The organism is Motilimonas eburnea (assembly GCF_021295345.1).
In the GTDB taxonomy this organism is placed as follows: domain Bacteria; phylum Pseudomonadota; class Gammaproteobacteria; order Enterobacterales; family CBDFNC01; genus Motilimonas; species Motilimonas eburnea.
This window is the reverse complement of sequence record NZ_JAIMJB010000018.1, coordinates 1-57671: the sequence shown is the minus strand read 5'-3', so window position 1 is coordinate 57671 and position 57671 is coordinate 1. Positions and strand designations below refer to the sequence as shown.

At 45.4% G+C, this 57671-nt stretch carries 51 protein-coding genes (1 of these 51 running past the window's edge); 34 read left to right on the top strand and 17 right to left on the bottom strand.

The window, feature by feature from the left end; genetic code table 11:
- Both K6Y21_RS16415 and K6Y21_RS16410 read left to right on the top strand, forming a co-directional pair.
- Positions 1-753: the 3' portion of an ATP-binding protein gene (locus K6Y21_RS16415; RefSeq protein ID WP_233072975.1), read on the top strand. Its footprint begins 750 nt before the window's first position; only the last 753 of its 1503 coding nucleotides appear in the window; its start codon lies off the left edge, out of view; it ends in the stop codon at positions 751-753.
- The gene (locus tag K6Y21_RS16410; protein ID WP_233072974.1) at positions 753-2000 is read left to right on the top strand and encodes an ABC transporter substrate-binding protein; all 1248 of its coding nucleotides are present in this window, start codon (positions 753-755) and stop codon (positions 1998-2000) included. Before K6Y21_RS16415 ends, K6Y21_RS16410 begins: the two co-directional genes overlap by 1 nt.
- A gap of 31 nt (positions 2001-2031) precedes the next feature.
- Here the strand turns inward: K6Y21_RS16410 and K6Y21_RS16405 are convergent, their stop codons facing one another.
- On the bottom strand, positions 2032-2217 hold the full coding sequence (locus tag K6Y21_RS16405) for a hypothetical protein (RefSeq protein WP_233072973.1): 186 nt from the start codon (positions 2215-2217) through the stop codon (positions 2032-2034).
- 178 nt (positions 2218-2395) lie between these two features.
- Between K6Y21_RS16405 and tusA the strand changes: the two genes are divergently transcribed.
- The 4 genes from tusA (at position 2396) to K6Y21_RS16385 (ending at position 6400) form a co-directional block, all read left to right on the top strand.
- Positions 2396-2638 (top strand): sulfurtransferase TusA, encoded by a 243-nt coding sequence (gene tusA, locus K6Y21_RS16400; RefSeq protein ID WP_233072972.1) that lies wholly within the window; start codon positions 2396-2398, stop codon positions 2636-2638.
- 167 nt (positions 2639-2805) lie between these two features.
- Positions 2806-3711 carry a glycine--tRNA ligase subunit alpha gene (glyQ, locus tag K6Y21_RS16395; protein WP_233072971.1) on the top strand — a complete coding sequence of 302 codons (906 nt, stop codon included), beginning with the start codon at positions 2806-2808 and terminating at the stop codon, positions 3709-3711.
- Positions 3712-3719: 8 nt separating this feature from the next.
- Positions 3720-5786, top strand: coding sequence for a glycine--tRNA ligase subunit beta (gene glyS / locus K6Y21_RS16390; RefSeq protein WP_233072970.1), 2067 nt, complete (start codon positions 3720-3722; stop codon positions 5784-5786).
- Positions 5787-5926: 140 nt separating this feature from the next.
- The gene (locus K6Y21_RS16385) at positions 5927-6400 is read left to right on the top strand and encodes a peroxiredoxin (RefSeq protein WP_233072969.1); all 474 of its coding nucleotides are present in this window, start codon (positions 5927-5929) and stop codon (positions 6398-6400) included.
- A 38-nt stretch (positions 6401-6438) separates the two neighbouring features.
- Here K6Y21_RS16385 and K6Y21_RS16380 read toward each other — a convergent pair whose 3' ends face one another.
- Positions 6439-7395, bottom strand: a complete 957-nt coding sequence (locus K6Y21_RS16380; RefSeq protein ID WP_233072968.1) for a hypothetical protein — start codon at positions 7393-7395, stop codon at positions 6439-6441.
- A 194-nt stretch (positions 7396-7589) separates the two neighbouring features.
- Here K6Y21_RS16380 and K6Y21_RS16375 point away from each other — a divergent pair, with 194 nt between their 5' ends.
- Positions 7590-9452 (top strand): TIGR00341 family protein, encoded by a 1863-nt coding sequence (locus tag K6Y21_RS16375; RefSeq protein ID WP_233072967.1) that lies wholly within the window; start codon positions 7590-7592, stop codon positions 9450-9452.
- A gap of 40 nt (positions 9453-9492) precedes the next feature.
- Here K6Y21_RS16375 and udp read toward each other — a convergent pair whose 3' ends face one another.
- Positions 9493-10260 (bottom strand): uridine phosphorylase, encoded by a 768-nt coding sequence (gene udp / locus K6Y21_RS16370; protein ID WP_233072966.1) that lies wholly within the window; start codon positions 10258-10260, stop codon positions 9493-9495.
- A gap of 444 nt (positions 10261-10704) precedes the next feature.
- On the opposite strand from udp, the gene K6Y21_RS16365 reads away from it, so the two are divergent.
- A complete protein-coding gene (locus K6Y21_RS16365; RefSeq protein WP_233072965.1) occupies positions 10705-11964 on the top strand; it encodes a valine--pyruvate transaminase in 1260 nt (419 codons plus the stop codon).
- A gap of 430 nt (positions 11965-12394) precedes the next feature.
- Here K6Y21_RS16365 and gyrB read toward each other — a convergent pair whose 3' ends face one another.
- The 4 genes from gyrB to dnaA are packed head-to-tail and all read right to left on the bottom strand — an operon-like array spanning position 12395 to position 18411.
- Complete coding sequence (gyrB, locus tag K6Y21_RS16360; protein ID WP_233072964.1) at positions 12395-14815, bottom strand: DNA topoisomerase (ATP-hydrolyzing) subunit B; 2421 nt, start codon at positions 14813-14815, stop codon at positions 12395-12397.
- Positions 14816-14828: 13 nt separating this feature from the next.
- A complete protein-coding gene (gene recF / locus K6Y21_RS16355) occupies positions 14829-15905 on the bottom strand; it encodes a DNA replication/repair protein RecF (RefSeq protein WP_233072963.1) in 1077 nt (358 codons plus the stop codon).
- A 1-nt stretch (position 15906) separates the two neighbouring features.
- Positions 15907-17019 carry a DNA polymerase III subunit beta gene (gene dnaN, locus K6Y21_RS16350; protein ID WP_233072962.1) on the bottom strand — a complete coding sequence of 371 codons (1113 nt, stop codon included), beginning with the start codon at positions 17017-17019 and terminating at the stop codon, positions 15907-15909.
- A 12-nt stretch (positions 17020-17031) separates the two neighbouring features.
- On the bottom strand, positions 17032-18411 hold the full coding sequence (dnaA, locus tag K6Y21_RS16345; protein ID WP_233072961.1) for a chromosomal replication initiator protein DnaA: 1380 nt from the start codon (positions 18409-18411) through the stop codon (positions 17032-17034).
- Positions 18412-18636: 225 nt separating this feature from the next.
- On the opposite strand from dnaA, the gene K6Y21_RS16340 reads away from it, so the two are divergent.
- The 6 genes from K6Y21_RS16340 to mnmE all read left to right on the top strand — a co-directional run bounded on the left by K6Y21_RS16340 (position 18637) and on the right by mnmE (position 23277).
- A complete protein-coding gene (locus tag K6Y21_RS16340; protein ID WP_233072960.1) occupies positions 18637-19062 on the top strand; it encodes a 3-phosphoshikimate 1-carboxyvinyltransferase in 426 nt (141 codons plus the stop codon).
- A gap of 296 nt (positions 19063-19358) precedes the next feature.
- Positions 19359-19493: a 50S ribosomal protein L34 gene (gene rpmH, locus K6Y21_RS16335; RefSeq protein WP_233072959.1), complete on the top strand. Its 135-nt coding sequence runs from the start codon at positions 19359-19361 to the stop codon at positions 19491-19493.
- Positions 19494-19536: 43 nt separating this feature from the next.
- Positions 19537-19860, top strand: coding sequence for a ribonuclease P protein component (gene rnpA, locus K6Y21_RS16330; RefSeq protein WP_238486436.1), 324 nt, complete (start codon positions 19537-19539; stop codon positions 19858-19860).
- Positions 19827-20087: a membrane protein insertion efficiency factor YidD gene (yidD, locus tag K6Y21_RS16325; protein WP_233072957.1), complete on the top strand. Its 261-nt coding sequence runs from the start codon at positions 19827-19829 to the stop codon at positions 20085-20087. Before rnpA ends, yidD begins: the two co-directional genes overlap by 34 nt.
- 7 nt (positions 20088-20094) lie before the next feature.
- Positions 20095-21759 (top strand): membrane protein insertase YidC, encoded by a 1665-nt coding sequence (gene yidC / locus K6Y21_RS16320; RefSeq protein WP_233072956.1) that lies wholly within the window; start codon positions 20095-20097, stop codon positions 21757-21759.
- Between the two features lie 150 nt (positions 21760-21909).
- Positions 21910-23277, top strand: coding sequence for a tRNA uridine-5-carboxymethylaminomethyl(34) synthesis GTPase MnmE (mnmE, locus tag K6Y21_RS16315; protein ID WP_233072955.1), 1368 nt, complete (start codon positions 21910-21912; stop codon positions 23275-23277).
- A gap of 74 nt (positions 23278-23351) precedes the next feature.
- Here mnmE and K6Y21_RS16310 read toward each other — a convergent pair whose 3' ends face one another.
- The 3 genes from K6Y21_RS16310 to K6Y21_RS16300 form a co-directional block, all read right to left on the bottom strand.
- A complete protein-coding gene (locus K6Y21_RS16310) occupies positions 23352-25343 on the bottom strand; it encodes an RNA/DNA-binding domain-containing protein (protein ID WP_233072954.1) in 1992 nt (663 codons plus the stop codon).
- 171 nt (positions 25344-25514) lie between these two features.
- Positions 25515-30068, bottom strand: a complete 4554-nt coding sequence (locus tag K6Y21_RS16305; protein ID WP_233072953.1) for an nSTAND1 domain-containing NTPase — start codon at positions 30066-30068, stop codon at positions 25515-25517.
- A gap of 350 nt (positions 30069-30418) precedes the next feature.
- A complete protein-coding gene (locus K6Y21_RS16300; RefSeq protein WP_233072952.1) occupies positions 30419-32185 on the bottom strand; it encodes a Na/Pi cotransporter family protein in 1767 nt (588 codons plus the stop codon).
- Between the two features lie 283 nt (positions 32186-32468).
- Here K6Y21_RS16300 and K6Y21_RS16295 point away from each other — a divergent pair, with 283 nt between their 5' ends.
- The 4 genes from K6Y21_RS16295 (at position 32469) to K6Y21_RS16280 (ending at position 37943) form a co-directional block, all read left to right on the top strand.
- Entirely contained in the window at positions 32469-33032 is a 564-nt protein-coding gene (locus K6Y21_RS16295) for a PadR family transcriptional regulator (RefSeq protein ID WP_233072951.1), read from the top strand.
- 59 nt (positions 33033-33091) lie between these two features.
- Complete coding sequence (locus tag K6Y21_RS16290) at positions 33092-33892, top strand: M48 family metallopeptidase (protein WP_233072950.1); 801 nt, start codon at positions 33092-33094, stop codon at positions 33890-33892.
- 128 nt (positions 33893-34020) lie between these two features.
- Entirely contained in the window at positions 34021-37260 is a 3240-nt protein-coding gene (locus K6Y21_RS16285) for a DEAD/DEAH box helicase (RefSeq protein WP_233072949.1), read from the top strand.
- 68 nt (positions 37261-37328) lie between these two features.
- A complete protein-coding gene (locus K6Y21_RS16280; protein WP_233072948.1) occupies positions 37329-37943 on the top strand; it encodes an HAD family hydrolase in 615 nt (204 codons plus the stop codon).
- On the opposite strand, the gene K6Y21_RS16275 is transcribed toward K6Y21_RS16280, so the two are convergent.
- Both K6Y21_RS16275 and K6Y21_RS16270 read right to left on the bottom strand, forming a co-directional pair.
- Positions 37940-38734 carry a tetratricopeptide repeat protein gene (locus K6Y21_RS16275; protein WP_233072947.1) on the bottom strand — a complete coding sequence of 265 codons (795 nt, stop codon included), beginning with the start codon at positions 38732-38734 and terminating at the stop codon, positions 37940-37942. The two genes, K6Y21_RS16280 and K6Y21_RS16275, sit on opposite strands and share 4 nt — an antisense overlap.
- 309 nt (positions 38735-39043) lie before the next feature.
- Complete coding sequence (locus tag K6Y21_RS16270) at positions 39044-39361, bottom strand: DUF496 family protein (protein ID WP_233072946.1); 318 nt, start codon at positions 39359-39361, stop codon at positions 39044-39046.
- Between the two features lie 994 nt (positions 39362-40355).
- On the opposite strand from K6Y21_RS16270, the gene K6Y21_RS16265 reads away from it, so the two are divergent.
- Both K6Y21_RS16265 and K6Y21_RS16260 read left to right on the top strand, forming a co-directional pair.
- On the top strand, positions 40356-40847 hold the full coding sequence (locus K6Y21_RS16265) for a methylated-DNA--[protein]-cysteine S-methyltransferase (RefSeq protein ID WP_233072945.1): 492 nt from the start codon (positions 40356-40358) through the stop codon (positions 40845-40847).
- 285 nt (positions 40848-41132) lie between these two features.
- Positions 41133-41810, top strand: coding sequence for a MaoC family dehydratase (locus tag K6Y21_RS16260; RefSeq protein WP_233072944.1), 678 nt, complete (start codon positions 41133-41135; stop codon positions 41808-41810).
- 52 nt (positions 41811-41862) lie between these two features.
- Here K6Y21_RS16260 and K6Y21_RS16255 read toward each other — a convergent pair whose 3' ends face one another.
- From K6Y21_RS16255 to K6Y21_RS16235, 5 genes are all read right to left on the bottom strand, one after another.
- Complete coding sequence (locus K6Y21_RS16255; protein WP_233072943.1) at positions 41863-42303, bottom strand: DoxX family protein; 441 nt, start codon at positions 42301-42303, stop codon at positions 41863-41865.
- 1 nt (position 42304) lies between these two features.
- A complete protein-coding gene (locus tag K6Y21_RS16250) occupies positions 42305-43084 on the bottom strand; it encodes an HvfC/BufC N-terminal domain-containing protein (protein ID WP_233072942.1) in 780 nt (259 codons plus the stop codon).
- A complete protein-coding gene (gene bufB, locus K6Y21_RS16245; protein ID WP_233072941.1) occupies positions 43074-43919 on the bottom strand; it encodes an MNIO family bufferin maturase in 846 nt (281 codons plus the stop codon). Before bufB ends, K6Y21_RS16250 begins: the two co-directional genes overlap by 11 nt.
- Positions 43919-44179 (bottom strand): BufA1 family periplasmic bufferin-type metallophore, encoded by a 261-nt coding sequence (locus K6Y21_RS16240; protein ID WP_233072940.1) that lies wholly within the window; start codon positions 44177-44179, stop codon positions 43919-43921. Before K6Y21_RS16240 ends, bufB begins: the two co-directional genes overlap by 1 nt.
- 100 nt (positions 44180-44279) lie before the next feature.
- Positions 44280-44663, bottom strand: coding sequence for a response regulator (locus tag K6Y21_RS16235; protein ID WP_233072939.1), 384 nt, complete (start codon positions 44661-44663; stop codon positions 44280-44282).
- An 81-nt stretch (positions 44664-44744) separates the two neighbouring features.
- Between K6Y21_RS16235 and mioC the strand changes: the two genes are divergently transcribed.
- The 14 genes from mioC to K6Y21_RS16165 all read left to right on the top strand — a co-directional run bounded on the left by mioC (position 44745) and on the right by K6Y21_RS16165 (position 57099).
- Entirely contained in the window at positions 44745-45206 is a 462-nt protein-coding gene (gene mioC, locus K6Y21_RS16230; RefSeq protein ID WP_233072938.1) for an FMN-binding protein MioC, read from the top strand.
- Positions 45207-45696: 490 nt separating this feature from the next.
- Entirely contained in the window at positions 45697-47586 is a 1890-nt protein-coding gene (mnmG, locus tag K6Y21_RS16225; RefSeq protein ID WP_233072937.1) for a tRNA uridine-5-carboxymethylaminomethyl(34) synthesis enzyme MnmG, read from the top strand.
- A gap of 12 nt (positions 47587-47598) precedes the next feature.
- Positions 47599-48219 (top strand): 16S rRNA (guanine(527)-N(7))-methyltransferase RsmG, encoded by a 621-nt coding sequence (rsmG, locus tag K6Y21_RS16220; RefSeq protein ID WP_233072936.1) that lies wholly within the window; start codon positions 47599-47601, stop codon positions 48217-48219.
- 35 nt (positions 48220-48254) lie between these two features.
- On the top strand, positions 48255-49046 hold the full coding sequence (locus K6Y21_RS16215) for a ParA family protein (RefSeq protein ID WP_233072935.1): 792 nt from the start codon (positions 48255-48257) through the stop codon (positions 49044-49046).
- Positions 49047-49055: 9 nt separating this feature from the next.
- Complete coding sequence (locus tag K6Y21_RS16210) at positions 49056-49964, top strand: ParB/RepB/Spo0J family partition protein (protein WP_233072934.1); 909 nt, start codon at positions 49056-49058, stop codon at positions 49962-49964.
- A 224-nt stretch (positions 49965-50188) separates the two neighbouring features.
- Positions 50189-50599, top strand: coding sequence for an ATP synthase subunit I (locus K6Y21_RS16205; RefSeq protein WP_233072933.1), 411 nt, complete (start codon positions 50189-50191; stop codon positions 50597-50599).
- On the top strand, positions 50583-51404 hold the full coding sequence (gene atpB, locus K6Y21_RS16200) for a F0F1 ATP synthase subunit A (RefSeq protein ID WP_233072932.1): 822 nt from the start codon (positions 50583-50585) through the stop codon (positions 51402-51404). Before K6Y21_RS16205 ends, atpB begins: the two co-directional genes overlap by 17 nt.
- A gap of 49 nt (positions 51405-51453) precedes the next feature.
- Positions 51454-51708 carry a F0F1 ATP synthase subunit C gene (gene atpE / locus K6Y21_RS16195; RefSeq protein ID WP_119912280.1) on the top strand — a complete coding sequence of 85 codons (255 nt, stop codon included), beginning with the start codon at positions 51454-51456 and terminating at the stop codon, positions 51706-51708.
- A gap of 33 nt (positions 51709-51741) precedes the next feature.
- Positions 51742-52212 (top strand): F0F1 ATP synthase subunit B, encoded by a 471-nt coding sequence (gene atpF, locus K6Y21_RS16190; RefSeq protein WP_233072931.1) that lies wholly within the window; start codon positions 51742-51744, stop codon positions 52210-52212.
- Between the two features lie 14 nt (positions 52213-52226).
- The gene (atpH, locus tag K6Y21_RS16185; RefSeq protein ID WP_233072930.1) at positions 52227-52760 is read left to right on the top strand and encodes a F0F1 ATP synthase subunit delta; all 534 of its coding nucleotides are present in this window, start codon (positions 52227-52229) and stop codon (positions 52758-52760) included.
- Positions 52761-52772: 12 nt separating this feature from the next.
- A complete protein-coding gene (gene atpA / locus K6Y21_RS16180) occupies positions 52773-54314 on the top strand; it encodes a F0F1 ATP synthase subunit alpha (protein WP_233072929.1) in 1542 nt (513 codons plus the stop codon).
- A 48-nt stretch (positions 54315-54362) separates the two neighbouring features.
- A complete protein-coding gene (gene atpG, locus K6Y21_RS16175) occupies positions 54363-55229 on the top strand; it encodes a F0F1 ATP synthase subunit gamma (protein WP_233072928.1) in 867 nt (288 codons plus the stop codon).
- A gap of 33 nt (positions 55230-55262) precedes the next feature.
- Positions 55263-56651, top strand: a complete 1389-nt coding sequence (gene atpD / locus K6Y21_RS16170; RefSeq protein WP_233072927.1) for a F0F1 ATP synthase subunit beta — start codon at positions 55263-55265, stop codon at positions 56649-56651.
- A gap of 16 nt (positions 56652-56667) precedes the next feature.
- Positions 56668-57099: a F0F1 ATP synthase subunit epsilon gene (locus K6Y21_RS16165; RefSeq protein ID WP_233072926.1), complete on the top strand. Its 432-nt coding sequence runs from the start codon at positions 56668-56670 to the stop codon at positions 57097-57099.
- Positions 57100-57671 lie beyond the last annotated feature (572 nt).

Here is a 57671-nt window from a genome sequence, read left to right as displayed (position 1 = left end):
GCTCGCCTCGCAAGAGCCGCGTCAGACATGAGCATCGATTTACACCAAGCACCATTGAAAGAAGAAGGCGCCCTGGAGCTGCTCACCGCCACACGGGCGTTTAATCAAATGCAGCAAAAGTTGCAACGTTATATTGCTGATCGAGAATCGTTATTCGGTGCCATTTCTCACGATTTAAAAACCCCCATCACGCGACTACGCCTGCGTGCTGAGTTACTCGATGACGAAACGCAAATTGAAAAATTTAACGCGGATTTAGACGATCTGGAAATGATGGTTAAAGGCGCCATCCAAACCGTAAAAGACACAGACATTCATGAAAACATTGCCGAAGTAGACATGTTGAAGCTGATCCATCAAGTCTGTGAAATCTACCCACAGCAAACTCGGATCATTGGCCATTACGTTGCCCCCTACCGCGGCAAGCCTTTAGCGCTCAAACGTTGCTTAACCAACTTGGTGGATAACGCCATCAAATATGGCGATCAAGCCCTGATCACCTTAATGGACATAGGTGATGACCTTCATATCACCATTCAAGACCGTGGCCCTGGTATCCCCGAGCAACAACATCAACGTATATTTAACCCCTATGTACGCTTACATCAAGCAGAAGAAGGCTATGGCCTAGGCTTAGGTATAGTGCGTAATATTGTTCATGCCCACTGTGGCGATATCGAACTGATCAATGCCAGTGATGGCGGGTTACTGGTAAAATTACGTTTACCTCGTAGTCCCTATTCGGAGCTTTAATGCGTCTATCTCGTCCCTTTTGCCATTGGCTTATCGCCGCAACGCTCACCGCCACATCGGCCAGTCCCAGCTGGGCGGCTAAGGTTGAAGCATTGCACTGGTGGACTTCAGACAGCGAATCAGCGGCGTTAAATGTGGTTAAAGAATCCCTCGCCAAACAAGGCCACCAGTGGCAAGATTTTGCGATTGTCGGCGGCGGCGGAGGCAGCGCGATGACGGTATTGCGCACGCGAGCCATGTCGGGCAATCCACCGGCTAGCGCACAGATAAAAGGGCCAGATATTCAAGAGTGGGCATCCTTAGGGCTGCTACAACCCCTAACCCCACTCGCCTTAGATTGGGAGCGTATTTTCCCTGCCACGGTCACTCAACATTTACGTTATCAATCTGAACATGTCGCTATTCCATTTAATATTCATCGCGTTAACGCATTGTGGTTGAACAAGGCCATTTTTGATGAACTTAAGTTAACCCCGCCACAAACATGGGATGAGTTTATTAGCGCCAGCCAAACCATCAGCCAAGCCGGCTATATTGGTTTTGCACATGGTTTGCAGCCTTGGCAAGATGCATTACTGTTTGAAAGTGTGGTGATCGCCGAATTAGGCCCACAAGTGTATCGGCAAATTTTTGTCGAGCACCACATCACACCAAGCCACGACCAAAAACTGGTTGCTGCGTTTAGACAATTTCGAGCACTGCGGCCGATTGTTGATGACCAAGCCATCGATCGCAATTGGGACACCAATGCGCGCCTGTTAGCCGAGAACAAGGCCGGTATGGTGCTGATGGGTAATTGGGTAAAAGGAGAATTACAACTGTTGGGGTTAGTACCCGAGAAGGACTACCTCTGCCTTGCGGCCCCAGGCAATGGACAAACATTTAGTTATAATATCGACACTTTCGTGTTCTTTAAGCATCATCAAGGCACAGATGCCAAACAAGCACAACAAGCCCTAGCAGAGACCATTGCCGATCCCGAAATTCAAATCGCGTTTAATCAATTAAAAGGCTCTATTCCGGCCAGACAAGATATCAGCCCCGCCCACTTTGATTTTTGCTCGCAGCAAGATATCAAGGATTTTAAACAGTTTGAGCGGGTGCCTTCACTGGCCCAAGGGATGGCGAATACGGGTTTAACCCAAAATGCGTTAGTGGATGTGATCAGCCACTTTTTTAATCACCCTAGGGTGACGCCCGAACAGGCCGTTCAGCAGTTGCATGTGGCGATAAAAGCGACGCAATAACAATGATTTATTCTTCATGCCTTGGATAAGCTCAATCCAGCTCGTCGTCGTCATCTTGAAAATCATCACCCAGCTCTATCCAAAAACCGATGGCAATCAAAATCAAACTGGTCAACCAAGTGGCGGTATTGCCGATGGGGCTGTTCAGGACTATCATCGCGAACGCAAAAAAACCCAGCGCACAATAGAGATTTAACCGCATCATTTGCTGTAACATATCGGCCTCCTTAGTGATATGCTTGCCTTTTTAAGTTTAATGGCTTTTGGCAAAAATGCTGGGACAGAGCTTGGCCAAAACTGAATTCAGACAAGATCACTACAGATCGGCTCATCACTATTCAGATGATTTAACTCAACCTCACATAACCTAGTTTTATAGTAAAGATTGGCAAAACATGAGCGATATATTTCAAAGTGCAGATCAGCAATTAGACACCTTGGGCCTACGCTGCCCAGAGCCGGTGATGATGATACGTAAAACCGTGCGTAAAATGGCCAGCGGCGAACTATTGTTGGTGATTGCAGACGATCCCTCAACCACCCGAGATATCCCTAGTTTTTGTCGCTTTATGGATCACACCTTGGTCGCCAGTGACATCGACGCCTCCCCTTATCGTTATCTCATCAAAAAAAGCTAACAGACAACCCGTCACGTTTTACCATGGCCTTCTCGGTTTTGGACGAGGCTCTGCTAAGTCAAAGAAATACGTCATAACGAAGGTTTGGCACAAAAATCGCTCTATAAACCCAGTGCCAGAAAAGTTATACTTGCGCGTATTTTTTTAAGAAAAGCAGCTAAGCCAATATGCAAAAATTCGATATCAAGACCTTTCAAGGCCTGATCCTTGCGTTGCAAGATTATTGGGCACGCCAAGGCTGTGTGATTGCACAGCCACTCGACATGGAAGTGGGTGCGGGTACCTTTCATCCATTAACCTTCTTACGCTCAATTGGCCCAGAGCCAATGAGCAGCGCTTATGTGCAGCCTTGCCGCCGTCCCACCGATGGCCGCTACGGTGAAAACCCAAACCGCCTGCAGCATTACTATCAATTTCAGGTGGTGCTTAAGCCTTCGCCAGATAATATCCAAGAGCTGTACCTAGATTCTTTAGAAGCGATTGGTATCGACCCTTCTATTCACGATATTCGTTTTGTTGAAGACAACTGGGAATCCCCCACCTTAGGTGCTTGGGGCCTTGGCTGGGAAATCTGGCTAAACGGCATGGAAGTGACGCAGTTTACCTACTTCCAACAAGTGGGCGGTTTAGAATGTTCTCCGGTAACGGGTGAAATCACCTATGGTTTAGAGCGTCTGGCCATGTACGTACAAGGCGTTGATAGCGTTTACGATCTGGTTTGGACCGATGGCCCTATGGGTCGCGTGACTTACGGCGATATCTTCCATCAAAATGAAGTTGAACAATCCACCTTCAACTTTGAACATGCCGATGTAGACGCCTTATTTGCCGCTTTTGACCAATGTGAGCAAGAAAGTCACGCGCTGATCGAAAAAGGACTGCCGCTACCTGCTTATGAAAAAGTGATGAAAGCATCGCACTATTTCAACCTGCTGGATGCCCGCCATGCTATTTCGGTGACCGAGCGCCAACGTTACATTTTACGTGTGCGTACCCTATCTAAAGCGGTAGCAGAAGCTTATTACGCGGCGCGTGAAGAGCTAGGTTTCCCACTTTGTAAAGAGCAGGCGTAGAGGAAGACATGGAAAATTTATTAATTGAAATTGGTACTGAAGAATTACCACCAAAATCACTGCGCACCCTAGCCGAGGCCTTTGCCGCTAATTTTGAAGCAGAGTTAAGCACAGCCGAGCTGGCCCACCAAGGTGTCCGCTGGTTAGCTTCACCTCGTCGTTTGGCTCTCGTGGTTAGCCAATTGCAAGCCGCACAAGCAGACAAGATCGTTGAAAAACGCGGCCCTGCGGTCAGTGCTGCATTTGATGGCGATGGCAATCCAACTAAAGCAGCCCAAGGTTGGGCGCGCTCCAATGGCATTACGGTTGAACAAGCCGAGCGTTTAGTCACCGATAAAGGTGAATGGCTGCTACACAAATCAGAAGTAAAAGGCCAGCCTGTTGCCGCACTCATTCCTGCGATTGCTGCCAGCGCATTAGCTAAGCTGCCAATTCCTAAGCCGATGCGTTGGGGTGCCAAGCCAACTCAGTTTATTCGCCCAGTGCACACGGTCACCATGCTGTACGGCAGTGAGCTGATTCAAGGTGAATTACTTGGTATCGAATCTGATCGCGTGATCCGCGGCCACCGCTTCTTAGGTGAAGGCGAAATGACCATTAGCCATGCCGATGAATACGAAAACCTACTCGACATGAAAGGTAAGGTGATTGTTGACTACCAACGCCGTAAAGATGCCATTCGCGAGCAAGTAAATGCCGTGGCTGCCCATGAAAATGGGGTTGCCGACATCGATGACGACCTTTTAGAAGAAGTTAACTCCTTGGTAGAGTGGCCAGTGACCATGGTCGGTTCATTTGAGGAAAAATTCCTTGAAGTGCCTTCGGAAGCGCTGATCTACACCATGAAAGATAATCAGAAGTACTTCCCTGTATTGGATAAAGACGGCAATCTAATGCCACGTTTTATCTTTGTCTCTAACATTGTTAGCCGCGATCCAAAACAAGTGGTTGATGGTAATGAGAAGGTAGTCCGTCCTCGTCTAGCCGATGCGGAATTTTTCTTTAATACCGATAAGAAGAAAACCCTTGAAAGCCGCCTTGACTCGCTGGCGACCGTGTTGTTCCAAAAGCAGCTAGGGACACTTAAAGAGAAATCTGAACGTATTGCTGATTTAGCCAAAGTGATTGCTGAGCAAATTGGCGCAGATAGCACCCATGCGCAACGTGCTGGCTTACTGTCTAAAACCGATTTGATGACCGAAATGGTCATGGAATTCCCAGACGTTCAAGGCGTCATGGGGATGTACTACGCCAAGCACGACGGCGAAGCCAATGAAGTCGCTCAAGCACTTAATGAGCAATACATGCCGCGTTTCTCTGGTGATCAGCTGCCTAACTCGTTAATCGCGTGTGCCGTTGCGCTCGCTGACAAGTTGGACTCACTCGTAGGTATCTTTGGCATCGGCCAAACACCTAAAGGCGATAAAGACCCATTCGCATTACGCCGCGCCGCCATTGGTGTGCTACGTATTATCGTAGAGAAAGACCTGCCGCTGGATCTGACCGACTTAGTCACTGCAAGCGCTAAACTCTACGGTGATAAGCTCAGTAATGACAATGTGGCCGTAGATGTGGTTGATTTTGTACTCGGTCGTTTCCGCGCTTGGTATCAAGAAGCCGGTGTAGAAGTAGACGTGATCCAAGCAGTGCTAGCGAACCGCCCAACTAAACCAGCCGATTTTGATAAGCGTGTTAAAGCCGTGAGCCACTTCCGCAGCTTAGAGGCGGCGGCAGCATTGGCAGCAGCTAATAAACGTGTGGGTAACATTCTGGCTAAGAATGACGTGACTTCGGGTGGCCAGGTCAACCCTGAGCTACTGCAAGAAGCAGCCGAGCAAGCGTTGGCAAGTCAAGTTGCCGCTTTAAGCGAGAGCTTGAGCCCAGTGTTTGCTAAAGGTGATTATCAAACAGCCCTAACCGAGCTCGCTAGCCTACGTGAAAGCGTCGATGCCTTCTTTGACTCGGTGATGGTCATGGCGGATGACGAAGCGCTAAAACAAAACCGTTTAGCACTACTCACCCAGCTACGCGGCCTGTTTTTACAGATTGCAGATATTTCGCTATTACAAGGCTAAGTTAAGCCCATCTAGCCCCTTAAAAGCCCGATCTCCGTATCGGGTTTTTTTATGTCATTTTAATAGCATAGATTATACTCAGCAGCTATTGTGTTTATCACCAGTATAGGCATTTTCGTCTAGCACCTAAGGAGAACATCATGATTGAAGTTGGCCATAAATTACCCGAAGCCACCTTTTCGCTACTGACCGAACAAGGCGTAACCAACCCGACCACGGAGGAATTATTTGCTGGCAAAACGGTCGTGCTTTTTGCTGTGCCGGGTGCTTTTACACCGACCTGCTCCGAAGCGCATTTGCCTGGCTACGTGGTATTAGCCGATCAATTTAAAGCCAAGGGCGTAGACAGCCTTATTTGTTTATCCGTTAATGACGCCTTTGTGATGCAGGCGTGGGGTGAAGCGCAAAACGCCAATGAGATTGTCATGCTGGCCGATGGTGATGGCAGCTTTACCCGTGCCATTGGCTTGGAAATGGATACGGGGCAATTTGGCGGCACACGCTCACAACGTTACGCCATGCTGGTAAAAGACGGTGTTGTCACCGCACTGAACGTTGAGCCCGCCAAATCTTTCGGCGCATCAAGTGCCGAAACCATGCTTGAGTTGGTTTAAATCCATTTAGCAGCGCTTCGCGCGCTGCTTTAATTGGCTTAATAAGTCCAGCTCTCTACCTTATCATCTATAAACTTTACCTTCAGCTTAGCGCCATTCACCGTCCAAATACGAGTAATACTGCTTTCAGATAACAAGGCTAATGGATCAACCAGAAAAGCTTCAGCAAAGCCACCAAATAACTGCTCTACCTCGGTTAATGACATCCCCTTAACTAAGGTCTCAGGCTTAGAGTTAACCTTTTTTGTCGAAGCCTGTTGAGTTGCTTGACCAAGACAAGGCAACCTATCTGCCTGCCACTGACCATTTTTGTTTATCAGTAGCGTCTCATCTTTGCTCACTCGCTGATAGTTTTGCTCACAGCTCCACTCAACTCGAGCACGACTTTGAGATACCCATTTGACGCTGAACGGTTTAGATATCAAGCCATTTTTGCAAACACTCACCAGAGGCGTTAGATCTTTCACCCCGGTAAATTGCCCTTGTCTATTTTTAACAGTTAACTTGCCAATATACAGTTCATGCTCACAAGAATGATCGCCAGAAGTAAACATGGCCCAGCCCGCATTTGGTGATATGCCGCCATCAATAAGCAGGCCATCGAGCGTATATTTATAGCCTTTGGTATGGTGTATCAGCTCCTGCCAACGCCATTCCCCACCACTGCCTTCCACCATGTGCATGTCATTTTTCGCATCATAGCCCATGTACTTATAAGTTCTATGAGTATCAAACTCAGAAGGCTTATCGACATAGCGCACCTTGCCCTTCGCGGTTGGAATGGTGAGTGTATGCTGGCTGCGGGTAAAATTCTTATTACCCGTAGTAAGCAAACAGTTTTCAATACCTTGCTGCATTAACTCAGCTAAGTCATCCCTATCAACCGTCGACAATGGATAAGGACATTGTGCCGGGTTAGATTCAGGGGAAGCAGTAGAAAAGGCATGAGTTGAACAGACTAATGCAAGGCCAATCACGCAACGAAGCTTAAACATAGGACATCCTTGTTTTATTTTTTGTTGACCTACTTCTACAATAACAAGCGCCATTGGTAAAGATAATTCAATCAATAGCAGCCACATAAAGCTATTCATATAAGCTAGGTTACGGCAAGTTAGGCCCTCTTGCTTGATTATCAACTAAACATCATAATGCGGTCAGTGCATTTTATTTAACATTAGGGTAACCAATGTCTGACAACTTTTTATTATTTGATGTCGAAGACCGTGAGGGTATCACTCACAAAGTCCTACCGCTGTTTGAAGAAGATATTTTACCTAAAGCATGGACTGCCGATGACCCAGCTCAGTTCAACCCTGATAGCCGTGTTTATGCTTATGTGAGCGATCAACATGTGCCAGCCATCATGGAAGCCGCGATAGCCGGAGGCTGGCAATTAGCTATCCTACCGCATCCTAACGCAAGTTACGCTAGACGCGGTTTTTGCCTCGAAGGCAACCTTGAAAAGGCAGTCAAAGCGGCACAACAAGCCAAGCCGAGAAAAGTGGATATTTTACGCTGTAATAGTGAAATAGTGCTTAGCTCTGTGGTATTGGGCCATGGCTTTAGTTTGCGTCCGGGTGGGCAAAGTAATGTGTGGCAAGAACGGCTTGAAAAGGCATTGCATAACATTCGCCATGTTAATGATTTTTTGCCTAAACGCCTTACCTTCACCACCGCCAATGACAGCAGTTTTAGCACCGCAGCTGTGGGGGTCGTCGTCGTCGAGCACGCACATGGGTCGATGCTTTCACGAAATATCTTAACAGACAGCCACCCTAATGATGGTATGCACCATGCGATGATTTTGGCGCCCCGTAGCGTGATGGAGATCCTTAGCTTCTTTATCAAAGCCTCTTTTAACCGAGTGATGAAGCAGCCCGATTTTCTTGGCTTGGTAAAAACAAAGACCCTGACCATCACAAATAATCACACCCTTGAATATGAAATTGATAGCCGCAAAGTCTCGGCTGATGAGTTAGTGATTGATACTGAACCGCGCTGTTTAAGTTTATTAGTAGGGGATTCGCTTCCCATTGTCGATTGCGCACAAAGCAGTAAAGAACAACGTAAGGTGGCCCGCTTACCGGCTGGTGAAGCCATTAACGCGATGGCGGCTAAACCCCTGTCTTGGATTGCCCACGCTGCCCCTGAAGAGTTTAAAGATCTGTATCAGTTGCTACGCGAAAATGCCACGGCTTCACCCGCCTTTTTAACCTTAATGGTGTTATCCACCCTGTTGGCGAGCATAGGTTTATATGCCAGCTCAGCCCCCGTAATTATCGGTGCCATGATACTTGCCCCCTTAATGGCACCGATCATTTCCTTATCCATGGCGCTGACACGGCAAGACCCCAATTTAATGATGGCCAGTTCAAAAACCCTCACTACAGGCTTATGTATGGCGTTACTGTTCTCCGCTACCGCCAGCTTCATTATGCCGATGGAAGTGATCACCAATGAAATTGCAGCTCGACTGAGCCCCAACTTGCTTGATTTAGGCGTGGCTGCTATCTCAGGTATCGCCGGTGCTTATGCTCACGCCCGCATTGATGCAGCTAAAAGTTTAGCCGGGGTAGCTATCGCAGTAGCCTTGGTGCCGCCGTTAGCGGTCACCGGAATAGGTCTAGGCTGGCTCGATTGGCATGTCGCTTGGGGCGCATTCCTACTGTTCTTAACTAACTTAGCGGGCATCGTGTTTGCCGCCTCATTAACGTTTTTAGCCTTGGGCTTTGCGCCCTTTACTCGCGCCAAAAAAGGGTTGAGTGTTGCCCTCATCGCAGTGGCCCTAGTCAGCATCCCTCTGGTATTTAGCTTTATGCGGTTATCGGATGAAGCCAATATCGTGCGTGATCTTGAGGGTGAGCAAATCGGCAGCGTTATCTTGCGCCATGTTCAAGCTCGAGCGGTAGAGCCCGTTGAACTCTCGTTGCAAATTGTCACTCCTGCTGCATTAACAGGGGCGGATCTGGATACCATTAAAGACGTGGTAGAAGGTAAGCTAAAACGCGATGTGATTATGGAGGCTCAGGTCGTCATCCGCCGCGAATAGGCGTCATTGGGAGCACTAGGTTGTGCTCCCATATTGCTTTTTACGCCGTCAATAAGCGACGTGCTGCGTCGACCACAACACTAATTGCCCGCTGCTCAGTGCCTTTCATTTGCGATTCATCAGGGATCTCTTGTTGTGTACGGTTAATAATAACCCCTGCCACACAGCCCGATTTTAAACCTTGGCTAGCACACATGGTAAACAAGGTCGCTGACTCCATCTCAAAGTTTAACACACCCATTTGTTGCCATTCTTCCATCGAGCCTTGGAAACGTTTAACCACTCGGCCTGAAAAGGTATCGTAGCGCTCTTGACCTGGATAGAAGGTATCACTTGAGGCGGTCACGCCCACATGAACGTCTGCACCCGATGCTTTTGCCGCTGCCACCATCGCAGTGGCCACATCAAAGTCTGGCACAGCTGGGAATTCCATCGGCGCAAAATGCGAACTAGCACCATCTAACCGCACCGCACCACTCGTAACGATAACATCCCCAACATTAATATGGGGTTGAATAGCGCCTGTTGTACCTATGCGTAAAAAGGTTCGTACGCCAATTTGCGCCAACTCTTCAACGGCGATAGACGTTGACGGCCCACCAATGCCCGTAGAACACACGACCACACTATGCCCATCTATCTTAGCGAGGTAAATGGTGTATTCTCTATGTGAAGCGAGGAACTTGGCTTGTTCCATCAAGTTTGCAATACGTTCAACGCGCGCAGGATCGCCCGGTATAATGGCTAAGGTTGCCCCTTCAATATCTGCCGCATTAATACCTAAGTGGAATACATTTTCTGTGCTCATGGTTGTTCTCCAAGCCATCTATTCAAAACACCAATTTACTTAAATCATAGCGCCCCATTTGTTCTTGGGATCACAAATTTTAGTTCGCTGCATGTGATTTATTGGATATGAACCAAACGTGTTGATTTAGGTTGAGTCCAAAATATAGCCCCCTTCACGCCACCAATAATGATCCTCAACCGAGCCCTATTCCAACTACACTCTGCTCACAATCAGCAGGTGTTCTATTAACTAGCCTCAGCCCGATATCAAAGTGTTTCACGTGAAACATCATTTTGAAGTCTGTTTTGCCATAGGCTTAGACAACCTGAAATGGTCACTTCAGCCAAGTGCCAGCGCCATAATTCAACATGACAATGTTGCCATTTTCCGCTATCTTCACTGCTCGATTTTTCCGTAGTGATGACTCGCTATATTAGATAGCTTATTCAGTAGGTTTGAAAAATGTCTTTCTCTTCCTTTGGTAACAAGTTTACCCGCCATTCAGGCATAACCCAGTTAATGGATGACCTCAATGAAGGTATCCGCGGTGGCGACGATATCCTCATGCTCGGTGGCGGCAATCCTGCCTCGATTCCTGAAATTGAAGCAAAGTTCAAACACAAGCTGGACGAGCTCAATCAATCAGGAGCCTTGATTGATGCCCTAGGTAACTATGATGGACCACAGGGGAAGGATACCTTTCTCGATGCTTTAGCCACCCTGTTTCGTGAAACTTACGGCTGGGATATCAGTAAGAAAAATATCGCGCTAACGAACGGCAGTCAAAATGCCTTCTTCTATTTATTTAATTTGTTTGCTGGTAAATACCACGATGGCCGCCACAAGAAGGTCCTGTTCCCGCTAGCGCCTGAATACATTGGCTATGCTGATGCAACCTTGGACGACGAAGTATTTGTCGCTGCCAAACCCAGTATCGAAGAACTGGATGGGGGCTTATTTAAATATCATGTTGATTTTGACCATTTAGAAGTGGGTGATGACATAGGCCTGATCTGTGTGTCTCGCCCTACCAACCCAACCGGTAATGTGGTCACAGATGAAGAGCTTCAAAGACTGGATGTCATCGCACGAGAAAAAGGCATCCCCTTAATCATAGATAATGCGTATGGTACCCCATTTCCAAATATCATTTTTGCCGACGTCAACCCCATATGGAACGACAACATTATCTTGTGCTTAAGCTTGTCAAAGCTAGGTTTACCCGGCGCACGCTGCGGCATTGTCATTGCCAATGAACAAACCATCACCGCCCTATCTAACTTATCTGGCATCATTGCCTTATCACCCGGAAGCATAGGCCCTGAGCTCGCTTTACCTTTTATACAAGATAAGTCCATTATCGAGATGAGCGAGCAAATCGTTAAGCCGTTTTACCAGCAACGAGCGGAACATGCAGTTAGTCTCTTGCAGGAACAAATAGCTGTTCCCGGGTTTCGTATTCACAAACCAGAAGGCGCCATTTTTCTTTGGTTATGGTTTAAGGACCTGCCGGTAACTTGTGAGGAGCTGTACCAAAGACTCAAGCAAAAGGGGGTTTTAGTCGTACCTGGCCACTACTTCTTCCCAGGCTTAGAGCAAGAATGGCAACACACTCATGAGTGTATTCGGATGAATTACTCACAAAAACCAGAAGATGTCGAAAAGGGCATTGCTATTATTGCGAGTGAAGTTAATGCTATTTATGCCGAGCATAATCGCTAACCTCTATTCTTACCCAAACTCTTGAATTATTAAATAATGATGCCACCTAACCACAGTGGCATTATCTTTACCACGCAGCCCATCCCTGTGGGAGGCGAGCTTGCTCGGCGAATATGACTGACTCCAGCTTACCAGCACATTTATCCCCCTTCCTTCTGTAATAGTCAAACCCTCAGCGAATAGCACCGATTCAAGTTTATAAGCTCCATTTGCAGAGCAAGTTTAGGAAATACTGCGAAACTACCCTACACGCTTAACCAATAGAAAGGTTAACTAAGACCCGCTTTGTTTAAGGTAATGACCAACGAGATAACGTATATATGTGTCGCGATTTCACTTTCAGGAATTTATGTTTCACGTGAAACATAAATAAAAAAGGCCAAACAACTGACTGTTTGGCCTCTTACTCATCTCCACTTTTATGGTGGGATTACACGTCTAAGTTAGCCACTTTCATCGCATTAGACTCAATGAAAGCGCGACGAGGTTCAACTTGGTCACCCATTAGGGTTGTAAACAATTGATCCGCACCGACCGCATCTTCAATTTTAACTTGAAGCATACGTCTATTCTCAGGGTCCATGGTGGTTTCCCATAATTGCTCAGGGTTCATCTCACCTAGCCCTTTATAACGCTGAATGTATAAGCCACGCTTAGATTCTTTCATCAACCATTCTAATGCTTGTTCAAATGAGCTCACCGGCTGAACACGCTCGCCTCGCTTAACAAATGCCCCCTCTTCTAATAAATTAGAAAGAGTTTGGCCAAGGGCAGTGATTTGCTGATATTCATTAGATGAGAAGAAGTCATAACCGAATTCATAATCTTTATCTAGGCCGTGAAGACGAACCGTTACAACGGGTACATAAACATCATTCTCGGTATCTTTGATAACCTTATGGCTGTAAATGGCACCGCTGACTTCTTCATCATTCAGCTGGTCTATGATTAAGCTGATCCAAGCTTCAACCTTTTCTTCATCTGCTAAATCAGCCAAAGAAAGTGCGTCGGTATAGACCAATTTTTCCATCGCTACCGCTGGGTATAAACGGGAAAAACGGCTGATCATGTGATTAACGCTACGGTACTGGTTAACAATTTTTTCTAGGTTTTCGCCACCGATACCAGGTGCATCAGCATTAACATGCAAGCTTGAGTTATCAAGGGCCATGCTCGTAAGGTAACTTTCTAGCGCGCCTTCATCTTTAACATAGCTTTCTTGTTTGCCTTTTTTCACCTTATATAAGGGGGGTTGAGCAATATAGATATAGCCACGTTCAATCACTTCTGGCATTTGGCGATAAAAGAAGGTCAACAGCAAGGTACGAATATGCGAGCCGTCGACGTCAGCATCGGTCATGATAACAATACGATGATAGCGCGTTTTATCAGGGTTATATTCATCACGGCCAATACCACAGCCCATAGCCGTGATCAGGGTGGCGACCTCTTGTGATGAAAGCATCTTATCAAATCGCGCTTTTTCAACGTTTAATATCTTACCCTTTAGCGGCAAAATCGCTTGGGTTTTACGATCACGCCCTTGCTTAGCACTGCCACCCGCAGAGTCACCCTCCACTATGTAGAGTTCAGATAAGGCCGGATCTTTTTCCGAACAGTCTGCTAACTTACCCGGTAAACCTGCAATATCTAGCGCCCCTTTACGACGGGTCATTTCACGCGCTTTACGTGCCGCTTCACGAGCACGGGCCGCATCAACAATTTTGTTAACGACGGTTTTTGCGTCATTCGGGTTTTCTAATAAAAATTCTGATAGCTTTTCACCCATGGTTTGTTCAACCGCAGGCTTAACTTCAGACGAAACCAGCTTATCTTTCGTTTGCGATGAGAACTTAGGATCAGGCACTTTAACCGATACCACAGCGGTTAACCCTTCACGGGCATCGTCACCACTGGTATTAGTTTTGCCTTTCTTATTAAACCCTTCGGCTTCCATGTAGTTATTCAGTGTACGTGTCAGCGCACCACGGAAACCAGCCAAGTGAGCCCCACCGTCACGCTGAGGAATATTGTTCGTAAAACAGAAAATATTTTCTTGGAAACCATCGTTCCATTGCATCGCAACTTCTACCGCAATGCCATCTTCACGCTCGTGTGAAAAGTGGAATACTTTTTCATGAACCGGTGTTTTATTGGTATTGAGGTATTGAACGAAGGCTTGAACCCCACCTTCGTAGCAGAAGTGATCTTGCTTGTCTTCTTCACGTTCATCGCGAAGAATAATTGACACGCCTGAGTTTAAAAACGACAGCTCACGTAAGCGCTTAGCTAAGATATCGTAGTGAAACTCAACATCACTAAACACGTCAGGGCTAGGCCAAAAGCGAATTTCAGTACCCGTTTTTTCGGTTTCGCCTTTTGCTTCTAAAGCCGCTTCTGGCACACCTAAATGATAGATCTGCTCATGAACGCGGCCGTGACGCTTGATCCGAATCTTGAGTTTATCTGACAGCGCATTAACTACCGATACACCCACACCATGTAGGCCACCTGATACCTTATACGAGTTATCATCGAACTTACCGCCTGCGTGCAGTACCGTCATGATAACTTCGGCGGCCGAAACCCCCTCTTCTTCATGGATATCAACAGGAATACCGCGACCATCATCTTTAACCGACACAGAGCCGTCTAAATGAATGGTGACGACTATATCTTTACAGTGGCCAGCTAAGGCTTCATCGATGGAGTTGTCCACCACTTCGAATACCATGTGGTGCAAACCTGAACCATCATCGGTATCACCAATATACATGCCCGGACGCTTTCTTACCGCATCCAAGCCTTTTAACACCTTAATACTCGACGAGTCGTAAGAGTTCTCTGACATACCAAGATCTCACTTATTGCTCTGAAACGTTTCCGTGTTCCACGTGGAACACTTTAATTTGTTGCCCAAAGAGTTCTTCTACCTGCTCTTTTTCAATCGCAGTGATAAACACTTGAGCGCCGGATTCGGCAATGTGTTTTGCCAGGGGTATGCGCTTTTCTCGGTCCAACTCTGACGCAAAGTCATCAATCAAGAAAATACACTTAGTTGAACCTACCCCATTTTGGAATTTGCCTTGGGCTAGCCTAAGAGCACAAACCAATAATTTTAACTGACCTCGGGACAACACATCTGCAACAGGAACACCGTCTACCTTAATGCGTAGGTCGGCTTTTTGCGGACCAATACTGGTGTACCCTAAGGCACGGTCGCGCTCAAAATTCTGCTCCAAGTAGCCCTGCAGCTCCTTAGTTTTATCCCACCCTTGAAAGAAATCTAAGGTGAAATCAAATTCCGGCAAGAAGTCATTTGCCGTACTCAATATCTCAACTTCTAATTCCTTGAGATATTCGCGTCGTTGCTGGGTAATCACTAAACTGCGCTCACACAGTTCGTTATCCCAAAATCCAATATCCCGATAAGAGCCAGCCATTTTAAGGGCGGCATTACGTTGCTTAAGCAAACGCTTTACTCTTAACCACTGCGGGAAGAATGAGGGCTGTAAATGAAACACTCCCCAATCAATAAAACTACGCCGCCCCTTTGGACCACCCGTTAACAAGCTGTAGCCTTCTGGATGGATTAACTGCAAGGGCAGCAGCTCAGCCAACTGAGATAACTTCTCGGCTCGCTGGCCATTAATCTTTAACTCGGTTTCACCACTACGAGATTTGCGCAGGCCTAAAGGCACACTTTGTTGTTGCTGTTGAAACCGCGCAAATAAGGTAAATGCTTCTTGTTCATGCTGCACAACACGTTTTGTTAGATGTGAGCGAAACGATCGCCCAAGCCCTAAAAAGTGAATGGCTTCCAAGATGCTGGTTTTACCACTGCCGTTGTTGCCTAGCAGTAAATTGACCCCTAAATCAGGCTCTAAGCTGGCCGCCTTGATATTACGAAAATGGCTTACATTAACCTGAGTAATAGGCATGTTATAAGCGCATTGGCATCACAACATACATGGCATCAGCGCCCTGCTCTGCGGCTTCGTCAGCTTCAATCAAGGCGCTGCTATTAGCATCTCGCATCGTGAACTTAATTCGCTCACATTTTAACGTATTTAGCACATCCAGCACATAACTAACGTTAAAGCCTATCTCTAAATCGTGAGGCGGAAAGCTCACATCAAGGATTTCTTCGGCCTCTTCACGCTCGGGGTTATTCGCCGTGATCTTCAATAAGTTCTCAGACAAGGTGAGACGCACCCCGCGGAACTTTTCGTTAGATAATATCGCAGCACGGGCAAAGGCTTGCTTTAACTCTTCACGGCCCGATGACAGCACCTTGTCACCGTTATCAGGGATCACCCGACGGTAATCAGGGAAGCGTCCATCAACAAGCTTACACGTAAAGGTAAAGCCTGCGGTAATGGCGCGAATGTTGTTACTGCCAATTTGTATTTGCAAAGCTTGGTCATCGTTATCGAGCAAACGAATGAGTTCAAGCACGCCTTTACGTGGCACAATAATAGATTGATTCTGTAATGCTTGTTCCAGTTTAACTGAACACATAGCGAGACGGTGGCCGTCGGTGGCGACGCTTTTCAGCTCGTGGCCATCGGTTTCGAAATACATGCCGTTGAGATAATAACGCACATCTTGGCTCGCCATGGAAAATTGCGTGCTTTCAATTAAGCGGCGCATTTGGCTTTGCGGCAAGCTGAACTCAACGATGCTTTGCCAGGATTCAATGTTGGGAAAATCATTGGCCGGTAACGAAGACAAGGTGTAACGGCTGCGACCAGAGCGCAAGATAACCTTTTCATTCTCAAGGGTCAGGCGAATTTCGGATTGATCCGGTAAACCACGACAGATATCCAGTAACTTACGCGCTGGCACTGTGGTACGACCGGGTTGAACCTCACCTTCTAATGGCATCTGGCCAATTAACTCAACCTCTAAATCTGTTCCCGTTAAACAAAGTAAGTTATCACTCACTTCGATTAATACATTACCCAAAATAGGTAAAGTGGGCCGGCTACCTAAGGCGCCTGTCACTAATTGCAATGGTCTGAGTAACGCTTCGCGATTAATAGAAAAATGCATGGAGGCCTTTCCTTAAGATGACAAGGTTCGGATTAAGTTAGAATAATCTTCTTTAATATCATGGCTTTCTTCACGCAACTGTAAAATTTTACGGCACGCATGAAGTACAGTGGTATGGTCACGCCCACCAAAGGCGTCACCGATTTCAGGCAAGCTATGGTTAGTGAGCTCTTTTGCTAGGGCCATGGCTATTTGACGCGGGCGCGCCACACTGCGGCTACGGCGTTTAGATAACAAATCAGCCATTTTTATCTTGTAATATTCGGCAACGGTTTTTTGGATGTTGTCGATAGTGACCAGCTTTTCTTGTAAAGCCAGTAAATCACGCAGGGCTTCACGCACAAAATCGATGGTCGCTGTACGGCCCGTAAAATCGGCATTTGCACGCACGCGGTTTAGCGCCCCTTCTAATTCGCGCACATTAGAGCGTAAACGCTTAGCGATGAAGAAAGCACTTTCGTCAGGAAGGTCAAAGTTATGCTCTGCGGCCTTACGCTTAAGGATAGCCACACGAGTTTCTAACTCAGGTGGTTCAATGGCCACAGTTAACCCCCAACCAAAGCGCGACTTTAACCTGTCTTCAACGCCATCAATTTCTTTTGGATAACGGTCACTGGTGAGAATAATTTGTTGGTTACCCTCAAGTAAGGCATTGAAAGTATGGAAGAATTCTTCTTGAGAACGCTCTTTATTGGCAAAAAACTGAATGTCATCGATCAACAAGGCATCGACGCTGCGATAATAACGCTTAAATTCTTCAATGGCGTTACTTTGTAAGGCTTTCACCATGTCTTGCACGAAACGCTCCGAGTGCATGTAAATCACCTTGGCGTCTTTTTTGTGCTCACGAATACCATTGCCGACGGCGTGCAATAAGTGGGTTTTACCTAAACCACTACCGCCGTACAAAAATAAGGGATTATACGACCCCCCCGGGTTTTCTGCCACTTGGCGCGCAGCCGCGCGGCCCAACTGGTTTGACTTACCTTCAACAAAGTTATCAAAGGTATAGTTAAGATTAATATTGCTACGGTGAAAGATCTCTGGTTTGGCTTTAGCTTCAGATTGCTCCCATGGGGTTTGTTTCGCATTATTGGCGGGCGCTTGCTGTGCAGGTTTACTGGCTGCTTTGGTTTCAACCACAACGGGTTTACTGCCTACCTCAAACTTAAGGATCGGCATGTCATTATCGCAAAACTCGGCTAGCAAAGAGGTAAAATGATTGAGGTACTTATCTCTCACCCAATCCAACACGAAACGGTTAGGCGCATAAAAAGTCAATACATTATCTTTCAGCTCGGTTTGTAGTGGGCGGATCCACATGCTGAATTCTGTTGCCGGCAATTCATCCTTTAATCTTACGAGGCAATGTTGCCAAACTGAAGAAGACACAGATCACTCCAAAACAAAAAAACGGTCGCATATTTTAGCTTGCTAAGGCCGAATTCTCTAGGCTTTATATCACCATATTGGCAAATTTGCGCCTTGACAAAAACAGATCACAACAGATTATGATAGCAATCGGCAATGCCGCTCTCACTATGTGGATTAGGTGAGTTTACCCGCCCCTGACAAGGGTTTATGATAAATACAAAATAGGCTATAGGATTCAGTAAGATGGAGCCAACCCCGAGTAAACCTAAAGGTTCGATCAAACAAGATCCTTTTGTACAAAACCTGCTAGAGCGCATCCCCGAAGATCTTCACGATAGTTTTAGCGATGAGCAGCTGATCCATTTAAAAGTGGCATTAGGCGCACGCAGCTGGGGTAACCATGCCATCGATCTGCGCGGCACCGTAAAATTACTGCGTTGGCGTTATTATTATGTGTTTCTGGCTGGGCGCAACCGCCGAGAGCTTAGCCGTCGCGAACGCAATATATCTCGCTTGATCCAAGCCATGATCCTGAGTGTATTTTTATGCTTCTCCACCGCCCTGGGTCTGCTGATCCTTTACTTGCTCAAGTCCGCTGCCGGCATCGACCTTATTCCTGGCTTTTCATTTGGGGTATGGGGCTGGTTTCAAGAAACCTGGCTTAATTAGATCGCTTGCGATCATCTGTTTACACTGACGATCCTTAGGATCCTTGCTTAATTGCCAAATCACTATATAATCTCGCGCACTTTCTTTGCACTATAATATGAGCTCTATATATAAGGTGTATTTGAAAGGCGAGTTTTATTTTGAATAAAATTCACCCAATATGATGGCATTTAAATTGACTTGACCTAGTTCAAGGTATAGAATTCGCCCTCTTTTTTGAGGCCAACCGACATAATGTCTTTCACAGCATTATGAACGAAAGCCAACTGTACAGTTAACTGATAACGGAAAGAACCATGAAACGTACTTTTCAACCTAGCAATCTTAAGCGTAAGCGTTCACACGGCTTCCGCGCTCGCAAAGCGACCAAAGGCGGTCGTCAAGTGTTAGCGCGTCGTCGTGCTAAAGGTCGCGCACGCCTGAGCGCATAATTAATCAGACGTGATTAATTTATCGTTCAATCGGGAGTTACGCTTGTTAACTCCCGAGCAATTCAAAAATGTCTTCTCAGACGCCATTCCAGCTTCATCTCCACAAATAACCATACTCGCTAAAGCCAATGGTCTGAACCATCCAAGGCTAGGTCTTGCTATACCAAAAAAGCACATCAAACTTGCGGTAGGCAGAAACCGAGTAAAACGTATCGTGAGAGAAAGCTTTCGTACCCGCCAGCATCAGTTACCCGCTGTCGATTTGGTTGTCATCGCTAAAGGCGGCTCTGGCGACCTCAGTAATGAAGAGCTAACGAAGCTATTAGGTAAGCTATGGCAAAGAATCGTTCGCCGCTGCAACGGTTAGCCGCTTGGCCCGTCATAGTCTTAATAAAGACCTACCAGATACTTATTAGTCCACTGCTTGGACCACGCTGTCGATTCCATCCAACTTGCTCTCATTACGCAATTGAGGCAATTAAAACGCACGGATTGGTAAAAGGTTGTTGGTTAGCGGGCAAACGTCTTATAAAATGTCACCCTTTAAACCCTGGTGGGTACGACCCCGTTCCTAAACCCAACAAAAGAGATTAACTAAATTATGGAATCTCAACGTAATTTTTTACTTATTGGTTTACTGTTTGTGAGTTACTTACTTTTTGTCGCTTGGACAGAATTTAAAAACCCACAACCGGAGCAACCAACCGTTGCCGCAACACAATCAGCGAGTGTGCCGACTAGCACCAATTTAAGTGCCGATGTGCCTGCAGCCTCTGCTGACTCTAACCAAGACGTTCCTGTTGAATCAGGCACTTCAGCGCACAAACGCATTACACTTGAGAGTGATACCCTTAAGTTAATCATCGATACCGTGGGCGGTGACATCGTTGAAGCTGACTTACTGTTGTACCCAGAGGTTCAAGATGAGCCCGCCCCGTTTAAACTACTGAAAAGTGAGCAAGGTAACACCTATATTGCCCAAAGTGGTTTAACAGGCCAGGGTCCAGATGCGAGTCCAAAAGGCCGCCCGCACTACACCACTAAGCAAGACGCCTTTGTTCTTGCTGAAGGTGAAGATAAGGTCTCTGCGAAATTATTCTTTACTGCAGAAAACGGTGTCAAATACATCAAAACCTTCACTCTGCTAAAAGGCAGCTACGAAGTTGATATTGACTACCAAGTTGTTAACAGTTCAGACAACCCAATTAGCCTCACCCTTTACGGCCAATTAAAGCAAACCATTCAACCTTCTGGCGGCAGTTTAGTGATGCCTGTTTACCGTGGCGCGGCTTATTCTGCACCGGCAACAGATACGCGCTACCAGAAGTACTCGTTTGACGACATGCAAGATAAAAACTTAAACATCAACACGAACGGCGGTTACGTGGCGATGCTTGAGCACTACTTTGTGTCAGCTTTTGTACCTAGCGAAGAGCAACAAAATCGCATTTATAGCAACGTGATTGGTGGTGATGCAGCGATTGGCTATACCGCTCCTGCACAAACGGTGAATGCTGGCGAGCAAGCGACCCTAAGCACTAAGCTATGGGTTGGTCCTAAGCTACAAGACGAAATGGCTGCGGTAGGTAAACATTTAGACCTAACCGTTGACTACGGCTGGCTATGGTTTATTGCGCAACCGTTATTCCAACTACTATTGTTCTTCCAAGGCATCGTTGGTAACTGGGGTGTGGCGATTATCTTAGTGACCTTTGCGGTCAAAGGGGTGATGTATCCGCTAACCAAGGCACAGTACACCTCGATGGCGAAGATGCGTTTACTTCAGCCTAAGATCCAACAGCTACGCGACCGTTACGGTGAAGACAAGCAAAAAGTATCGCAAGGTATGATGGAGCTTTACAAAAAAGAGAAAGTAAACCCACTGGGTGGCTGTTTACCTATCTTATTGCAAATGCCTATCTTCATTGCGCTTTACTGGTCATTAATGGAGTCGGTAGAACTGCGTCATGCGCCTTTCTTCGGTTGGATCACCGACCTATCGGTACAAGACCCTTACTACGTACTGCCTATTCTGATGGGTATTAGTATGTTCTTTATCCAAAAGATGTCGCCGACCACTATCCAAGATCCAATGCAAGCGAAGATCATGCAATACATGCCAGTGGTATTCACGGCATTCTTCTTGTTCTTCCCTTCAGGTCTCGTACTGTACTGGCTAATGAGTAACCTAGTTACCTTGCTACAACAGTGGATGATTTTCCGCGAGCTAGACAAAAAAGGGTTAGGTAAGAACGCTACGGCTTAGCTACGGCTTAGCCACAGCTTAATACCAATGCTTAAAAGCTATGGGTGATTAACCTATACCGAAACAAGGAGCCGATTGGCTCCTTTTTTGTTACTAACCAAGTATAATAACCAAACTAAAAGCATAACCTATTGCAGTAGGCATATTCAGATGAACTCAATCGACACAATTGTAGCCCAAGCCACTCCACCTGGACGCGGCGGCGTCGGCATTATTCGCGTCTCTGGCCCCGCCTGTGAGCAGGTTGCTGAGATCGTATTGGGCAAGCAACCGCGCGTTCGCTATGCCGAATACTTGCCGTTTTTAGATGAGCACAATCAAGCGCTAGACGAAGGCATAGCGCTGCTGTTTAAAGGGCCACATTCATTTACCGGTGAGGACGTGTTAGAGCTGCAAGGCCACGGCGGCCCCATCGTAATGGACATGCTGATTAAACGTATTCTGCTTATCGATGGCGTGCGCAGCGCTCGCCCCGGTGAGTTTTCTGAACGCGCCTTTATGAACGACAAACTGGATTTAGCCCAAGCCGAAGCCATTGCCGATCTTATTGAAGCCACCTCGGAACAAGCCGCCAAAAGCGCATTGCATTCATTGCAAGGTGAGTTTTCCAATAAAATTCATGAGCTAGTAGAAGCCCTGATCCACCTGCGTATTTACGTTGAAGCCGCCATCGACTTTCCCGATGAAGAAGGGGTCGACTTTTTATCCGATGGCCATATCCAAGCCCAGCTGTACGCCATTATCGATAAGCTCGCCAAGGTACAAAATCAGGCCAAACAAGGCGCCATTATGCGTGAAGGCATGAAGGTAGTGATAGCCGGCCGCCCTAATGCTGGTAAATCGAGCTTACTAAATGCCCTAGCCGGTAAAGAAGCCGCCATCGTCACCGAAATTGCCGGTACCACCCGAGATGTATTACGCGAACATATTCATATCGACGGCATGCCACTGCACATCATCGACACCGCTGGTTTGCGTGAGAGCCCAGACGTGGTTGAACAAATCGGTATCGAGCGCGCTTGGCAAGAAATCAATAATGCTGATCGGGTATTATTTATGCTGGATGGCACCACCACGGATGAGCTTGACCCCGCTAAAATTTGGCCCGACTTTGTGGAGCGTCTACCGCAAAACATCGGCATGACAGTGGTGCGCAACAAAGCCGATTTAACCGGTGAATCTCTCTCTATCAGCGAAGATCACGGCCACCCCGTGTATCGCATCAGTGCCAAAACTGGCCTAGGTCTCGATGCCCTGCGTGAGCATTTAAAGGAAATCATGGGCTACCAAGGCAGCACCGAAGGCGGCTTTATGGCCCGTCGTCGTCACCTAGAAGCCTTGAACATCGCCAGCCACCATGTCGATAACGGCAAGGAGCAGTTAGAAGTGTATATGGCGGGCGAATTGCTGGCCGAAGAGCTACGTTTAGCTCAAGAAGCACTCAGTGAAATCACCGGTGAATTTACCAGTGACGACCTGTTAACGCGGATATTCTCTAGTTTTTGTATAGGTAAATAAAAGAAGCAACTCTCCATAACCAAATTCAGCCCCGATTAACCTTGCAGGATTAGAAATTAATTGGGGCTAACAACCTAGCCTACGCTAGTATATCCCTGCATTGGAGAATTAGGTTTATGAGGAAAAGCCATTTTAAGTTCTCCTTTAGATACCATAGATTTCAGATAGTTTTGGCGTAAGCTTTGTGCTTTACGATCTAACAGCGCCTCAAGCACAGCAACGGAAATATAATGCCCTTTGCAAAGCTCGAGAATCAATTGCTTCATGGTATTGGTATCCAAGCGCCGTTGCTCTCTAGCTTGAGCACCTAATTGGACAAGCTCCAAACGGAAAGCTTCAGCCAATTCATCAAGCTCATAAACAAAGGGCTTATCTATTTGATCGCTTATTAGGCGACCCTGTGAATCCCTACTATCACTTTTGTTGTCTTTATCAACCAAGCTTCTATGCGTTAAGTTACTATCTTTATGCGTTAAGTTGTCGACGTTATACGTTAAGCTGTCGACGTTATGCGTTAAGTTGTCGAGAGAGGTTAACGCATTTGAGAAAACATCTTCGGGAGAAGGGGGGTCCATACCAGGTAAACTATAAGACTTATCTTTCTTTACACCACTTGCAACCAAAAAGCCTTTATCAACTAGCCTAGGCAAGGTCAATGTTACATCACGGGAGTGCTTGCTTGTTAACTGGCATGCCCGCTCATGGTTAACCCATCCCTCAATAGCCGCCGTTGCAACAATCATCTGCTCAAGTTCATCAAGCGTGTAAAAACGATCACCGAATAAAGAACCTAGTAGATCTGTAACTTCGTTAGGAATTAGACTTGCTGTTGATAGCTCTAAAAGTGTCTGTTCAGAGGGCGATTGCTTCTCATACAGTTTTGGAGTTCGCCATTTAGCAGCCTCCCAACCACTGTAAATCTTCGGTATACCTGAGCCAGCTCGCTCACCAGCACCGATCATCAAGAACATCTGGTGCATGCGTCGGTTACGGCAATCGCTTTCTCCACCTTTGACTGCAATTTCCGGTGGTATACGCATCAATCCTGGATTTCGAAAACCAAACAGATCAGGGCGTTTAACGATCAGTATTGAGCTTCGTCCAGTATAATCAGCATGAACAAGAGTATTAACCAAGGCTTCACGAATTGCCTCATGAGCCTTAGATTCATCCAGCCGTACTCCTTCTTGCAGCTCGAAAGGAACTTTTAAATCGGTGATTAATTTTCTGTATGTACGCCGATAAAAGTCGAATACATTTCCAGACCAAGAACCATCGGGATAGACACGATCAATCCAGCGCTGAGTATTGGCCTCATCTCTCTCTCGATAGTCAACAAAATAGTGTGGAGCGGCATCTTGAATCGCTTCCCATGTGCCAAACATAAGTACGCCTGCTAACGTAACGCCTTCCACTCCCGCTTGACGATCTTTTCGCCACCCACCAATTTTCTTAAACATATCAAATAGATCAAGCTCTAGCCAAGGGTGCTGAGGCTTAGCTGCAGCAAACAAATTTTTGTATACACTAAGGCTATCAGGATCAATATCACTAAAATCAAATCCTTTAAGGATCTTGTCATCTCTACTACTTTCAACCTGTTCAGCCATCATGCGTTTTACTTGTTCTTCGCTACAACGGTGATCTCCTTCATGAAGGCGAATAAAAGTCTCTTTCATAGGCTGGTTTTTCAGATAGACGGGCTTTTGTTCTCGACGAGCGGCAGGAATTTCGATAACCAACAATTGTTTACCTTCTACAGATACCACTTGCACGCAATCATTAGTCAATAAGTTAATGTTAACCTTGTCACGATTACCTGCAGTGTCAAAAAGTTGCTTACGGACGGTTTCAATGTCTTCAATTCCTGCAAGTGTCAATTTGCCTTTTTTTTCACGAACACCAAGTACAACATAGCCACCACGGCTATTAGCCATTGCGCTATAAGTTGGCCAAAAATCATCAGGGAGCTTTCCCTTGCCATTTTTCCCCTGGGCAAGCTTAAACTCTAATTCAGCTGACTCAGAAAGAGCCTGTAAATCCACTTGGTCTTCAATATGAAACATGTTCGCAACCACTTATTCCAATCTAACTTGTAAAATAAAAGTTATCCAATGCGTCAGAATTAGGCTTACACATGCGAAAGCCCTACTCTGCCAACACGCCGAATGCACCGATTTACCAAAAGAGGAATGCCTTTCCCGCAATCCACTACTAATTAATTAGGTTAAAATACTCTAAAACCTCAAAGCTTCCTGCGCAGCTTTTTCTGCTTGATAGTTGCCTGCATCCAATAAGGTTTCGTACAAAGTTATTGCTCCTTCTTTTATCGCTCCAGCTCCTCTCTGTAAAGTAACTGCTAGTTGCACCAACTCTTCGCTATGTTCAAAATATTGGCGCTCTGGATTTGCTTTCTGTTGCGATTTTACTAAGTTCTTAGCAATATCAAGTATTGAGAGTTGAAGTTTAGGAGAAAAATTAATTTTGACCAGATTGCTAATCAGACAGTGCCTGTTTAACTCAGATACAACTTCAGGATGACCAGCAAGCCAATCAACCACATCATAAGTCAGTTCATCATTTGGCATCTGCTTGCTATATGGAAACAAACTGTTTAATGCAGTGACTAGCTCCTTTATGTCACCCTGAAGGCACGCCATAAGCATTTTGTGGGAATCGCCGCGAACTTTTCCCGCCTCATGCCAACCAGTGCATGCCGCATGGATAATGCCACGCATGAAATGAGGTTCTTTTAGACCGAAATGCTGACTCCAAATCTGATGTAGTTCATTATTCTCGTTACCAATGATCAGCTGCCCTGTAACAAACTCTCCAGCAACTTGAATCAAGACTGATGATTTCGAAGATAGCCAGTATCTAACAATTTTTAGCAGTGTTACAGGCTGTAATACATCAGCTAATTCCCAGATTGTCATAGCCGTTGTTGGTAACGAAAATACACGGGAATGTTCATCAACCAACCGATTAACCAACTCATTACACTTATCTTGACTCGCCCAACGTAAATGGCGAAATTGAAACAGCAATAGACACTTCCAAGTTTCTGTGTCTTGTGATGTATTTAAAAACTGCAATAAAACATCTACCCATGTATCGCAACTCGGGGGCTGGCGACAAAGCAACCCTTGATGTATGGCAGACATGATAGTGTAATTTCCAGCTGGGACGGCACGAAAGCCATTAGAATGACCAAAGAGCAGGGCCTGCCCCGGTCCCCCCCCCGTGAAATCTCCCTCAAGTTCACTTCCTGTATCTAAGTTTGAGTTTAAGTAACCCAAAAGTATTTGAATACACTGATCATCTAACCCATTTTCCCTTCCTGCTATAGCTTGGAATGCTCTGGCAACGCCGGTTATCCACTCTTTCGAATTAAACCCACGCTGATTGAGTTGGATGATAAGATTCACTACTTGTTTTGGAGCTACAACTTCAGACTTCGCTAAATTCTCAATAGCCTCAGAGGCCGCATATTCGTGCAAGCCCTGACGAAACTCATCCGTAATAAGCTCTATTGCCTGCTCAGGGTTGTTGGCAGCATACGAACCAAAAGCGCTAGACAACTCAATGACTCCACCAGAAAGCCAACGCCGTCCCTCACCATGACGCTTATGCTGATCAGTTATCTCATTGAGCAAATTTAAAATATCTTGTTTTCGGGCTTTCCCCATCTGTTCTGAGGACATTGGTGACCTAACGACAGAAGCCATGCCAACTCCTCTGGAACGCTCACCAATAGCAGGCTCGTGTCTTTTGTCTCTTTCTGATATCTGTCTATTTCTTCTTGGGGACAAAGCTTTTGATGGCAACCTCGAAAGTAATGCCAGTCGGTAACCCTCGCTGTAATGCATACACCTTAGCTTCATATCAGCAGGATAATCAGCGCTTGGCTGATGCGAACGGAACTGCTCAATAGCATCTCTAATGACAGAAACTTGCTTATCATTCCAAAGTGAGACCGCTTCTTCTATCAGTTCCAGGGTAACACTGCCATTAAATGTATAACCGACATTATCTTCATCTTTGAAGTAACCAGAACCTAACTGTAAGCGACAACGGTCACCAAGCAGATAGTCATATATGTCCTGCGCATAGTGTTTTCCATTAGACAATAGAGCTGATGCAACAATGACCTGTACATCATCAATATCAACAGCCATGTATGGTCTGATTAATTGAAGCAACTCGTTTGGCGTATTTTGGGCAGAAGTTGAAATTGCAAGGCGGAGGCCACCTAACAAAGAACTACTATCGGACTGTTCATCCCTCTCAATAACAGACCTGATTCTACTACGGTAAGTGTAACCAAGTTTTGCGCTGCTATTTTCTTCTATTAACTGTATTACCCATGGCAATATCGCTTTGATACATTCCAAGGGATGATTTATAGCAAGTTTCTCGAAGCCGTAGATATGTTGTTCTAATGCTGTTTTGTCATCGATCGAGTTCAACCAAGCAACAAGAATGGTTAATGCTTGCTTGGTGTATCCTTTCTCACATAAATTTGATAGATACCCTTCTATATAGAGCGAATCAGCATTATTCCTAGCCATTAATTGCCTAAAAAGTCGAAAAGCGGCCTCTGAATATGCCGAAGCTCGCCATAGTACACGAAGAGTCATATCGTCATAAGCAGGCTCAAACCAAAGCCTGTTAAGTAGTGATATGACATGCCCTTCATCGTGTTTAGACTCAGCGATCAACCATTCCACCACGTGACTACTATATTCAGCTTCTTCCATTATCTCTGGTATGCTAGCTATCAAATGATCTCGCCAATTGCTCCAGTTTGCCGCTACTTTAGATATTGCTCTTTTAGCTAAAACTACGTCACCATTAATCAATCGAAGAATTCGTTCAGCGTCGGATGCACTTGGGGTTGGAGAAATTGCCAGGATATCAACTAACAGGTGCAGGATATGACGTCGTGATCGACCACCGAAGAGTAATGAGTCAAGAGTCGACTGATACCCCATAGGATCTCTTTCCCTCAAAGATTCAAGTCCTCGCAAAATCGTGCTTCTAGAAAAAAGGCCATCTTGTTTTTGGTAGACGAAACTACACAAATCATCTGAATTGCTAAAACTCTGAGCCTGAAAATCATCAAGCCAGGCTTGGTGGCTAAAGCCTATATTCTTATCATACCGCAACAAAATACCAGCCGCCTCAAGCGCTGCAATAACGTGGCCGCTCTCAAACTGGTAAGCATCAACAGGACGCCTGAGCACTTCGTTACTCACCATATCCTGAGCCAGACGCTTTAAAAAAAGCATCTGTTCAGCTCGACTTGCTCTGTCTGTCAGTTTCTTATCCAGCCATCGCTGTAACAAGTTCTTTGACGTAACTTGGTCAGGCTGTTCACCAGCCTTAATAAGGCTTACATACAGATTTAAAGCGAAAGGAACTTGAATTGCTGGATACATAGATGGCGGGATCGATGATATTTTTATCCCAAAGTCAGTTAAAAGTGCTTCAACAGCTGCCTTTTCAGGCAATGGTAGTTCAATATACTTTGCTTCCAACTGAGTAAAACGAGTATCAAAACTAGCCTCAAAGGGGCGAGAAGTCACGATGATATGAACTGGCTTTTTGCCACTTAACTTAATGCTCTCAAACCGACTTTTTAGAGAAACAACCAGGTCTACAAGCACTCTAAAACGGTTTGAGCTTTGATCCATTACCTCACTAACTGCATCCATTTGATCAATTAGCAATACCACTGGTTTGGTTTGTGAAGCCCCAAGCAAAATATTGGTAAGATTTCCACTTAGTTTGAGACTTTCTGCCAGCTCAGTCAGATCGTTAACCTTGACATCTAACTCATCCGCTTTAATTGCCAGAACAGAAAAATCGTCGTCAAGTAAGCGTTCATAAAGAGCAGATAGTAGTGACGATTTCCCACTGCCTGATACGCCAGTCAGAATATGACAACTACTCTCATTTGAATGAACCAGCTGAAGCAAATCTTGTAGCTCAGGTCGTTCTATAAATCGGTTTTCAATAGTCTTTTGCCAACAGGCAAGCTGTCGGCTAGCTTGAGCCAAGTCGTTTGGTACAGCGGTATTATTACCAGAAAACGGAGCTCTGGACAATTGCAGTGAATGAACCGGAATCCTAAAGTGCCGCTCTCTCACATCTGTATGGATACTAAGAGCTCTATCCAGTTCATGAGGCCTTAACAACCTATAGTTCAATGCTTGAAATCGCTCGCGCAGAGGTGACATTGCACAGCTTAGATCAACCATCTTTAGAGAAGCATACTTAGCAATAACAGCTTTGGCTGCTGTTTCGATTTCTTCAAGGTTATCTCTAAGCCATGAACTTGGCGTGTTGAAAAACTCATCAACTTCACCCGTTGGGCCACAACTAAGAGCTAAGTAATAAGTGAAACACTCGGGTTTTGGTAACAATTTCCTATTCAGGTCTGCGTAAAGAAGAAACTTAACGATCTCTTTTATTGTTTCTTTTTGGGTAATCTTCTCGCTATAGCGTTTGCACTGGACTAAGCCAACCGGGATTTCGTGCGAGGTCATCCATACATCGCGCCCCTGATCTGCTCCTGTGAGCATCAGTCGCGTATAGTCATGCCCAAGATCTGTTTCAAAACCGCTGCGAAACAGATCCCAAAGTAAGCACTCGAACTGCGCTGGGTCTAAATTTTGATAAGGCAGAGATTGAGCGCCAACTTCGATAACACTAGTCTGTTGTTGCCTAGCTATTTCCTGCTCAATATCCGATGGCTCAATAAACTCCTGACTAACAATTATTGACATATCAACCACTCCCAGTGCATTGGTTCCCCCCACAACCTTGTACGAATATCTTTAATCACTAACTAGAGGCCAAAACATTTGTGTTTAAGAGCTTTCATTTAGTTATTATATTGGTTTTACGATGATTATTAATAGGATAATTACTAGTAGAAGTGATGTATAGCTCTTTCAAACGTAACAACTCTTGAGTCTTCAAGCACTACAATCTGGCCCAACCCAACTAAGATCTATTGATCCGCTCAAAAGAGAACAATGCTATCAACATCCCAGCCAAATGGATAAAGGAGGACATAGTAAATAAGTCCGATCACCTTTTTGGCGAGATAAACTTACCCTTAGCGGATCTCGCCCTAATTCACCTTACGCAATTGCAGCTTAGCGATGCGTTTACTTAGGGTGTAGACGTGCTTAAGGCCGTTAACCCATTCCATTTGCGCGCGAAAGATGTCTAATCTGGCGTCGGTGTTTTGCACTAAGCGCTCGGCTTGGCGGGCTAACACCTTTTCCAGCAACACGTTGATTTCACGTTTGGCGCTGAGCACATTTTCGGCCAGTTGATCGTCGTTGCGGCGAATGGCATTCACGCTGTCGAGTAAGGCTTCTCGCACCCGGCTTTGGGTAGTATCCAGCACAACGCGCATTTCCTTACTGGCCATCAGATTCGATTCCAAGGTGTGATGACTTAAGGGCAGTAATACGTTCACTATGGTATCGGCTATGTTTTCAAGATGATCGGTAATACTCACCAAGTTTATCTGTTGCTTACTCTGCAGCTCGGTCAGGGGGGATTGGCGTAACTGGCCTAAATAGCGCAAAATCTTGCCATGGAGAATATCCACTTCGTCTTCTATTTTGGCGATGTCACGTAGTGTTTCTCGCACTTGTTGCTTATCGACCTCGCTGGCCATGGATTGCGCTAAAGGCGGCATGGCATTGAGCATGTTCACCACGCGGCGGCCAACGCGAGAAACCTCAAGTTTCGTTTGCTCTAGCGCGATATCGGGCGTCGCTAAAAAGTCTTCTCGAACATATTTTAACGCCAAACTCCGTTGCGGTTTGGTGGTTTCTTTTGCTGGCACCAACTTTTTTACCGCGACGACAAAGAGATGGCTAAATGGCAGCATAATAACGGTGTTCATGACATTAAAAATGGTATTCGCATTGGCTATTTGTCTGGGGGTTTCTACCGCTAAACGCTCAACGCCTAGCAGTTCAGGGTAAGCTGGTGAGATGGAGGTGGCCAAATTAGCCAATAAGGCGATCAGGGGTAACCAGATAATCACACCCATGACATTAAACAAAAAATGCAAGCCAGCGGTTTGCTTGGATTCCGCTCCCTTGCCTATGGCGGCCAACAGAGCGGTGACACATGTCCCTACATTGGCCCCCATGGCCATGGCTATACCGGATTCAAGACTCACAAATCCCTGACTTGCTAAAACAATAACAATGCCCGTGGTGGCAGATGATGATTGCACCAAGGCAGTAAAGATGGCGGCAATCATGATGGCGAAGAGGGGATTGTTCATCTTTGCCATGAAGTCGACAAAAGGCGCAAAGGTGCGTAATGGCGACATCGCATCACTCATGGTGTTCATTCCCAAAAACAACAGCCCTAATCCAAATAGAATATTGCTGTAGTTTTTAGCCGATTCCGTCTTGGCCATCACTTGGCCTAAAAAACCGAGCGCGATGAATGCCAATGCCACCTTAGTGACTTTAAAGGCGATGATTTGAGCTGTGATGGTGGTGCCGATATTGGCCCCCATAATTATGCCAACCGCCTGATTTAATGACATTAAGCCCGCGCTAACAAACCCGACCACCAGCACAGTAGTGACCGACGAGGATTGGATCACCGCAGTTAACCCCGCCCCTGTGAACACCCCGCTAACTCGGTTAGTGGTCAGCTTGCCCAACACGTACTTCATTCTACTGCCAGCGGCACGACTTAAGGCTTGAGTCATTTTTTCCATGCCATACAAGAACATGGCCAAGCCACCAAACAGACCCATCAGCATCAAGGGGTAATCGAGTTCAAGCTCATGTGTGGTTGCAGCGGCAGCCGCAAATGAGTGGCAAGTAAGCAACACAATCAAGCAGATAGATTTCATCATAGGCCATACTCACAACTAAGGTAGATACGTTAAGTGTAGCCTGTTAACCTCATTTTCCTTTTGAAATCAACATGACTGAGTAAAACCAACGAGACAAACTGTGATCCCTCTCCTTTGATTAAGCCAAGATCGATTGGCATCAAAGAAAGACCGCGCCATCATCAGGCGACAGCATTTTATTGTCAAAAAACACAATAAAAGTGAACCCCATCTGCAGCAACACTCGAACAAATTAGATGAATTCGTTATTATTTACACGCCCAATCATAATAAAGAGCCAGATATGAGCCTAAAAAACGTGTTATTGATTACCTTGCAAAAAGGGGATATGACAGGATACGAGCTAGCCAAAGAATATGACGATAAATCCGCTAACTTTTGGCAGGCGAGCCATCAGCAGATCTATCGTGAATTAAAAAAAATGGCGAACGAGGGCCTGATAAGCTGTATCAAACAAGCTCAACAAGGCAAGCCCGATAAGAAAATTTATAAGGTCACCCAACAAGGGCAGCAAGCCTTGGAGCAATGGCTAGCACAACCTACCTCAGAGCGCTTACTTAACTCTCCTTTTCTCGCCAAGTTTATGGCTGGCGAATGTGCCAATGCCTCATCAATAAGAGATGATATTGTTCGACTGCAACAAGAGCATGGCGCGTCTTTGGCCAAGTTTGAAAGCTTTTTGGATCATTTTCCGTCTGATAAAAGCCTACTGAGTAAAGGTGACAAACTGGCTTACCTCAGCTTACAGCGCGGTATTATCATGGAGCAGGCTTGGTTAAGCTGGGCTGAGCAAGTGTTACCTGAATTAAATGAGCTTGCAGAGCAAGAGCAACAAGAGCAAGACTAAATAGCAAAGTGAGCGCTATTATTCTCAAATACCTATTCAACATTGGCAAAGGAACTTCCATGCTGGCTGTATTTCGTCAATCTTCACTTAAACTGGGGTTACTTGTCGCGGCCCTGTCGCTATCGGGCTGTTCAACTTCACCCACAGGGCGTAACCAGATCATTATGTTCTCTAACGCTGAAATGTCTCAGCTCGGTGAGCAATCGTTTGCTGAAATGAAAAAGCAACTCCCCATCAGCAAGGATCAAAAAACCAACCAATACGTGGGCTGCGTGGCGAATGCCATTATCAAGCAAGTTCCGCCACAAGCGGGCTACGCCAATTGGGAGGTGGTTGTTTTTGCTAGCGAGCAGGTCAATGCTTTTGCCCTACCAGGAGGGAAAATCGGTGTCTATACCGGCTTACTCGAGGTGGCAGAGAATCAAGACCAATTGGCGACGGTGATCGGCCACGAGGTCGCTCATGTTCTGGCTAATCACAGCAATGAACGGTTATCACAAACTCAGTTAACTAACTTAGGTTTACAGCTATCTAGTGCAGCACTGGGCTCAAGTCAGTATCACGACATCGCAATGGCAGGATTAGGCCTTGGCGCTCAAGTCGGTATCTTGTTACCTTATGGCCGCACTCAGGAATCAGAGTCCGATATGCTTGGCCTAGAGCTCATGGCTCAAGCGGGCTTTAACCCTAACGAAAGCGTGAAGTTGTGGCTCAATATGGCTAAGGCGGCCAAGGGCAGTAATCCACCTGAGCTGTTTTCAACTCACCCGTCTCACAATACTCGGATCCAAGATCTACAGCATAAAATCGCCACTCTCCCCCCAACCGCGAATAAGAAACCAAATTGCACCAAGCCCTGATATTAGGCTAGCTTTTAAGCAACAAGCGTAAAGGCAGCGCAAACTACGCTGCCTGATTAAAGACAATTCCCACTCACGCCCTAAATAGCGCTATAATCGAGCCCATTTCCTGAAAAACATTGAGAGTGATGCTGAGTACCATGTTGGATTATTCGGAAAAAGACATACGTAATAGCTTTGGCACCCCGACCTTTGATCGCGGCCAAAAAGTGTTCACCGATGGCTTGGTACAGAAGTGCAAATATAGCCCTGAGTTAGACAAATTAATTGGTAGCCTGACGGGAGCGGATAAAGACGTGACCTATAATACCAATGTCGAAGTGAAGGCCAGCAATCAACCGGGCAAGTTGATCATCCGCAGTCAGTGTTCATGTCCGGTCGGTTGGAACTGTAAACACGCCGTCGCTTTATTACTCGCGTATCAAAAGCAATTAGAACCAGCGGACCCGTATCAAATTTGGTTTAGTCAACTGCCTCCACAATTTCAACAAAGCCAGACTCACGCTGATTTTAGCAAAGAGAAAGCCATCTACTGTTTGTCCAATGACAAAGATGGCCATGTGCAGGTTGAAGTGGGTGCCGCTAAACCTCTGCGTGACGGCAGCTTCGGCGCATTTAGCAGCAAACGCCTCGAAGAATTAGTGAATGATTACTCTTGGTCTGACTCTTGGCTGACAGACTTCGATAAAAATCTGGTGCGCTTGTTATTGCTTAAAGAGCATGACAAGTACAACCTCAAAAGCACCTTGATTTGCACCGAAAATGACGCCCTTGCACTGCAACGCATGCTCTCTTCAGGTCGGTGTTTTTGGCAAAGTACCGCCTCCCCTTTACAGCTAGGCTCGCCTTTGCCCCTCAACCTGGCTTGGCAGCAACTGCAGCAACAACAATATCAACTCGCCATTGAGCTAGATGGAATTGATGAGCCTTGGCAACTGCTGCCCACGCCGCAGCCATGGTATCTGATCCCTGATGCATTAATCGCAGGCCCGATAGACAGTGAGTTAGATGGTGAATTATTACGAGCACTGCAAAAACTACCCGTATTAGGCGAGCAACAAGCCAGACACTTTACCCAAGAGTTGTTAATTAACTTTTCGGAAGAGGTGATCCCAGCTCCCGTTCAGTTACCCAAAATAGAAGTCGATGCACCACTCACGCCGATACTTAGCATCAGTAAAGGCACGCTCGAAACCGGACAAGCGAGCCTGATAGCCGAGTTTTGGTTTCAATATGGCGACGTTAGACTCTGCCCTAATGTAGTGTATTTAGAGCGACAAACGCGTTTTAGCATCGAAGGCAATAGTTACCATATTAAGCGCCAACACGAGCAAGAGCAGCAAGCATGGCAACAATACCAAAGCCTACCATTAAAACCGGCCAATCAACATTTACTCACTGGACGCCTCGACAAGCAGGTGCTACAAGGCTTTTTGCATAGCAATGATAAAGTGAGCCAAGAAGAGCTTTGGCTTGGCTTTAAATTACTCCATGGCGAGCGCTTAACACAACTTGGCTGGCAGCTTCATTTTGCCGATAACATCGATCTGTCAGCGCAAGCTGTACAAGGCATGAGTGTTGAAATAGAAGAAAGTAACCAATGGTTTGATATTGGCTTAACCATTGAAGTTGAAGGTCGTAACGTACCTTTACTGCCTATGTTATTAGAATGGCTACAACGCCATACCGATTGGAAATCGCAGCAGGGTGACCTCATTTTACCGCAAAAAAATGGCGCGATGCTCACCATCAAACGCAATACTATCGAGCCTATTTTAGCTATTTTAGAAGAACTGACCAATCCAGACAGTCAAACCTTACGGCTACCCAATAGCCATGCCGCAGTACTCGCTCAATTACCAGATATCAATCACTGGATTGGAGGCGAGCACGTTAAAAAGCTGGCTCAGAAGCTGGCTGATTTTTCGGGTATCCAAGAGATTGCGCCATCGGCGAACCTAAAAGCCACCTTGCGTAGCTATCAGCAAGAAGGCTTAAACTGGCTCAATTTCTTGTATGAATATGGCTTTGGAGGCATTTTGGCCGATGACATGGGCTTAGGTAAAACCGTTCAAGCCCTCGCCTTCTTGCAGCATCGTAAAGACATAGGCCAGCTTAACAAACCCGCGTTAGTGATTTGTCCCACCAGCTTGGTGGGCAACTGGGAGGCAGAGGCGAAAAAGTTTACTCCCAATTTAACCACCTTAAAGTTACACGGCCCAGATCGAAAGGCGTTATTTAAAGAGATAAATCATCACGACATTGTCATATCCACCTACCCCCTATTGGTGCGAGACAGTGAGGAACTGGCGCCGTTTGAGTTTAGCGAGCTGATATTAGATGAAGCCCAAGTGATTAAAAATCCAACGGCTAAAATGACCCAAACCGTGAAGAAATTGCATACCGATCATCGTTTATGCCTAACGGGTACCCCTATGGAAAACCACCTGGGTGAGCTGTGGTCTATCTACGATTTTTTGATGCCAGGATTTTTAGGTAACTTAAGCGCATTCAATAAGCACTACCGAACCCCTATTGAAAAGGAAGGGGATCAACAAACCAAACTCTGGTTGAAACAAAAAATCGCGCCTTTCTTGTTACGCCGAACCAAAGATCAAGTCGCAAAAGAGCTGCCGCCGAAAACCGAAATCACCCACTTGATTGAAATGCCACCAGAGCAACGCACCTTATATGAGAGCATTCGCGTCACCATGGAATCGCGAGTGCAAGGCTTACTGGCTAGCAAAGGGTTGGCGCGCAGTCGGATTGAATTCTTAGACGCCCTATTAAAAATGCGCCAAGCTTGTTGTGATCCCAAATTGGTTAAACTCGAGCAAGCACAGAAAATCAGTCAATCAGCTAAGCTGGATTTCTTAATGGAAATCGTCCCAGAAATGTTGGAAGAAGGACGCCGGATCCTGATCTTTTCCCAGTTTGCACAAATGCTAGGGTTAATTGAAAACCAATTTAAAAACGCCAACATACCTTACGCTAAGTTAACAGGACAAACCCAAAAGCGCGCAGACGTGATTAACTCATTTCAAAATGGGGATGTGCCTGTCTTTTTGATTTCATTGAAAGCTGGTGGGGTTGGTTTAAACCTCACCGCCGCTGATACGGTGATTCATTACGATCCTTGGTGGAACCCCGCGGCCGAAAACCAAGCGACCGACCGAGCTTATCGTATCGGTCAAGACAAACCCGTGTTTGTTTATAAGCTCATCTGCGAAAAAACGGTAGAAGAGCGAGTATTAAAATTGCAGCAGCATAAACAAGAGCTTGCCGATGCTGTATACGGCGAAAAAGAAGCAGAGCAACAAATTTTGACCGACAGCGACCAATTACTGAAGCTTTTTGAATCTATGTAGCAATATCATCATGCGCTGCGCGCTATAGTTAGTTTAACTCAGTTAGCAGCGCGTTATTTGGAGGTATCATGGAGCTGAGCAAAATCAAAGGGGTGATTTTTGATTTAGACGGCACCTTAGTCGACTCAAAACTCGACTTTGACCAACTACGCCTTGATTTAAACTTTCCCGCTAACACGCCTATCTTAGAACATCTAGAAACCCTGCAGTGCCCACAACAGATAGCCACCGCAAAACAACGTATTTATCAACATGAAATGGCTGGCGCCAAAGCCGCACAAGAGATAGGCGGGGTAACAGAGCTATTGGATACACTGGAGCAACTTGCCCTACCCGTGGCGGTGTTAACGCGTAATATGCGCGATGCTAGCCGATATGTATTGGATAAGTTTGACCTAAATATTCCCTTGCTCCTCACTCGAGAAGACTGTAAAGCGAAACCCGATCCTGAAGGCATACATATCATCGCTAAACAATGGGGTATTGCCCATGATGAGTTGTTATATGTAGGTGATTATTGGTTTGATATTGAAGTGGCAAAAAATGCCAAGGTGTGGTCTTGTTTGTATGATCCAGAACTAAACAAACAGTATCGCGATCAGGCTGATTGGGTATATCAAACCGTGTTTGAACTAACAGACGCCTTTCGCACCGCCCACCAAAACAAATGGGCGCTCAACTAGGGCAATAACTTACGCCACCAAACACTGGCTTTTAAAATATCTTTCTGGAGCTGTTCACCTACCGGAGTAGACTTAATCGCTAATGACTGCTTGATATAGGCCAGTGCCCGCTTATGCTCGGATAAAGCAAATAATACCTGTGCCATACGTAAGTATAGGTGTGAATCTTGGTTATTTCCCGACAACAATTGCTCATAAAAGCCCAATGCTTGCTGCCAAAGTTTCTGCTGCTGGGCGATAACTCCCATTTGCCAAATGACTTGTTCCCAACGTCGCGAACTATGCGCATTATCTTCAGCCCGCTTCCCCCAAATAGCCACTTGAGCCAAATCCCCCGTTTCAGCCCAATAATTTAACGCACTACGGCAAGCCCAATAATCATCGGGGTTAATCTTTACCAGCTCTTTTAGCTTGCTTGCCGCTAATTCCATTTGCTCAGAGCGCACTAAAAAATTCACTTCTATGGCTCTGACGGCGGGGATGCTGTCATTGACGAGTTTGGCCGATTCTATCCAATGAGAAATAGCATTGGCCACCTCGGTGCTTAGCTTAGATTCAAAGTGGCTAGCGGCCAATAAGACCGCGCCTGCACCCGCTTTACCGTAACAACCATTAGGCATCACGATAAACAAATTCATTGCGCGGTAGAGGGTTTCTGGATCATCACGATAGCCATCAAGTAAATCAAGCGCAGCTTGAAATTCACGTTGCAGCATTTGGGTCCATGATTGCGTCGTGGGCCAATCAGCATTTTGCGCAATGCGCTCTAAAATAACAAAAGTGGAATCCATTCGCACGACGCTCCTAAAGTGAATACCATCTCCGATCACCTTAAACCAATGAACTCAGTGGTAAGGCAATAGGTCAGGATCCAGTGAGTCCATAACGTAGTCTAGGCAAAATATAGGTATTATTATTCGCCAAATCTCGGGGTGAGAGCTTAAAACCCTATTTCACCCAAGATTTTAGCGTAAATAGACACGTATTCCAATTTAAGCGTGTCAGTAAAAAGCGGCTTTTCTTTTCTCAAACGCCGCTAAAACGGCGCTTTCAGCAATAAAAAAAGCCCATAACGGGCTTTTCTACGAGGCGGCTCATGGTTAGCCTTTTGCCTTGGCTTTTAGCGCAGAAGAGCGCGAAAACTCTTGGATTTTTTTGTTAATCTCACGACGCTCTTTCGATAATTCCGCACCTTTGATGATGTGGTCATCGACACGATCTTCATAGTCAGCTTTCATATTTTCAACAATGGCAATGATCTCTTCTTGAGTCATCTCAGGGCGAATGTAATCAAGCAGATTGTCTAATAGGTCAACACGCTTACGGTTGTCACGAACCTTGCTGTCGTTATCTAATATTTCACGCTTTAGCTTATTCTTGCGACGTGTATTTTTTACTAATTCTAATACGTTACTCATTTCTTACCTCATCAAGCAAAACACGGTCACCTACATTGACAAATGCAAAGCAAGTAACTCACCACCCTAGGGAGCTTAGGTGTGTAGGTCATTAGAACATAATTGGCCCAACACCATGTTAGAGCCAAATCAATATATCACTTTTTTGCCTGTTATACCCAAAGCAATAAGGAGAGGTTCCCTCAGCTATCAGCTGTCATAATATCTAGGTTTTCCCTTATAGATAAAATCAATAGCCGGGGTAAGATAACACCATCAACTAACCGGGCTGGTCTAGGCAAGGTTAGGCTGTTCAAGTACTACTTCCTTTTTAGCCGGCTCTCCCTGCCGGCTTTTTTTTATCTCGAAAAGAGAAGAACAAACAAGCTGGTGGCCCATTAGTTATGGCGTCTCCCAATGCGTTCCACGATAACCAAAACCAACTTGCTTGTTCAAAGTTAAAATCGCTGTCAGATGATGATTAATACGCTGTAATACACCCAAATAATCAGCTTAGACAGATAAACCAATCAAACCGACAAAACTTTCATAGCACAATTATATAATACTGTGTTTAGCCACATTTAATATAAAAAAACTATAAATAACAAGTCCCCCAAAATGATACGCCAAAAATACATGGGATAGCGAGCATATTCATAAATAAACATAAACAACTGAATATTAAAACGTAATAGTATAGCCAAACTATTAGCAAGACTAATAACCCAAACATATAACTTATATATACATAAATAAAATATAATACCCATCCGCTTATCTTAGCCAATGAATCGACGAACTGTAGACCATTGACAACAGGTAAAGTTAATCCATAACGGACCGACACACGTAAGCCATACTCAGGGATTCCCCGTGAGCGTGCTATATCCGTTAAGCCACGCATGAAATCAAAGAAAAATCATTGATGAATTGATTTGAGTCATCATGGCTCACTCGATTCCGCTTAGAATGCAACACTCACTGTTATCAGTGTGATACTGAGGGACCAAGCGTGTTTTACACTCGATTCAAATCTGCGGCAGGCGAGATGCTTGCGTTTAGCGAACAAAATAAGCTAACAGGGTTGTATTTTAGTAGGCAAAAAAAGCTGCCCTACCTCCCCCATTATCAGCAGCTGACTCAGGCCTCGACAGCCCCCGAATACGCACTTTTTAGCGAAACTCAAAAGCAACTAGATGCCTATTTCAACGGCGAACTCGAGCAATTTAAACTCCCAGTTGCTTTTCACGGCAGTGATTTTCAGTGTCAAGTTTGGCATCAACTCACGAAAATCCCCTACGGCAGTACGGTCACTTACAAATGGATGGCCGATCAACTTGCTAAACCCAAAGCCGTTCGAGCTATCGCACAAGCCATAGGTAAAAACCCTCTGATCATCTGCACCCCTTGTCATCGGGTTATTGCCTCATCTGGTAAGCTAGCCGGTTATTCCGCAGGGTTAGCCATTAAAGAACAATTATTAAAAATTGAAGGTGTTTTGTAGCGTATTGTTTTACAATTTATGGCTTGCAAAGCATATGTATAAATAATGGGTTATACCAGCTAGTCACAAAACAGGAACTTACCTTTATCCTGATCAAGAACTTATGATAAGTTGGTAAAAATAATCGACACCAAGCTGGATAAATAGATCAAGTAACCCTACTAATACCTAATTAACCTCAACAGCCTTCTACCAGCGGCTTAACATTTTCGCTGAAATCAAGCATCTCTAGGTTGATTGGGTATAAACTCTTAATCATGTAACTTAATTGTATAGGTTAGCGATATGAAAGTGGTTGATTTTCTCAAACAGAAAAAAGAAATTCTGGCACAAAATCCATTTGAGCTAAAAGATTGGCTCTCGCCAACAATTCGTGACTATTGGATTGAGTTTCTCAACAAGGCGCATAACAGCCAATTGGTAAACTGGGCGAGAGAACATCAACTTATCTCTAACGATACGTCTAGCACTGCCCATAAGACAATTGAACTACACCCAAAAGCCGAGGCGGTGCTAGAGCAGCTATCTCAGCAATTAGGTGAAGAGATACATGTGGGGCCTTGGTTTGATATTACTCAACAAACCATAGATGACTTTGCTCACGTAACCCAAGATCACCAGTGGATCCATACCGATCCCGCACGAGCAGAGGAACAGTCCCCATTTAAAACAACCATAGCCCATGGTTTCTTAACCTTGTCCCTGTTACCTGTGTTAACCGAAAGTGTAGACAGTGATAACCCACGCTATCCAACAGCCAAAATGACGGTGAATTATGGTTTGAACCAAGTCCGCTTCCCTTATCCGGTTAAGGTTGGCAGTCGTATTCGTGCTCGAACTCGGTTGTGCAAAGTCAATCCAATTAAACGCGGACTTGAGTTAGTTAAAGAAATTTCGGTAGAGATTGAAGGCTGTCGCCGTCCAGCTTGTGTAACCGAATCAGTGGTGCGTTTATATTTCTAATTGACTCAGCCTGCCGAGTGGCAGGCTGGTTTCTCGACAACCTATCGACAGATCAGCCCCACTTTTTTGCTAACCAGCGATCGACACTAATGGGTCCAGCCCCCCACAACACACAAACCATCAACATCATTCCCCAAAGTTGATGATCATTAAACCCGCCAGCCCACAAGGTGGGGTAAGAAACAACGGCAATAATATTAAATACAAACAATGCGAATGCAGTTGGACGAGTAAACAGACCTAACACCAATAAAACAGGTAAGATGAGCTCTGCAGCCGTCCCTAAATAGGCTGCCCATAGCCATGGCAACAAAGGCACTTGATATTCATATTCAAATAGGTACAAGGTGCTATCCCAACTGTTGAACTTGATGAGCCCAGAGCGAAAAAACACCCAACTAACCCAACCCCGAATGAGTAACAATACCAAGGGAACGACATAGTGGTCGCTCGCATCGACAGCTTGTTCATATTTTTGAATTAAAAAACGCATGTTAAACCTCCTTACACACAAAGCGGCTCAATACGCCTTGTTGAATAAACCTTTGTAGATAGAGACTGGGATCCATGGCCATAGTTTGGGCGATCGTTTCAAGGGTCTTCTGCTGCTGACAAGCCACTAAGAACTGATACGCCAAAGGCTCAACTGGATGTAATGTTACGGAAAAATCTGATTGTTTTTGCAATAACAAATGCTGCGGCCGATAAAAATCAAGCGCCTCCACTTGTTGCTTTTGTAGCATGTGATAAATGTCGCCGATGGCATAGTCACTGGCGACTAAGCGATACTGCGGTGCCAACTGGAAGGCAAGTAAACCAAAACGACACTCATCAACCTCGGCTAATTCGGTAAAGGGAAAAGGGCTTTCATTCAACTCAGCATGGCAAGTTTGCTCGACTCGCCATTCCAGAGCAGCAAAGTCCGCCAAATAGGGCAATGACTCAAGCCGTTCTTGGCTTGTCAACCAAGGGGCGAAGCCCTCACCGTATTCAATAATATTGCCGCTCGCAGGGGGATATAGCTTGATCCATTGCCGAGCCAGCTGGGTAAAGCATTCGTTACCGACTAACTGTTGAGTTAACGGGTACGTGGCTTTTAATGCATCAGTACAACTCACCAAGTAATTATTTTGATATATCTGCATTCGCTGCTGCGGCGACAGTTGAGCAGCCAATGGATGCGATTTGATATGCGGAGTGAGTTCGCTTTCTTTACCAGATAACCATTCGGCGAAAGCGTGTTGCAGTTCACTCAGGGAAAGATTAGCAGCCATGATCTTGCTCCCTGTTTATCGCCAGTGCCTTTTGCTGCTCTTCTAGCAACACCTCCAGCGGGGGAATGTCCGTGTCCCATTCAATTAATGTCACCACAGCAGGATCTCGCTTGAGGTATTGGGAATATAAATCCCACACCGCATCACTCACTCGACTGCCATGGGTATCAATCAGTATTTCACCCGTCCCTAAGTGCTTGCGAGTGAATCCGGCTAAATGGATCTCAACCACCGCGTTATGATCGATCGATGCCAGATAAGTATCACAATCAAATCCTAAATTCATCGAACTCACATAAATGTTGTTCAAATCGAGCAACAATCCACATCCCGTTTTCTCAACCAACAGGTTTAACACTTCCCACTCGCAAAGATCGGCATGGGAAAACTGCAAATACGCCGAAGGGTTTTCAATTAAGATCTGCCTGCCTAAGATCTGCTGAACCTGATCCACACGCTCAGCAAAGTGTTGCACCATTTCCTGTGTATAAGGTAGGGGTAAAAGATCATTAAAGTAGCGACCATCAATGGATCCCCAGCTTAAATGTTCAGACACTAGAGCCGGGTTGTACGCATCCACTAAGGCTTTTAATTGGGCTAAGTGTTCACTGGATAAAGGATCTTTACTCCCTAATGACAAACCAACACCATGGCAACTTAAGGCATAATGTTGGGCTATTTGATCTAGGTATGCGCGATTTCGGCTATGTGGATTAAAATAGTTCTCACTGTGTACTTCAACAAATGCCAAAGCGGGGCGCTGAGCCAAGATTTCTGCAAAATGGGGATGGCGTAAGCCAATGCCAACCCCAAGTGCACTAATAGGGCAAGTCATTATTCTTTCGGCGTTAAACTGCCGCCAGCCAATCTATCGCATAAGCCTTTAGGCAAGGCGATAAACGCATCACCTTGGTTATCAACCGTAGAGGTACCAGCACAAGAAGTTGTTTTAGTGGCACAATCGTTTTGCCCGGCTTTCGCTACGCCATAGCATTTCTCTTTCTCTGCAGCCACAGCGGGGGCAGCAGCCAGGGTTGCACCTAATGCCAATACACCTGAAATGGCTGAAGCCAACATAAGATTCGATTTTTGCATAACTTTTATCCTTCACTTTTTTGCGTTGTAGCCACTTGGCTAAGTTCAATTAATAGAACCGGACAATCAGGATAAAAATTTCAAAAAAATCACAAAATAGCTACTTTACCACCGTCTCTATTATACTTTCTTTTATAAAATCAGATAGTTGCTTCTTGTTAAAAGGTTTTCTAAAAGTCCCCAATAAATTAACATTAAGTAGCTTGAGTAAGGTTTGGGTTGATTCGAGGGTAGTGATATCCATACCAGAAATAACGATGACAGGCAGCTTGTTGCAACATGTTGATTTAGCGATTTTCTCAATATGTGCAATGCCTGGGACATTGGGTAATGAGATATCAGAAATGACTAAACAGGCCTCTTTTAGCTGTTCATCCGTAGGCACTAACTCTGAGGTGATTGCCTCAAGCTCAAGCTTATTAAGCAACCTAACCAACATGCGCACCATCAGCTCGTCATCTTCTATTATCAGTACTTTACTCATCAGTCTGGCATAAGGATAAAGTTATTTACGTAAATATAAGCCATTATGATAGATTTATCCTGTTACGTTAGGAGGATATTTATGGCAACAATTCATTTACTCGTCGGTACGACGATGGGAGCATCAGAGTACATAGCCGATGCATTGGTTCCTTATATAGAAGAAGCAGGGTTTAGCACACACATTCATAATCCGCCTAACTTAGCGGCGCTTCCTTATGATGAAGCCCATATTTGGCTAGTAGTCACATCGACACATGGTGCCGGAGACTATCCCGAATCTATTGTTGAGTTTGCAACGCAATTAGCACAGCAACAACCCAACTTACGTGGCCTGCCGTATGCAGTTATTGCATTAGGTGACTCAAGTTACGATACGTTTTGTGAGGCTGGGCTTAAGATGGACAACCAATTGCAACAACTTGGCGCAGTACAAACCGCCGACCCATTAACCATCGATATCCAAGCCTACCCTATACCAGAAGATGCGGCTGAGCAGTGGATCCCGCAATGGCTGAATCAATTAACTCAATACCAAAAATAACGATAGATAAGGGAGCTATCAGCTAAGCTCCCTGCTATGTAAACCTGCCTTTTCCTTCAAAAGCCTTCTCTTCAGTTGCTCAATTAACGATAAACAATGAAACTTCATACCCAAATTCCATCTTTTTTCTGTGTATAACTATGCAATTTAGCTCTGATTAACCATTAGTTATCCTATTCACAGATTAATATCAGATTAGTCTTGTGGATAAGTAACCCAGTTAAGCGCAGGGAATGCCCGTGATGATCCCACTATTTCCACACTCAATGATCTGACTTAAGATCTTGATCCGATGATCAATAACTTGGTTATCCACTGATCTTGTGAGATCTAATATATAGATCTAATAAGAAAGATCTTTAAAGATCTATATATATTTATTTAGATCCAAAGGGATTTTTTTAATGATCATTTGATCCTTCTCCCCAACACAAAATAGAGTTAGAATGCGCGGCTGTTTGTTAGATCTATGCTGCTTTATTGAGGATTTATGAATTACCACGAGTATTTTGATGTGATCGTTGTCGGTGGTGGCCATGCTGGCACCGAAGCCGCTGCAGCGGCAGCTCGAATGGGACAAAATACCCTATTACTGACACATAACGTTGATACCCTTGGCCAAATGTCATGTAATCCAGCAATTGGTGGGATCGGTAAAGGGCACTTAGTCAAAGAGATCGACGCGCTAGGCGGGATCATGGCTCAAGCAACGGATCTTGCTGGTATACAGTTTAGAACCTTGAATTCAAGTAAAGGACCCGCAGTTCGCGCTACCCGAGCACAAGCAGATCGGGCCTTGTACAAAGCGGCGGTGAGAAGCAAATTAGAGAATCAAGCAAACTTAAAGATCTTCCAACAAGCCTGTGATGATCTGATCGTAGAAAACGATCGCGTTGTCGGCGTCGTGACCCAGATGGGCCTAAAGATCAAAGCGAAATCTGTGGTATTAACCGTAGGCACTTTCCTTAACGGATTGATCCACATAGGTTTAGCAAATCACAGCGGGGGACGCGCAGGTGATCCTCCTTCCATTTCATTGGCTCATCGTTTACGCGAGTTACCACTGCGCATTGATCGCTTAAAAACCGGCACGCCACCACGGATTGATGCCAGAAGCGTTGATTTCTCAGCATTACAGGTTCAAGCCGGTGATAATCCAACACCCGTATTCTCGTTTTTAGGATCGCGCCAAGATCATCCTACGCAGATCCCTTGCTATATCACGCACACCAACGATCGAACTCATGAAGTGATCCGCAATAATTTGGATCGCAGCCCAATGTATTCTGGTGTGATTGAAGGTGTTGGGCCTCGCTATTGTCCTTCGATTGAAGATAAGGTGATGCGGTTTGCTGATAAATCATCTCATCAGATCTTCATTGAGCCTGAAGGTTTAACCACGCACGAGTTATACCCTAACGGGATCTCCACTAGCCTACCGTTTGACGTTCAAGTTGATATCGTGCGCTCGATGAAGGGCTTTGAAAATGCGCATATCACGCGCCCTGGTTATGCCATTGAGTATGACTACTTTGATCCACGAGATTTAAAACAAACCTTTGAAAACAAATTTATTCAAGGTTTGTTCTTTGCTGGCCAGATTAACGGCACAACAGGTTACGAAGAAGCCGGTGCCCAAGGTTTGATCGCAGGTATGAATGCGGCACTGTTTGCACAAGACAAAGCCGGTTGGAGCCCAGAACGCGATCAAGCTTACATTGGTGTATTAATTGATGATCTTTCAACCTTAGGCACTAAAGAACCATACCGGATGTTTACCAGTCGTGCGGAATACCGCTTGTTACTACGCGAAGACAATGCGGATATTCGTTTAACCTCGAAAGGACGTGAATTAGGCCTAGTGGATGATGTTCGCTGGCAGGCGTTCAATGAAAAGCTCGAGCTGATTGAAACCGAACGTCAACGTCTACGATCTACTTGGGCCCATACGGGGTCTAACTACCTAGAACAACTGAATGCCAAGTTGAAAAATCCACTGACTCGTGAGCATTCGTTAGAAGAATTGTTACGTCGTCCTGAGCTTAGCTATGACTCTTTGATGGAAATTGAAGCCTTAGGACCAAGACTTGAGCACGTTCAAGCGGCGGAGCAAGTTGAGATCCAAATTAAATATCAGGGTTACATTGAGCGTCAGCAAGAAGAAATTAACCGTCAAAAACGCAATGAGCATACCTTGATCCCTGCCGATTTTGATTACGCTAATATTTCTGGCCTCTCCAACGAGGTGAAAGCGAAATTAGCCGATGCAAAACCTGAAACCGTCGGAAAAGCGTCTCGTATTTCAGGTATTACGCCTGCGGCGGTGTCGATTTTGCTAATTCATTTGAAAAAAATGGGTTTGCTTCGCAAAGTTAGCTAAGAAGGGTAACGCGTGTTAGAACAAAAACTGGACGCTTTGATAAAAAAGACTGATTTATCGGTGTCCGATCAACAAAAATCACAGTTGATTGGCTTGGTCAACTTGCTGCATAAGTGGAACAAGGCGTACAATCTGACTTCAGTGCGTAACCCTGAAGATATGTTAGTAAAACATATTCTCGATAGCATCGTTGTGAGTCCGTATTTACAAGGACAACGTTTTATTGATGTGGGAACTGGACCTGGTTTGCCAGGCTTGCCTTTAGCCATCATGAACCCTGACAAGGAGTTTGTGCTGTTAGATAGCTTAGGTAAGCGAATTCGGTTTATCCGTCAGGTTTTACTCGAACTGGGGATCAAAAATGTCACCCCAGTGCAAAGTCGAGTAGAAGAATATCAAGATGAGATTGGATTTGATGGGGTGTTAAGTCGTGCGTTCGCATCTCTACACGACATGCTAAATTGGTGTCCCCATTTACCTTCACAGCAAGGCGTTTTTATCGCATTAAAGGGGATATTACCCGAAGATGAAATCGCTAGCTTACCATCCAGTTTTGAATTAGTGGCTACGCACAAATTAACGGTTCCAGAGTTAGAAGGCCAACGCCATCTGGTTTTGATTAAAAAAGTGTAACGCCTGCTACGGCAAGGTGTTCTATAGGGAACATCGTGGGAAAAATAATAGCGATAGCCAACCAAAAAGGCGGTGTAGGTAAAACCACTACGTGTGTAAACCTGGCCGCATCCATGGCTGCAACCAAACGTAAAATCTTAGTTATTGATCTCGATCCTCAAGGTAATGCCACCATGGGCAGCGGTGTTGATAAATACAATGTCGATGCCACGGCTTATGATGTTCTGATTGATGAGATGCCGGTATCGCAAGCGGTCGTGAAAGAAACCACGGGTGGCTATCATCTGATTGCCGCTAACGGTGATGTCACGGCGGCAGAAATTAGACTAATGGATTGTTTCGCAAGAGAAACGAGGCTTCGAAGCATGTTAGAAGCTGAAGCGCATCTGTACGATTACATTTTTATCGATTGCCCGCCATCATTAAACATGCTGACGGTGAACGCGCTGTCTGCCGCTGACTCTGTATTGGTGCCGATGCAGTGTGAATATTATGCCCTTGAAGGTTTAACGGCCTTGGTTGATACCATCAGTAAGCTTGCTGCGGTGATTAACGCTGGCTTGAAGATCGAAGGGATCTTGCGCACCATGTACGATCCGCGTAATCGTTTATCTGCCGACGTGTCGGATCAGTTAAAACAGCATTTTGGTGAGAAAGTGTATCGCACCGTGATCCCACGTAATGTCAGATTAGCTGAAGCGCCGAGTTTTGGTGCTCCCGCCATGTATTATGATAAGGGGTCAAACGGCGCCAAAGCCTATTTAGCCCTTGCTGGTGAAATGTTACGCCGCGAAGAGCAACAACAAACTCAACCTGCACACGCATAGAGACTGGATATGAATCTGCCAAGAAAAAGAGGCCTAGGTAAAGGCTTAGATGCGCTGTTGGGAACCAGTGCTGCAGCACGTCAAGCCCAAGTGGAAGCGGATATCAGCCGTGAAAACGCCCAACATCGTGCGACAGAATTAAAAGGTGATTTGCAAGAGTTAAGTGTGAAAGCGCTGCGCTCAGGTAAATATCAGCCACGTAAGGACATGTCGCCCGACGCGTTGGAAGAGTTAGCTAACTCAATCCGTGTTCAAGGGATCATTCAACCTATTGTGGTTCGGGAAATTGGCGAGCAAGATTATGAAATCATTGCGGGTGAACGCCGTTGGCGAGCGGCTAAGCAAGTGGGTTTAGATACCGTTCCTTGCGTTGTGAAGGATGTTTCCGATGAGGCCACGGTGGCCATCGCGTTGATTGAAAATATCCAGCGTGAAGATCTCAATGCGATGGAAGAAGCGGTAGCACTGCAACGCCTGATGCAAGAATTTCAACTCACCCACCAAGAAGTGGCTAGAGCGGTTGGTAAATCGCGTACCTCTGTAACAAACTTACTTCGCCTTAACAGTTTGAATGAAGATGTAAAAACCTTGTTAGAGCACGGTGATTTAGACATGGGGCATGCGCGTGCTCTACTGGCTGTTTCGGGCGAGCTGCAGTCTGAATTGGCAAAACAGGTTGTTGCAAAAGAGTTGACGGTTCGTGATACCGAAAAGTTAATCAAGCAACAGTCGGCTTCTAACTCGGAAAAACCGAAGAAAGAAGCGGATCCAACCCTAATTTCTATAGAATCAAAGCTTTCTGACTTTTTAGGTTCGCAAGTGTCTATAAAACAAGGAAAAAAAGGCTCTGGTAAATTGGTGATCGATTATCAATCTGGGGCTGAGCTCGACGATATTTTAAGCAAATTTATGCCTTAACACGACCTAATGTCGTGTAAAACGGGGCTTTTACAAAGCAATCCCCTTTTTGTGATGTCCCGTTACTTTCTTTTCCCGCAAAACCCTTGTAATCAATGCTTTCCCGAGTTGCATTGTGCCGCTTTCCAAGTATAATTTGTGGCGTTTTTTGTACAGTTGAATAAATTCATTATCCTAGTGTTAATAATTCATTCACAAACAATAAACTAAGCTGGGAGAACTAAGTGTCTGGAAAGTTGGTAGCTCATGGCCGCAAGGCCGCGCTGAAGCATATTGGCTTTCAGGCATTGTTGGTGTTAGCGGTAACACTTATCTGTGGCGTAGTATGGAACCTTCATGCGGCTTGGTCTGCATTGGTCGGTGGCGCCATTTACATAGTTCCTAACCTGATTTTTGTTTGGCTCGCTTTTGCCTTTGCTGGCGCAAGACAATCAAAAAGTGTGGTAATGAGCTTGTACCTAGGAGAAGTGGTAAAGCTAGTTCTAACAATTGTGATGCTAGCCATCGCATTAGCATGGATGAAGTTAGATATCTTGTCGCTTTATTTGGCTTTTGCTGTGGCCCTAGTAGCGCAATGGAGTATTCCTTTCTTTTTTAACAATAACAGCGGGATGAAAAATGGCTGCTCAAGGTGAAGAACTAACCGTACAAGGTTATATTCAACATCACCTGACTAATGCGACTATGTGTACTACCGAAAACGGTATTTCATTTAATTACGCATGTCAGGATGCTGGATTCTGGACTTGGCACATTGACTCTCTCCTGTTTGCAGTAGGCTTAGGTGTTCTGTTCTTGTGGGCTTTCTACAAGGTCGGACAAAAAGCAACAGCGGGTGTCCCTGGTAAATTTCAATGTTTCGTTGAAATACTGGTGGAGTTCGTTGACGGTGTGGTAAGGGATTCGTTCCATGGCCGCAATGCGTTAATCGCTCCTTTAGGTCTCACTATTTTCGTCTGGGTCTTCCTGATGAACTTAATGGACTTAGTCCCTGTTGACTTTGTACCTCATGCTGCCGTTCTAATGGGTATTCCTTACCTTAAAATTGTACCAACAACCGACCTTAACATGACGCTTGGCTTGTCCTTGAGCGTTTTTGCGTTGATTGTTTACTACAGCATTAAGGTGAAGGGCGTGTCTGGCTTTGTTAAAGAGCTAACACTGCAACCCTTTAATCACTGGGCACTGATTCCTGTTAACTTTGTATTGGAAACAGTAACCTTGATTGCGAAGCCTATTTCACTAGCGCTTCGTTTGTTCGGTAACCTGTATGCAGGTGAGTTGATATTTATACTTATCGCTGCACTACTACCTTGGTGGGCTCAATGGTCTATGTCATTGCCATGGGCAATCTTCCACATTTTAGTAATTGTGCTACAGGCGTTTATTTTCATGATGCTGACGATTGTATATCTCAGTATGGCGCATGAAGATCACTAGATTTTTTTAAATATTTTTACAAAAAAGTTTTATTCAAACGGAGAAAAAAATGGAAACTGTAATCGGCTTTACTGCTATCGCTGTTGCAATCATGATTGGTCTGGCTGCACTAGGTACTGCAATCGGCTTCGCAATCCTAGGTGGTAAGTTCCTAGAAGCTTCTGCTCGTCAACCTGAGCTAGCGCCTGCACTACAAACTAAAATGTTCATCGTAGCTGGTCTACTTGATGCGATCTCTATGATTGCTGTGGGTGTTGCACTATTCTTCGTATTCGCAAACCCATTCCTAGGTCAACTTGGCTAATATTAGTTTCCTTAATTAAGGAGGTGTGTCGTTATGAGTATTAACGCTACCCTACTAGGCCAAGCGATCTCGTTCGCACTATTTGTATGGTTCTGCATGAAGTTCGTGTGGCCACCATTAATGAAGGCGATCGAAGAGCGTCAGAAGAAAATTGCTGATGGTCTAGCCGACGCGAGTCGTGCAGAAAAAGCCCTTGATCTTGCGCAAGCTAAAGCTGGTGACCAGCTTAAACAAGCGAAAGAGCAAGCAGCAGAAATTATTGATGCAGCGAACAAGCGTAAAAATCAAATTGTCGATGAAGCGAAACAAGAAGCAGAAGCTGAGCGTGCGAAAATTATCGCCCAAGGCCAAGCGGAAGTTGAAGCAGAGCGCAACCGAGCTAAAGAAGAACTTCGTAAACAACTTGCGATTCTTGCTGTTGCTGGTGCGGAGAAAATCATCGAGCGTTCTGTTGATGAAGCGGCGAATGCCGATATCGTTGACAAACTTGTAGCTGAACTTTAAGGGAGTGGGGCTTTATGTCTGAATTGACAACCATTGCTCGCCCCTATGCTAAAGCAGCTTTCGATTTTGCCGTTGAAAAAGGTAACACCGAAGCTTGGGCTGAGATGCTATTTTTTGCTGCCGAGGTAGCAAACAATGACAGTATCGCTCAGCTGCTACATGGTGATAGAGCCGGCGCTGAATTGACCGAGATATTTGTCAGTATCTGTGAAGGTCAACTTGACGAGAATGGCCTGAATCTGATCAAGGTGATGGCCGAAAATGGACGCTTGAGTGTTTTACCTTTAGTTAATGAGTTGTTCTTAGCTTATGTAGCTGACTACAACCAAGAAATTGAAGCCAATGTGGTTTCTTCTGTTGAGTTAACTAAAGACCAAGAAGCCAAAATCAGTGCTTCTTTGGAAAAACGTCTCGCACGCAAAGTGAAGCTGAATTGTAGTGTCGACAAGTCACTCATAGGTGGTGTTGTCATCACTGCTGGCGACTTGGTTATTGATGGTTCTGTTCGCGGCAAACTAGACCGCTTAGCAGACTCACTGCAATCCTAACGGGGAATGAGCATGCAACTGAATTCCACAGAAATCAGTGATCTGATCAAACAGCGTATTGAAAATTTCAACGTTGTTAGTGAAGCTCGAAACGAAGGTACAATCGTCTCTGTAAGTGACGGTATTCTTCGTATTAATGGCCTTGCTGACTGTATGCAAGGTGAAATGATTGAACTGCCAAACGGCAACTATGCCATCGCGTTAAACTTAGAACGTGATTCAGTAGGTGCGGTTGTAATGGGTCCTTATCAGGATCTAGCAGAAGGTCAAAAAGTTAAATCTACTGGTCGTATCCTTGAGGTACCAGTAGGTAAAGGTCTACTGGGTCGTGTTGTTAACACCCTAGGCCAGCCTATCGATGGTAAAGGCCCAATCGAAAACGATGGCTTTGCTCCAATCGAAGTGATTGCACCAGGCGTTATCGACCGTAAATCGGTTGACCAACCTGTACAAACCGGTATGAAAGCAATCGACGCCATGATCCCTGTTGGTCGTGGTCAGCGTGAGCTTATCATCGGTGACCGTCAAACTGGTAAAACGGCGATCGCGATTGACTCGATCATCAACCAGAAAGACTCTGGCATCTTCTCTATCTACGTTGCTATCGGCCAAAAAGCCTCAACTATTGCTAACGTAGTACGTAAACTAGAAGAGCACGGCGCGCTAGAAAATACTATCGTAGTGGTTGCATCTGCTTCTGAAGCAGCAGCGCTACAATACCTAGCGCCTTACTCTGGTTGTACCATGGGTGAGTACTTCCGTGACCGTGGTGAAGATGCGCTAATCGTATATGATGATTTGTCTAAGCAAGCAGTTGCTTATCGTCAAATCTCACTTCTGCTAAAACGTCCACCAGGTCGTGAAGCATACCCAGGTGACGTATTCTACCTTCACTCTCGTCTACTAGAGCGTGCTGCTCGTGTTAACGAAAACTACGTAGAAAAATTCACTAATGGTGAAGTAAAAGGTAAAACCGGTTCTTTAACTGCACTACCTATTATCGAAACCCAAGCGGGTGACGTATCAGCATTCGTACCAACTAACGTAATCTCGATTACCGATGGTCAAATCTTCTTAACGACTGAACTGTTTAACAACGGTATCCGTCCAGCGGTTGATCCTGGTATCTCGGTATCTCGTGTAGGTGGTTCGGCGCAAACTAAACTAGTTAAAAAGCTATCTGGCGGTATCCGTACAGCACTAGCTCAATACCGTGAACTAGCAGCGTTTGCTCAATTTGCATCAGACCTTGATGAAGCAACGCGTAAGCAGCTAGACCATGGTCAAAAAGTAACCGAGCTAATGAAGCAAAACCAATACGCGCCTATGTCTATCGTAGAGCAAGCATTGGCACTATTTGCTGCTGAGAAAGGTTTCTTACGCGATGTTGAGCTGAACAAGGTGTTGGATTTTGAAGCAGCACTGCTTTCGTACGCTAAAAACGAGCACGGCGATTTCATTGCAGCTCTTAATGAATCAGGTGATTACAGTGGTGAAATTGAAGCTAAGCTAACAAGCATTTTAGAAAGCTTCAAATCAACTCAAACCTGGTAAAAGCTGAACTGCATAGCAGTCAGTATTTAATCATATAGGAGTTACAAAATGGCCGGCGCTAAAGAAATACGTAACAAGATCGCGAGTATTAAAAACACTCAAAAGATCACTGGCGCCATGGAGATGGTTGCAGCATCTAAGATGCGACGTGCGCAAGATCGTATGTCAAGCAGCCGTCCCTATGCCGAAACAATGCGCAAGGTGATCGGTCACATCGCACTTGGTAAGTTGGAATACCAACACCCTTATCTAGAAGAAAGGGAAGCTAAGCGCGTTGGCTACATTATCATTTCAACCGATCGTGGTTTGTGTGGTGGCTTGAATATTAACTTATTCAAACAAGCCATCCACGGCATGAAGGATTGGAGCGAGAAAAATGTTGAGGTTGATATTGCTGTTATTGGTAATAAAGCCACCGCATTTTTCAATAGCCATGGCGGTAATGTAGTAGCACAAGCAGGCGGGTTAGGTGATAGCCCATCGGTAAATGATCTCATCGGTTCGGTTCAAGTGATGTTGAATGCGTACGATGAGGGCAAGCTCGATCGCCTGTTCGTGGTTTACAACAAGTTTGTAAATACCATGGTGCAAAAACCAACAATCGATCAGTTACTACCTTTGCCAAAAGCTGAAAGTGATGAAGAGCTAAGCAAACACAGTTGGGATTACATCTACGAGCCAGCACCTAAGTCTATTTTAGACACGTTGCTGAATCGTTTTGTTGAGTCTCAGGTTTATCAGGGTGTGGTTGAAAACCTCGCTTGTGAACAAGCTGCCCGTATGGTTGCAATGAAAGCGGCAACCGATAACGCAGGTAACCTGATCGACGATCTACAACTAGTTGCTAACAAAGCTCGTCAAGCAGCCATTACTCAGGAACTATCTGAGATTTGTGGCGGCGCTGCAGCGGTTTAAGCAAGGTTTAATGAAGGTTTTAGAGGAATTGACATGAGTACTGGTAAAATCGTCCAGATTATCGGTGCCGTTGTGGACATCGAGTTTCCACAAGATAGCGTACCAAAAGTGTACGACGCACTGAAAGTCACAAGCGAAAGTCAAAACCAAGGCCTTGTGATGGAAGTACAACAGCAAATTGGTGGCGGCGTTGTTCGTGCCATTGCTATGGGTGCTTCTGAAGGTCTAAAACGTGGTCTAGAAGTTGTTAATACAGAAGCGCCAATCGCGGTTCCTGTTGGTACAGCTACACTAGGTCGCATCATGAACGTACTAGGTGAGCCAATTGATGAAGCTGGCCCTATTGCGACTGAAGAAAAATACGAAATTCACCGTGCAGCGCCTTCTTATGAAGAGCAATCAAGCAGCACTGAACTACTTGAAGTAGGCATCAAGGTTATCGACCTGATTTGTCCATTCGCTAAAGGTGGTAAAGTTGGTCTGTTTGGTGGTGCGGGTGTTGGTAAGACCGTTAACATGATGGAACTTATCAACAACATCGCTAAAGAGCACTCTGGTCTTTCTGTTTTCGCAGGTGTTGGTGAGCGTACTCGTGAGGGTAACGACTTCTACTACGAGATGGAAGAATCTGGCGTACTAGATAAAGTAGCCATGGTTTACGGTCAGATGAACGAGCCACCAGGTAACCGTTTACGTGTTGCACTTACTGGTCTAACAATGGCTGAGAAGTTCCGTGACGAAGGTCGTGACGTACTACTTTTCGTAGATAACATCTACCGTTATACCCTAGCGGGTACTGAGGTATCGGCGCTACTAGGTCGTATGCCATCTGCGGTAGGTTACCAGCCAACTCTTGCTGAAGAGATGGGTGTACTACAAGAGCGTATTACTTCAACTAAGACGGGTTCGATCACGTCTATCCAAGCGGTATACGTACCTGCGGATGACTTAACGGATCCATCTCCAGCAACAACATTTGCTCACTTAGATGCAACCGTTGTATTGTCTCGTAACATCGCATCGCTAGGTCTATACCCAGCAATCGACCCACTAGACTCTACTTCTCGCCAGCTAGACCCACTCGTTGTTGGTCAAGAGCATTATGAAGTTGCTCGTGGCGTGCAAGGTATCTTACAGCGCTACAAAGAGCTTAAAGACATCATTGCTATTCTAGGTATGGATGAGCTATCTGAAGAAGATAAGCTAATCGTTGCTCGTGCACGTAAGATCGAGAAGTTCTTAACGCAAGAGTATCACGTAGCAGAAGTATTTACGGGCAACCCAGGTTGTTACGTACCGCTTAAAGAAACACTACGTGGCTTTAAAGGTCTACTAGCTGGTGATTATGATGATGTACCAGAGCAAGCATTCCTTTACGCAAGCGACATCGATTCTGTGCTGGAAAAAGCGAAGAACCTGTAATTAGCAGGAGAGTGTTATGAGTAATCAAATGACCACGCATCTGGATGTCGTTAGCGCTGAAAAACAAATTTTCAGCGGTCGCGTAGAATCTATCCAGGTTTCGGGTGCGGAAGGTGAACTAGGTATCTTACCTGGCCACACACCTCTACTGACTCCGATCAAACCGGGTATGGTGCGTCTGGTTAAACAACACGGTCACGAAGAAGTGTTTTACGTTTCTGGTGGTATCCTAGAGGTACAACCTGGCGGCGTAACCGTTCTCGCTGACACAGCTATCCGAGGTGAAGACCTGGATCAAGCTAAAGCAGAAGAAGCGAAGCGTGCTGCGGAAAGTAAAATTAGCTCATCACATGGTGATGTTGATTTTGCTCGTGCTTCAGCCGAGCTACAAAAAGCGATTGCTAAGCTTCGTGTTATTGAACTAACCAAAGGCGTTAGACGTAAATAACAAGCTTACTTTAGAGTAAAAAAGGCGACCTCAGGGTCGCCTTTTTTTATGCATAGCAAACGACACATAAGAGGTTCCCTAATAAAAGCGAACGAGATGTCGCTATTGGTCGTTTAAAATGATGCAAAATCGCTCATTTTGAGGGAGTTTTGTTCGAATAGCGTCAAAGTGTGAAAAACTTCAAAAAAAGCCTTGCGCCGAAAACGAATCTCCCTATAATGCGCATCCACTGACACGGCACAGCGGCTCTTACGGAGCAAGGCTTGAAGCCTAATCAGGTGGTTAAAAGCTTCGGTTTCTAACCAGAAAGAAAAATCGAAAATTTCTTCAAATTAACGATTGACTTTCAAAGCGGCTAGCGTAGAATGCGCAGCCCTGACGAGGTGAAGCGAAAGCCACCGAGTCACTGTTCTTTAACAATCTAATCATGCAATCTGTGTGAATGCTCATGTTGAAAGCCACGGCTAACAACGCAATGGTAACGAATCGCCAAAACGATTTATTTATCAATGTTTCTGAGTGTTTACACAAACATATAGTTTGATTTCACTTTTTAAAAGTGGAGACAAACA

What these genes read in the sequence shown, in the direction of transcription:
- K6Y21_RS16260 (WP_233072944.1), top strand. Translation starts at nt 41,133, where the DNA reads ATGAAAGTGGTTGATTTTCTCAAACAGAAAAAAGAAATTCTGGCACAA.
- K6Y21_RS16385 (WP_233072969.1), top strand. Translation starts at nt 5,927, where the DNA reads ATGATTGAAGTTGGCCATAAATTACCCGAAGCCACCTTTTCGCTACTG.
- bufB (WP_233072941.1), bottom strand. Translation starts at nt 43,919, where the DNA reads ATGACTTGCCCTATTAGTGCACTTGGGGTTGGCATTGGCTTACGCCAT.
- K6Y21_RS16290 (WP_233072950.1), top strand. Translation starts at nt 33,092, where the DNA reads ATGCTGGCTGTATTTCGTCAATCTTCACTTAAACTGGGGTTACTTGTC.
- atpE (WP_119912280.1), top strand. Translation starts at nt 51,454, where the DNA reads ATGGAAACTGTAATCGGCTTTACTGCTATCGCTGTTGCAATCATGATT.
- mioC (WP_233072938.1), top strand. Translation starts at nt 44,745, where the DNA reads ATGGCAACAATTCATTTACTCGTCGGTACGACGATGGGAGCATCAGAG.
- recF (WP_233072963.1), bottom strand. Translation starts at nt 15,905, where the DNA reads ATGCCTATTACTCAGGTTAATGTAAGCCATTTTCGTAATATCAAGGCG.
- K6Y21_RS16270 (WP_233072946.1), bottom strand. Translation starts at nt 39,361, where the DNA reads ATGAGTAACGTATTAGAATTAGTAAAAAATACACGTCGCAAGAATAAG.
- yidD (WP_233072957.1), top strand. Translation starts at nt 19,827, where the DNA reads ATGGCAAAGAATCGTTCGCCGCTGCAACGGTTAGCCGCTTGGCCCGTC.
- mnmE (WP_233072955.1), top strand. Translation starts at nt 21,910, where the DNA reads ATGAACTCAATCGACACAATTGTAGCCCAAGCCACTCCACCTGGACGC.
- K6Y21_RS16375 (WP_233072967.1), top strand. Translation starts at nt 7,590, where the DNA reads ATGTCTGACAACTTTTTATTATTTGATGTCGAAGACCGTGAGGGTATC.
- glyQ (WP_233072971.1), top strand. Translation starts at nt 2,806, where the DNA reads ATGCAAAAATTCGATATCAAGACCTTTCAAGGCCTGATCCTTGCGTTG.
- atpH (WP_233072930.1), top strand. Translation starts at nt 52,227, where the DNA reads ATGTCTGAATTGACAACCATTGCTCGCCCCTATGCTAAAGCAGCTTTC.
- yidC (WP_233072956.1), top strand. Translation starts at nt 20,095, where the DNA reads ATGGAATCTCAACGTAATTTTTTACTTATTGGTTTACTGTTTGTGAGT.
- atpB (WP_233072932.1), top strand. Translation starts at nt 50,583, where the DNA reads ATGGCTGCTCAAGGTGAAGAACTAACCGTACAAGGTTATATTCAACAT.
- K6Y21_RS16310 (WP_233072954.1), bottom strand. Translation starts at nt 25,343, where the DNA reads ATGTTTCATATTGAAGACCAAGTGGATTTACAGGCTCTTTCTGAGTCA.
- rpmH (WP_233072959.1), top strand. Translation starts at nt 19,359, where the DNA reads ATGAAACGTACTTTTCAACCTAGCAATCTTAAGCGTAAGCGTTCACAC.
- K6Y21_RS16300 (WP_233072952.1), bottom strand. Translation starts at nt 32,185, where the DNA reads ATGATGAAATCTATCTGCTTGATTGTGTTGCTTACTTGCCACTCATTT.
- K6Y21_RS16410 (WP_233072974.1), top strand. Translation starts at nt 753, where the DNA reads ATGCGTCTATCTCGTCCCTTTTGCCATTGGCTTATCGCCGCAACGCTC.
- K6Y21_RS16285 (WP_233072949.1), top strand. Translation starts at nt 34,021, where the DNA reads ATGCTGAGTACCATGTTGGATTATTCGGAAAAAGACATACGTAATAGC.
- atpA (WP_233072929.1), top strand. Translation starts at nt 52,773, where the DNA reads ATGCAACTGAATTCCACAGAAATCAGTGATCTGATCAAACAGCGTATT.
- glyS (WP_233072970.1), top strand. Translation starts at nt 3,720, where the DNA reads ATGGAAAATTTATTAATTGAAATTGGTACTGAAGAATTACCACCAAAA.
- K6Y21_RS16235 (WP_233072939.1), bottom strand. Translation starts at nt 44,663, where the DNA reads ATGAGTAAAGTACTGATAATAGAAGATGACGAGCTGATGGTGCGCATG.
- K6Y21_RS16165 (WP_233072926.1), top strand. Translation starts at nt 56,668, where the DNA reads ATGAGTAATCAAATGACCACGCATCTGGATGTCGTTAGCGCTGAAAAA.
- K6Y21_RS16305 (WP_233072953.1), bottom strand. Translation starts at nt 30,068, where the DNA reads ATGTCAATAATTGTTAGTCAGGAGTTTATTGAGCCATCGGATATTGAG.
- tusA (WP_233072972.1), top strand. Translation starts at nt 2,396, where the DNA reads ATGAGCGATATATTTCAAAGTGCAGATCAGCAATTAGACACCTTGGGC.
- K6Y21_RS16275 (WP_233072947.1), bottom strand. Translation starts at nt 38,734, where the DNA reads ATGGATTCCACTTTTGTTATTTTAGAGCGCATTGCGCAAAATGCTGAT.
- atpD (WP_233072927.1), top strand. Translation starts at nt 55,263, where the DNA reads ATGAGTACTGGTAAAATCGTCCAGATTATCGGTGCCGTTGTGGACATC.
- K6Y21_RS16295 (WP_233072951.1), top strand. Translation starts at nt 32,469, where the DNA reads ATGAGCCTAAAAAACGTGTTATTGATTACCTTGCAAAAAGGGGATATG.
- K6Y21_RS16380 (WP_233072968.1), bottom strand. Translation starts at nt 7,395, where the DNA reads ATGTTTAAGCTTCGTTGCGTGATTGGCCTTGCATTAGTCTGTTCAACT.
- K6Y21_RS16340 (WP_233072960.1), top strand. Translation starts at nt 18,637, where the DNA reads ATGGAGCCAACCCCGAGTAAACCTAAAGGTTCGATCAAACAAGATCCT.
- atpF (WP_233072931.1), top strand. Translation starts at nt 51,742, where the DNA reads ATGAGTATTAACGCTACCCTACTAGGCCAAGCGATCTCGTTCGCACTA.
- atpG (WP_233072928.1), top strand. Translation starts at nt 54,363, where the DNA reads ATGGCCGGCGCTAAAGAAATACGTAACAAGATCGCGAGTATTAAAAAC.
- udp (WP_233072966.1), bottom strand. Translation starts at nt 10,260, where the DNA reads ATGAGCACAGAAAATGTATTCCACTTAGGTATTAATGCGGCAGATATT.
- K6Y21_RS16240 (WP_233072940.1), bottom strand. Translation starts at nt 44,179, where the DNA reads ATGCAAAAATCGAATCTTATGTTGGCTTCAGCCATTTCAGGTGTATTG.
- K6Y21_RS16280 (WP_233072948.1), top strand. Translation starts at nt 37,329, where the DNA reads ATGGAGCTGAGCAAAATCAAAGGGGTGATTTTTGATTTAGACGGCACC.
- K6Y21_RS16405 (WP_233072973.1), bottom strand. Translation starts at nt 2,217, where the DNA reads ATGTTACAGCAAATGATGCGGTTAAATCTCTATTGTGCGCTGGGTTTT.
- K6Y21_RS16255 (WP_233072943.1), bottom strand. Translation starts at nt 42,303, where the DNA reads ATGCGTTTTTTAATTCAAAAATATGAACAAGCTGTCGATGCGAGCGAC.
- mnmG (WP_233072937.1), top strand. Translation starts at nt 45,697, where the DNA reads ATGAATTACCACGAGTATTTTGATGTGATCGTTGTCGGTGGTGGCCAT.
- K6Y21_RS16210 (WP_233072934.1), top strand. Translation starts at nt 49,056, where the DNA reads ATGAATCTGCCAAGAAAAAGAGGCCTAGGTAAAGGCTTAGATGCGCTG.
- dnaN (WP_233072962.1), bottom strand. Translation starts at nt 17,019, where the DNA reads ATGCATTTTTCTATTAATCGCGAAGCGTTACTCAGACCATTGCAATTA.
- K6Y21_RS16250 (WP_233072942.1), bottom strand. Translation starts at nt 43,084, where the DNA reads ATGGCTGCTAATCTTTCCCTGAGTGAACTGCAACACGCTTTCGCCGAA.
- gyrB (WP_233072964.1), bottom strand. Translation starts at nt 14,815, where the DNA reads ATGTCAGAGAACTCTTACGACTCGTCGAGTATTAAGGTGTTAAAAGGC.
- K6Y21_RS16365 (WP_233072965.1), top strand. Translation starts at nt 10,705, where the DNA reads ATGTCTTTCTCTTCCTTTGGTAACAAGTTTACCCGCCATTCAGGCATA.